Source organism: Mesorhizobium sp. M2E.F.Ca.ET.219.01.1.1 (assembly GCF_004016445.2).
Classification (GTDB): Bacteria; Pseudomonadota; Alphaproteobacteria; order Rhizobiales; family Rhizobiaceae; genus Mesorhizobium.
In genome coordinates, this window is record NZ_SADT02000004.1 from 1 (window position 1) to 57,671 (window position 57,671).

General features: G+C 63.8%; 46 protein-coding genes and 2 pseudogenes (1 of these 48 running past the window's edge). 27 read left to right on the forward strand and 21 right to left on the reverse strand.

The genetic code is table 11. The annotated features are described in order from the left end of the window. Positions 1-1,050 (forward strand): hypothetical protein (locus EN862_RS36260; protein ID WP_210235673.1); only part of this gene is annotated, 1,050 nt, incomplete at its 5' end. Positions 1,051-1,187: 137 nt separating this feature from the next. Here the strand turns inward: EN862_RS36260 and EN862_RS20060 are convergent. After that, positions 1,188-1,727, reverse strand: a complete 540-nt coding sequence (locus tag EN862_RS20060; RefSeq protein WP_127867649.1) for a dihydrofolate reductase family protein — start codon at positions 1,725-1,727, stop codon at positions 1,188-1,190. 303 nt (positions 1,728-2,030) lie between these two features. Beyond that, positions 2,031-3,290, reverse strand: a complete 1,260-nt coding sequence (locus EN862_RS20065) for an outer membrane beta-barrel protein (protein ID WP_127867943.1) — start codon at positions 3,288-3,290, stop codon at positions 2,031-2,033. Between the two features lie 469 nt (positions 3,291-3,759). Here EN862_RS20065 and EN862_RS20070 point away from each other — a divergent pair, with 469 nt between their 5' ends. After that, positions 3,760-4,647, forward strand: a complete 888-nt coding sequence (locus EN862_RS20070; protein ID WP_127867650.1) for an HNH endonuclease — start codon at positions 3,760-3,762, stop codon at positions 4,645-4,647. Positions 4,648-4,649: 2 nt separating this feature from the next. On the opposite strand, the gene EN862_RS20075 is transcribed toward EN862_RS20070, so the two are convergent. Then, complete coding sequence (locus tag EN862_RS20075) at positions 4,650-6,488, reverse strand: ATP-binding protein (RefSeq protein ID WP_127867651.1); 1,839 nt, start codon at positions 6,486-6,488, stop codon at positions 4,650-4,652. 552 nt (positions 6,489-7,040) lie between these two features. On the opposite strand from EN862_RS20075, the gene EN862_RS20085 reads away from it, so the two are divergent. The 5 genes from EN862_RS20085 to EN862_RS20105 all read left to right on the forward strand — a co-directional run bounded on the left by EN862_RS20085 (position 7,041) and on the right by EN862_RS20105 (position 13,619). Next, the gene (locus EN862_RS20085) at positions 7,041-8,090 is read left to right on the forward strand and encodes a LacI family DNA-binding transcriptional regulator (protein WP_127867653.1); all 1,050 of its coding nucleotides are present in this window, start codon (positions 7,041-7,043) and stop codon (positions 8,088-8,090) included. Positions 8,091-8,165: 75 nt separating this feature from the next. Then, entirely contained in the window at positions 8,166-9,413 is a 1,248-nt protein-coding gene (locus EN862_RS20090) for a sugar ABC transporter substrate-binding protein (RefSeq protein ID WP_127867654.1), read from the forward strand. Between the two features lie 418 nt (positions 9,414-9,831). Then, on the forward strand, positions 9,832-10,752 hold the full coding sequence (locus tag EN862_RS20095) for a sugar ABC transporter permease (RefSeq protein WP_127867655.1): 921 nt from the start codon (positions 9,832-9,834) through the stop codon (positions 10,750-10,752). Next, positions 10,752-11,609 (forward strand): carbohydrate ABC transporter permease, encoded by an 858-nt coding sequence (locus tag EN862_RS20100; protein ID WP_127867656.1) that lies wholly within the window; start codon positions 10,752-10,754, stop codon positions 11,607-11,609. Before EN862_RS20095 ends, EN862_RS20100 begins: the two co-directional genes overlap by 1 nt. 18 nt (positions 11,610-11,627) lie before the next feature. Then, on the forward strand, positions 11,628-13,619 hold the full coding sequence (locus EN862_RS20105; protein WP_127867657.1) for a glycoside hydrolase family 127 protein: 1,992 nt from the start codon (positions 11,628-11,630) through the stop codon (positions 13,617-13,619). Between the two features lie 66 nt (positions 13,620-13,685). On the opposite strand, the gene EN862_RS20110 is transcribed toward EN862_RS20105, so the two are convergent. Continuing rightward, complete coding sequence (locus EN862_RS20110; RefSeq protein WP_127867658.1) at positions 13,686-14,339, reverse strand: TetR/AcrR family transcriptional regulator; 654 nt, start codon at positions 14,337-14,339, stop codon at positions 13,686-13,688. Between the two features lie 76 nt (positions 14,340-14,415). Between EN862_RS20110 and EN862_RS20115 the strand changes: the two genes are divergently transcribed. Further along, positions 14,416-14,946, forward strand: a complete 531-nt coding sequence (locus EN862_RS20115) for a quercetin 2,3-dioxygenase (protein WP_127867659.1) — start codon at positions 14,416-14,418, stop codon at positions 14,944-14,946. 6 nt (positions 14,947-14,952) lie between these two features. Here the strand turns inward: EN862_RS20115 and EN862_RS20120 are convergent, their stop codons facing one another. Both EN862_RS20120 and EN862_RS20125 read right to left on the reverse strand, forming a co-directional pair. Further along, positions 14,953-15,762, reverse strand: coding sequence for an endonuclease/exonuclease/phosphatase family protein (locus tag EN862_RS20120; protein WP_127867660.1), 810 nt, complete (start codon positions 15,760-15,762; stop codon positions 14,953-14,955). 22 nt (positions 15,763-15,784) lie between these two features. Beyond that, positions 15,785-17,245 carry a phospholipase D-like domain-containing protein gene (locus tag EN862_RS20125; protein ID WP_127867661.1) on the reverse strand — a complete coding sequence of 487 codons (1,461 nt, stop codon included), beginning with the start codon at positions 17,243-17,245 and terminating at the stop codon, positions 15,785-15,787. A 120-nt stretch (positions 17,246-17,365) separates the two neighbouring features. Between EN862_RS20125 and EN862_RS20130 the strand changes: the two genes are divergently transcribed. From EN862_RS20130 to EN862_RS20140, 3 genes are all read left to right on the forward strand, one after another. Further along, positions 17,366-18,943: an HD domain-containing phosphohydrolase gene (locus EN862_RS20130; protein WP_127867662.1), complete on the forward strand. Its 1,578-nt coding sequence runs from the start codon at positions 17,366-17,368 to the stop codon at positions 18,941-18,943. A 90-nt stretch (positions 18,944-19,033) separates the two neighbouring features. Beyond that, entirely contained in the window at positions 19,034-19,306 is a 273-nt protein-coding gene (locus EN862_RS20135) for a hypothetical protein (protein WP_027024197.1), read from the forward strand. Positions 19,307-19,392: 86 nt separating this feature from the next. Continuing rightward, on the forward strand, positions 19,393-20,526 hold the full coding sequence (locus EN862_RS20140; RefSeq protein WP_127867663.1) for a substrate-binding protein: 1,134 nt from the start codon (positions 19,393-19,395) through the stop codon (positions 20,524-20,526). A gap of 194 nt (positions 20,527-20,720) precedes the next feature. Here the strand turns inward: EN862_RS20140 and EN862_RS20145 are convergent, their stop codons facing one another. Next, positions 20,721-21,368 (reverse strand): class I SAM-dependent methyltransferase, encoded by a 648-nt coding sequence (locus EN862_RS20145; RefSeq protein ID WP_127867664.1) that lies wholly within the window; start codon positions 21,366-21,368, stop codon positions 20,721-20,723. Between the two features lie 78 nt (positions 21,369-21,446). Next, a pseudogene (locus EN862_RS36265) lies at positions 21,447-21,626 on the reverse strand (hypothetical protein); the annotation flags it as partial. Positions 21,627-21,886: 260 nt separating this feature from the next. On the opposite strand from EN862_RS36265, the gene EN862_RS20150 reads away from it, so the two are divergent. Together EN862_RS20150 and EN862_RS20155 are read left to right on the forward strand one after the other, a co-directional pair. Then, complete coding sequence (locus EN862_RS20150) at positions 21,887-27,583, forward strand: HAMP domain-containing protein (RefSeq protein WP_245519649.1); 5,697 nt, start codon at positions 21,887-21,889, stop codon at positions 27,581-27,583. After that, complete coding sequence (locus EN862_RS20155) at positions 27,519-29,648, forward strand: response regulator (protein ID WP_245519650.1); 2,130 nt, start codon at positions 27,519-27,521, stop codon at positions 29,646-29,648. Before EN862_RS20150 ends, EN862_RS20155 begins: the two co-directional genes overlap by 65 nt. 26 nt (positions 29,649-29,674) lie before the next feature. On the opposite strand, the pseudogene EN862_RS20160 reads toward EN862_RS20155, so the two are convergent. Together EN862_RS20160 and EN862_RS20165 are read right to left on the reverse strand one after the other, a co-directional pair. After that, positions 29,675-29,863: pseudogene (locus tag EN862_RS20160) on the reverse strand (hypothetical protein); the annotation flags it as partial. Between the two features lie 146 nt (positions 29,864-30,009). After that, entirely contained in the window at positions 30,010-30,759 is a 750-nt protein-coding gene (locus tag EN862_RS20165; protein WP_127867667.1) for a DUF899 family protein, read from the reverse strand. 120 nt (positions 30,760-30,879) lie between these two features. Here EN862_RS20165 and EN862_RS20170 point away from each other — a divergent pair, with 120 nt between their 5' ends. Both EN862_RS20170 and EN862_RS20175 read left to right on the forward strand, forming a co-directional pair. Then, entirely contained in the window at positions 30,880-32,100 is a 1,221-nt protein-coding gene (locus EN862_RS20170; RefSeq protein WP_127867668.1) for a helix-turn-helix domain-containing protein, read from the forward strand. A 31-nt stretch (positions 32,101-32,131) separates the two neighbouring features. Beyond that, a complete protein-coding gene (locus EN862_RS20175) occupies positions 32,132-32,782 on the forward strand; it encodes a DUF5074 domain-containing protein (protein WP_127867669.1) in 651 nt (216 codons plus the stop codon). A 116-nt stretch (positions 32,783-32,898) separates the two neighbouring features. Here EN862_RS20175 and EN862_RS20180 read toward each other — a convergent pair whose 3' ends face one another. From EN862_RS20180 to EN862_RS20190, 3 genes are all read right to left on the reverse strand, one after another. Next, on the reverse strand, positions 32,899-33,987 hold the full coding sequence (locus EN862_RS20180) for an acyltransferase family protein (RefSeq protein ID WP_127867670.1): 1,089 nt from the start codon (positions 33,985-33,987) through the stop codon (positions 32,899-32,901). Between the two features lie 119 nt (positions 33,988-34,106). Continuing rightward, positions 34,107-35,354, reverse strand: coding sequence for an MFS transporter (locus tag EN862_RS20185; protein WP_245519651.1), 1,248 nt, complete (start codon positions 35,352-35,354; stop codon positions 34,107-34,109). After that, on the reverse strand, positions 35,351-36,082 hold the full coding sequence (locus EN862_RS20190; RefSeq protein ID WP_127867672.1) for an MBL fold metallo-hydrolase: 732 nt from the start codon (positions 36,080-36,082) through the stop codon (positions 35,351-35,353). Before EN862_RS20190 ends, EN862_RS20185 begins: the two co-directional genes overlap by 4 nt. 113 nt (positions 36,083-36,195) lie before the next feature. Here EN862_RS20190 and EN862_RS20195 point away from each other — a divergent pair, with 113 nt between their 5' ends. Beyond that, positions 36,196-36,861, forward strand: coding sequence for a metalloregulator ArsR/SmtB family transcription factor (locus EN862_RS20195; protein WP_127867673.1), 666 nt, complete (start codon positions 36,196-36,198; stop codon positions 36,859-36,861). 345 nt (positions 36,862-37,206) lie between these two features. On the opposite strand, the gene EN862_RS20200 is transcribed toward EN862_RS20195, so the two are convergent. Continuing rightward, a complete protein-coding gene (locus EN862_RS20200; RefSeq protein WP_245519652.1) occupies positions 37,207-38,439 on the reverse strand; it encodes a winged helix-turn-helix domain-containing protein in 1,233 nt (410 codons plus the stop codon). Between the two features lie 157 nt (positions 38,440-38,596). After that, positions 38,597-40,591 (reverse strand): BTAD domain-containing putative transcriptional regulator, encoded by a 1,995-nt coding sequence (locus EN862_RS20205; RefSeq protein WP_127867674.1) that lies wholly within the window; start codon positions 40,589-40,591, stop codon positions 38,597-38,599. A gap of 170 nt (positions 40,592-40,761) precedes the next feature. Between EN862_RS20205 and EN862_RS20210 the strand changes: the two genes are divergently transcribed. Both EN862_RS20210 and EN862_RS20215 read left to right on the forward strand, forming a co-directional pair. Next, positions 40,762-41,004: a DUF1127 domain-containing protein gene (locus EN862_RS20210; RefSeq protein ID WP_127867675.1), complete on the forward strand. Its 243-nt coding sequence runs from the start codon at positions 40,762-40,764 to the stop codon at positions 41,002-41,004. A 501-nt stretch (positions 41,005-41,505) separates the two neighbouring features. Further along, positions 41,506-42,228, forward strand: a complete 723-nt coding sequence (locus EN862_RS20215; protein ID WP_127867676.1) for a phytochelatin synthase family protein — start codon at positions 41,506-41,508, stop codon at positions 42,226-42,228. 120 nt (positions 42,229-42,348) lie between these two features. On the opposite strand, the gene efp is transcribed toward EN862_RS20215, so the two are convergent. Then, positions 42,349-42,918 carry an elongation factor P gene (gene efp, locus EN862_RS20220; protein ID WP_073986329.1) on the reverse strand — a complete coding sequence of 190 codons (570 nt, stop codon included), beginning with the start codon at positions 42,916-42,918 and terminating at the stop codon, positions 42,349-42,351. Positions 42,919-43,047: 129 nt separating this feature from the next. On the opposite strand from efp, the gene epmA reads away from it, so the two are divergent. Continuing rightward, positions 43,048-44,088 (forward strand): EF-P lysine aminoacylase EpmA, encoded by a 1,041-nt coding sequence (gene epmA / locus EN862_RS20225; RefSeq protein WP_127867677.1) that lies wholly within the window; start codon positions 43,048-43,050, stop codon positions 44,086-44,088. Between the two features lie 109 nt (positions 44,089-44,197). Here epmA and EN862_RS20230 read toward each other — a convergent pair whose 3' ends face one another. Further along, positions 44,198-46,030, reverse strand: a complete 1,833-nt coding sequence (locus tag EN862_RS20230; RefSeq protein ID WP_127867678.1) for a glycosyltransferase — start codon at positions 46,028-46,030, stop codon at positions 44,198-44,200. Between the two features lie 577 nt (positions 46,031-46,607). Between EN862_RS20230 and EN862_RS20235 the strand changes: the two genes are divergently transcribed. The 6 genes from EN862_RS20235 to lpxK all read left to right on the forward strand — a co-directional run bounded on the left by EN862_RS20235 (position 46,608) and on the right by lpxK (position 52,335). Beyond that, positions 46,608-47,951 carry a TldD/PmbA family protein gene (locus EN862_RS20235; protein WP_127867679.1) on the forward strand — a complete coding sequence of 448 codons (1,344 nt, stop codon included), beginning with the start codon at positions 46,608-46,610 and terminating at the stop codon, positions 47,949-47,951. Continuing rightward, on the forward strand, positions 47,938-48,747 hold the full coding sequence (locus tag EN862_RS20240) for a 3'(2'),5'-bisphosphate nucleotidase CysQ (protein ID WP_127867680.1): 810 nt from the start codon (positions 47,938-47,940) through the stop codon (positions 48,745-48,747). Before EN862_RS20235 ends, EN862_RS20240 begins: the two co-directional genes overlap by 14 nt. A 75-nt stretch (positions 48,748-48,822) precedes the next feature. After that, on the forward strand, positions 48,823-49,068 hold the full coding sequence (locus tag EN862_RS20245; RefSeq protein WP_127867681.1) for a DUF4170 domain-containing protein: 246 nt from the start codon (positions 48,823-48,825) through the stop codon (positions 49,066-49,068). A 5-nt stretch (positions 49,069-49,073) separates the two neighbouring features. Further along, positions 49,074-49,856, forward strand: a complete 783-nt coding sequence (locus EN862_RS20250) for a lysophospholipid acyltransferase family protein (RefSeq protein WP_127867682.1) — start codon at positions 49,074-49,076, stop codon at positions 49,854-49,856. After that, positions 49,853-51,169: a lipid IV(A) 3-deoxy-D-manno-octulosonic acid transferase gene (gene waaA, locus EN862_RS20255; RefSeq protein ID WP_127867683.1), complete on the forward strand. Its 1,317-nt coding sequence runs from the start codon at positions 49,853-49,855 to the stop codon at positions 51,167-51,169. Before EN862_RS20250 ends, waaA begins: the two co-directional genes overlap by 4 nt. 137 nt (positions 51,170-51,306) lie before the next feature. Continuing rightward, complete coding sequence (gene lpxK / locus EN862_RS20260; RefSeq protein WP_127867945.1) at positions 51,307-52,335, forward strand: tetraacyldisaccharide 4'-kinase; 1,029 nt, start codon at positions 51,307-51,309, stop codon at positions 52,333-52,335. Positions 52,336-52,371: 36 nt separating this feature from the next. Here the strand turns inward: lpxK and EN862_RS20265 are convergent, their stop codons facing one another. Both EN862_RS20265 and EN862_RS20270 read right to left on the reverse strand, forming a co-directional pair. Continuing rightward, on the reverse strand, positions 52,372-53,304 hold the full coding sequence (locus EN862_RS20265; RefSeq protein ID WP_127867684.1) for a UDP-glucuronic acid decarboxylase family protein: 933 nt from the start codon (positions 53,302-53,304) through the stop codon (positions 52,372-52,374). A gap of 181 nt (positions 53,305-53,485) precedes the next feature. Beyond that, a complete protein-coding gene (locus EN862_RS20270; protein ID WP_095818449.1) occupies positions 53,486-53,719 on the reverse strand; it encodes a DUF2093 domain-containing protein in 234 nt (77 codons plus the stop codon). Positions 53,720-53,834: 115 nt separating this feature from the next. Between EN862_RS20270 and EN862_RS20275 the strand changes: the two genes are divergently transcribed. Beyond that, on the forward strand, positions 53,835-54,434 hold the full coding sequence (locus tag EN862_RS20275; RefSeq protein WP_127867685.1) for a hypothetical protein: 600 nt from the start codon (positions 53,835-53,837) through the stop codon (positions 54,432-54,434). Between the two features lie 8 nt (positions 54,435-54,442). Here EN862_RS20275 and EN862_RS20280 read toward each other — a convergent pair whose 3' ends face one another. Further along, positions 54,443-55,369, reverse strand: coding sequence for a LysR substrate-binding domain-containing protein (locus tag EN862_RS20280; RefSeq protein ID WP_127867686.1), 927 nt, complete (start codon positions 55,367-55,369; stop codon positions 54,443-54,445). Positions 55,370-55,459: 90 nt separating this feature from the next. Between EN862_RS20280 and EN862_RS20285 the strand changes: the two genes are divergently transcribed. Next, positions 55,460-56,353 carry an EamA family transporter gene (locus tag EN862_RS20285; RefSeq protein ID WP_127867687.1) on the forward strand — a complete coding sequence of 298 codons (894 nt, stop codon included), beginning with the start codon at positions 55,460-55,462 and terminating at the stop codon, positions 56,351-56,353. A 200-nt stretch (positions 56,354-56,553) separates the two neighbouring features. On the opposite strand, the gene mutL is transcribed toward EN862_RS20285, so the two are convergent. After that, positions 56,554-57,671 carry the 3' portion of a DNA mismatch repair endonuclease MutL gene (mutL, locus tag EN862_RS20290; protein WP_127867688.1) on the reverse strand. The gene runs 757 nt beyond the window's last position, so 1,118 of the gene's 1,875 nt are visible here — the last part of the coding sequence; the start codon falls outside the window, past its right edge; the stop codon is at positions 56,554-56,556.

A 57,671-nucleotide genomic window follows, 5' to 3' on the forward strand; every position in this document is an offset into this window, starting at 1 on the left:
TTCAGCGCGGGCGACCGCACGACGACCACCGACGCTTCCGGCAACTGGTCGATCGGCGGGCTGACGCTTGCCGATGTCGGCAAGCACATCTACGAGCAGGTTCCCGGCGGGTCCGAGGAGACCGGCACCCTGGTGCAGACCATCGACAACCCCGGCAGCGGCGGCACCGACACCGGCAACGACTTCACCAACTTCCGCAACTTCTCGATCTCCGGCACGAAGTACGAGGACCTCACCGGCGACGGCAAGACGGCGGACGACATTCCATGGTCGCACGATCCGGTGACGATCTTCATCGACGACGACAACAGCGGTGACTTCAGCGCGGGCGACCGCACCACGACCACCGACGCTTCCGGCAACTGGTCGATCGGCGGCCTCACACTGGAGGATGTCGGCAAGAGCATCTACGAACTGGTGCCGGCGGGCTCCCAGCAAACGGGTATCCTTGTGCAGACGGTCGACAATCCAGGCAGCGGCGGCGTCGACACCGGCAACGACTTCACCAACTTCCTGCCACCGCCGGGTCAGGGCTTGACGCCTGGCTTCTGGAAGAACCACATCGATATCTTGAATCAGGAGTTGGGTGAGTTCCATCCGGGCTGGAACTCCAACACCTCCTTTGAAACCATCTTCGGTTTCCAGAACCTGAACATTATCTCTGGAACGCCCTCGATCGCGAATGCGTTGGCAGCCAAGGGTGGCGGCATCCATCACCTCGAACGCTCGTCGGCGGCGGCGTATCTCTCAGCCGCCGTCACTGCGGTGCCCGACGGCCCCGGCGGCAAACCGGAGCTCAATTTCAGTTTCTCCGCCGCGACCAGTCCAAACCCGGCCATCATCTCTATTCTCAATCTGATCGATGCGAACCATGATCACACGCTGCAGCCGGGCGAGGTGACAGCCGCGGTGCGGGACGTGCTTAACGACACCGGCGCCCCGACCTCCAATTTCGGCCTGACCGGGCAACCGGGGATCGAGGATGTCGCCAACGCCTTCGATGCGATGAACAACCAGACGCATCCGGACGCCAGCGTCTTCCTCATTTAACGAGCTGTGCGCAAATCTCGTGATCGGGGGCACCTTGCCCCCGATCGTTCGGTGACAAAACGCAATCAGACACAGGGCTTATGCGATCAAGCGGGCGATCACGACCGCGGCACCATGTCCAGCGTCGGAAGCTGCTCCTAACCCTTCGCGACCGTGGCGTATTCCATCGCCACCACGCCGTTGCCGAGCGGCGCGGCCGAGACCAGCTCGAGCGCGACCGGTGCATCGTGCGGAAACAGTTGCTTGCCCTGGCCGGCAGCTCCTGGATAGACGAGCAGCCGCACGCGGTCGACCAGCCCGGCGCCGAGCAGCTGCCGGGCGACGCTCAGGCTGCCATGCACATAGATGTTGCCGCCGGATTGCTGCTTCAGCCGGGCCACCGCCTCGGGCAGGGGGCCTTCGAGGAGCTCGGCCGGTTTCCAATCGACCGTCTTGAGGCTGGCCGAGGCGACATATTTCGGCAGCGCGTTGAAGCGGTCGGCGAAGTCGCCGGTCTCCGAAGGCCAATGGCCGGCAAAGATCTCGTAGGTCACGCGCCCCAGAAGCATGGCGCCGCTATCGGCAAGCTCGTCCTCCTTGAACCTGTTCATCGCGTCGTTCCAGACGACGTTGGGCAGCCGCTCGTGCTCGGCGATGCCGTCGACGGTGATGAACTCGGTGACGATCAATTTGCGCATCGCATCCTCCGCATTCGACCAGAATGCCGCATCAATTCGAATATCGAACAGTATGGCAACGGGAAATATGCCAAGGAAACGCTCGGGGGCTCAGCTGCCCCCCATTGCCATGCAGGTCTCAGATCGGCGCCAGGATAACGAGGCAAAAAAAGAAAAGCCCGCCGACCGGCAGGCTTCCTTTGCTTTGGCTGGAGGCCTTTGCTTAGAGCGTTTCACCGTTTCACGGAAACGGTGAAACGCCCTAACTCTTTGTTTTTACGCAATTCCGGACGGAAAACCGCTCACACTTTTCCTGGAATTGCTCTAGTTGAACTTGTACTTGGCGCCGATCTGGACGGTATGGAAGGACGGCGTCGTGGTCGCAAGCCCGCTCGGGATCGGGAATTCGTCCGAGAAGTCTTCCTTGGCGAACTGCGAATAGCGGTATTCGATGCCGACGGTCATCTTGTCCGACAGGGCGGTTTCCAGGCCCGCGCCCACCGAGAAGCCGCTGGAGCCCCAATCGACGTCGAGCGGCGCCGGAGCATCGAGCTTGAAGTGCTGCCAGCTGTAGCCGGCGAGCGCGTAGGCCAGCGTCGCTTCGTTGACCTTCATGCCGACACGGCCGAGCACGTCGAAACCATAATCGGTGTTGAGGCTGATCGAATCGACGCCGCCACCCAAGAGCCCGCCTAGATCGAGCTTCGACTTGATGCCGGAGAGACGCGCGTCCACCAGTCCGCCGACCACCCAGCTGCCCATGTCCTGGTCGTAGCCGATGCTGGCTTCGCCGAACACGCCTTCGCCGCCGAGGCCGTTGAACTTCGCGCCGGCAAGCGGCGGGATCTCGATCTGATGCACAACCGCGCCGGCGCCGAGCCCGCCGCCGACATAGAAGCCGGTCCAGTTGTAGGAAGGCGTCTCGAAGCTGGCGGCGCCACCATCAGCCGCGTTGAAGCGGTAGCTGGCGGCCACTTCGAAGGTGTGGCGCGAGGTGTCGAGATTGAGCGCGCCATCCGGCACCGGCAACCCGGCATCCGAGAGCAGGCTGTCGTTGGTGCTGAAGCGGGTGTAGCGATACTCGCCCTTCAGCGTCCAGTTGCTGCTGATCGCCGTTTCGACACCGGCGCCGACGAAGTAGCCGCCCTGGTCCCAATCGAAACCGAAGCCTCCGATATTGGTGTCGAGCTTGTACTTCTGCCAGGCATAGCCGCCCAGGACATAGCCCAGCGTGGTCGGCGTCAGCAGGTAGCCGGCGCGCACGCCGACGTCGAAGCCGTAGGTCTCCTTGATGTCGGCATTGAAGCCGGCGGCATCCAGCGACGTCTTGATCGTGCCGACATGGGCGTCGATCAGGCCGCCAAGCAGGAAGCGCTGCGAGACCATGTAGTCATAGCCGACGGTCGCCTGGCCGAAGACGCCTTCGCCGCCGATGCCGTTGAGCGAAAGACCCGGCAAAAAATCGCTGCTGAGCTTGTGCACATTGGCGCCGGCGCCGACGCCGAAGCCGACATAGATGCCGCTCCAGTTGAAGCCGGGAGCCGCCTGCTCCTGGACAACGTCGGCAGCATGCGCGGCCGACATCAAGGCGACCGCCGAAACGGCGCCCAGCAGAATGGATTTCGTGGAAACACGAAGAAGAAGCATAGCCCATCACCCCAAGTTAAACCCGCGGCGTTTCTAGCAGGGGTTGTTGAAATTTGTGGTTGCAGAAATGCAACAGTCGGGGATCGAACTGCCTAACGCCTGGGCAACTTTCCGCAGGACTCGCGGCTTCCGGCAAAAATGCACCCAAAAAAGGTCAGTTTGGTTGTGGAAGCCGCCAGGCGCTTCGCCAGGGACTCGATGGGCCGCGACATCGTCATTTCGAGCGCTGCGCGCACGCCGGTGGGATAGGTGCGCTCCTGGGTGATGCAGGCGCTATTCAAAGGCGGCATGGGTGGGCGGACAGCCATCCGCTCATTCCAGAGGAAAAGGTTGCTCCTAACTAGACTAAGCACTTGATATCAGGCTGTATCAGCTCGGTCGTACTTCCAATGCAGTGCAGAAGATCATGGCATTCGGGGTTTTCATTCACCGCACAGATTCGATCTACGACGACAGCCCCGCTGAGCAGTATCAATTCCCACGCCAGTATCTGCGCCGTGTCGAAGCCTGCGTCGGCGATTGGATCATCTATTACGAACCCAGCAAGGTGACCGAGACGCGCGGTTACTTCGCGATGGCGAAGGTCCAGCAGGTCATTCCCGATCCCGCGGCGCCTGACATGCACCTCGCTCTGATTGAACCCGGAACCTACCTCGATTTCGTCAATCCTGTTCCATTCAATGCGGCCGATGGCCTGGTTGAACGTGGCCTGCTCAATGACGAGGGCAGAATATCCGGCCGCGCCCAATCCGCCGTCCGCCCGCTTAGTCCTGCCGACTTCAACCGCATCATCGACCTGGCTTTCGATGCGAGCGAGGTGGTGTTGCCGCGCGTCGATGAAACCGGCTTTCAGGAAGAGCAGGCGCCGTTTCAGTTTGAGCAGAACCGCGACCGGGTGAACTACATCGGATCGCGAATCGTGCGGGATCGAATTTTCCGCCGCATCGTCCTGCGCGCCTATGACGAGCGCTGCGCGATCACGGGGCTGAAGCTGATCAATGGCGGCGGCCGAGCCGAGGTGTCAGCCGCCCATATTCGACCGGTCGAAAGGAATGGCCCGGATGTCATCAACAACGGCATTGCGTTGTCCGGCACAGCGCATTGGATGTTCGATCGCGGTTTAATCAGCTTGTCCGACGATCAGGAGATCCTGATCTCGCGGCAAGTCAACGACGTCGACAGCGTGCGCGGGTTCATCAACAAGACGCTCCGCGGCCTTCCGCCGCGCCGACCGTCTGAACGCCCGCATCCACGGTTCCTGCAATGGCATAGGGAGCATTGTTTTAAGCAGTGAGGTCATTCATTCACGAGCTCTAACTCTTCGTCCCCGCTACCCTCACTCTCATCGCTTTGCCGGTTGGGTCTGAATAAGCGGCCCATGCTTCTGCGTGCGGGTTGAAGGGAATCGTAATAGTCGTCCGCCGCGAGGCTCAAACTTTCTGGCGCCAATGCATGCTTGACTGCGTCGGCATCCCATTCCTTGTTCAACTGCTTTGCTAGAGCGAATACAACAGCCCTGCCAACCCGCAGGATCATGCTTTTTTCTGCTTGCTGCATCGCCGCCTCCCGCATCCCGTCGACGTCGACGACGGTGGCGTATGAAGCTTCGAGTGTTTCGCGCATTTCGGCGATCGAAGGGTACAGCATGTTGAGAAACAACTGCCCATTTTCATAGTAGCGGCCAGCTCGGCTTCGAAGCTGCTTCTCGTCGATCTCCTCCGCCGATCGCAAGAGCACGATATCGGGGGCTCGTTCGCGATCCTTCCACAGGTCCGCCGCTTTTGCACCTTGCGGTGCCAGGTTGAGATCGACGTGTTTAGTTCTCGGCTTTGACCCGCTCACCGAGCCTTCGCCTTCTCGCGCTGCCTGAGCGCCAGCACCTGACGACGCGTCTACTAAGCGGACTCCGGTCGGTGTAGCGCGTGGTAGAACACGACGTACGCGCAGCTCATCGAGTAACTTCTGAAGTTCATCGCGAATTTCGTCATTTGAAGTGCTCTCGGGCGCAAGAGAACGAATGATCTCGATGAGCCACTGCGGGCGATGCTGAGCGACTAGATCACCGAAATGCACGGCTTGGACAGTCTCTTGCTCCCCCGATCTATAACGCAAAAACTGTCTGTAGCCCTCCGGCAGAACCGATGCGTTATCCGGGAGCTCAATATGAACGGAGATGTGCTTCGACCCGAATGATATACCAAACAGAGGCGCATTGATTGCCCAAGCCCTTCCTGTTTTCACATCGTAGAGCTCATCCTTATAGACGACGCCCACGAGACTAAGGGCGGACTGGATTGCGCCGCTTATTGATCGATTATGGCTCGGGGATTTTTCGTAGGGTGGGTCGTAGTAGTAGTGGATCTTGATCCCGCCCGGCGCTTCAACTGTCTCGCTTCTTTCGAACGCCCCCATCGCCGCCCTTCGCGGTAGCGGCTCGAACACTCGTGTGCCGTCGCCAAGCTTGTGCGTCCCGGCTTGAAGTACTACTCGAACTCCATCGGGTAGTCGGTAAAATCGGTGGTACAGATAAGTCGCCAGCCACTGGGCATCTAAGGCCGGATCGCCGTTGTAAGGATCGCGCGCAGTCTCTTGCTCATCCTGATTTCCCAGAAGTCGCACTTCCGTCCAATCCTCGTCCAGATTGTATCCGTCCTCGCCCGCTAAATCCGTAACGTTCACGACCTCCGCGAATTCCCCGTTATCAAGTCGGCGGCGCAACCGGCCGTAGCGGCCTTCGCGCTGACAGAGTATGACTTCGTTGACTTCGCCGGCCTTGCATGACCGGTAGATCATACCGAGCTTGTTGGAAGGAAGTGAGGCCACTTTCGCACCCATACCAAAGTTCGCGTCTAGGCCTTTCTCCTTCCGGATTGATGCGGCCAGATCGCACATCCGATAAAGTTCGCTCGCATCCATCCCTGGCCCCGTATTCCATATGGCGAGTTTCGGCGTGCCGCCGAAATCAATTACCCGGAAAACGACTTGCCGATTTCCATCTTTCGCCTGAGATGCAGCCTCGAGCGCGTTCTTCGTAAGCTCGCGGATCATCATCGTCCGTGGGCAGCGCTCGATCGTGGTGGCGACCAAGAAATCGGTATCGTCAATCTGGATCGGCGTAATGGTCGAAGAATCCATTGCGAACCTTACAACTTAAAGCCGGATTTCCGGACACGGGGCGTTTCGAAGCGTGCCTCTACCGTAGCGACGGCTTCCCGTAGGGCACGGATGACTTTTCTCACCTCGGCCTCCTCGTATTCGTAAACCTGTCGGTTCGAAAGGTTCCCGATACGAGCTATCGCCTCCAGCGCCTTGGTGGTCCGGCTCTCAGCGAGTTGACGAAATTTTTCGCGCTTCTGTGACATGACCAATGCATATTTGGTGTAGAGTTACCAATTTTGACGAAATACGTGGCATAGAACGTACGCATTTGCAATCGCGGGGCTTCCAATCGCCGTGAATCGCGGTGAATCCGAGGAAGGCCTTTCCGGAAGGGACGGTCCTCTTAACTTTTGAACTGTGTGTGCCAGATAGACTGCTGTTATCCCTTGCCAACCTCCCCGCCTTCCCATACTCTCGGCCCTGAGAAAACCTTTTCCCAACCCGCCCCGCGCTCCGTGACCTCACCCGTCATCACCCCGCAGGGCGATAAGAGAAAACCTTTTCCCAACTCAGGGAATCCGCCGCGCCATGCCTTCCAACGCCGAGCCAGCGCCAGTTTCCGCCAAGCCGCCGGTCACGCTGCGCGAGGTGGCGGCCGCGGCCGGCGTCAGCGTCGCCACGGCGTCCAAGGCGCTGAACGGGCAGGGGCGGATGACGGTGGAGACGCGCGAGCGCATTCGCGAGACGGCCAGGCGGCTCGGCTTCCGGCCAAACAGCCTGGCGCAGAGCCTGCTCAGAAAACGCTCCTTCACCGTCGGGCTGCTCACCAACGATACCTATGGCCGCTTCTCGCTGCCGCTGATGGCCGGCGTTTCGGATGCGCTGGTCGACAAGGGCGTGTCGGTGTTCCTGTGCAATGTCGAGGACGACCAGCGGCTCGGCCAGCTCCATGTCGAGGCGATGCTCGACAAGCGCGTCGACGGCATCATCGCCACGGGAAAACGCATCGACCGTCATCTGCCGGTCGATCTCTCCAACCTGCGCATTCCAGTCGTCTACGCCTTCACCCAGCCCGATCCCGGCGCAGTCGGCCTCGTCTCCGACGACGCCGGCGGCGCGCGGCTGGCGGTCGAGCATTTTCTGCGGCTCGGGCGCCGCCGCATCGCCCATGTCAGCGGCCCGGCGAGTTTTGCCGTGGTGCACGCGCGGGCGAAGGCTTGGCGCGATGTACTGAAGGAGAACGGTCTCGCCGTGAGCGAGCCGCTGCTCGGCGCCTGGTCGGAAGGCTGGGGGCACGAGGCAGTCGAAAAACTGTTCGGCAAGGCGGGCAGGGACGGCTGGCCGGACGCCGTCTTTTGCGGCAACGACCAGATCGCCCGCGGCGTCATCGACGCGCTGCGCGAACGCGGCATCCGCGTGCCCGACGATGTCGGCGTCATCGGCTTCGACAATTGGGAGATCGTGGCCGAGGCGACGCGCCCGCCGCTCACCTCCGTCGACATGAATCTTTCGACGCTCGGCCGCGAGGCCGGACTTGCCCTGCTTTCGCTCGTCGATGGCCAGCCGGCCGCGCCGGGCATCAGGAAACTGCCGTGCCGGCTGGTGGTGCGTCAGTCGTGCGGAGGTCCGCCGGAATGAAGCAACGAGGCCACGCGCCCGCATCCGCCGGGCGGCGTGGCTAAAACTGGGAGGAGAACCATGAGGAGGAGTAACGTGAAGACCATGCTTGCCAAGCTGATGCTTGCCGCTTCCGTCATCGGCGGCGGCGTGCAGGCGGCGTCCGCCGAGACCGCCAACATCTGGGTGCGCGCCGACGGCTCGAACTTCATGCCGCGCATCGTCGACGCCTTCAACAAGGCGAACAAGGACCAGATCAAGCTCGACATCATTCCCAACGCCGAGATCATCCCGAAATATGGCGCGGCCGCCGCCGGCGGCACCGCGCCCGACGCGCTCTCGCTCGACCTCATCTACACGCCGTCCTTCGCCGCCGCCGGCCAGCTGGAGGACATCACCGACTGGGCGAAGTCGCTGCCCTATTTCGCCAGCCTGTCGCCGGCGCATGTGAAGACCGGCACCTATAAGGACCGCATCTACGGCCTGCCGTTCTCGGCCGACGCCTCGGTGCTGATCTGGAACAAGAAACTGTTCAAGCAGGCTGGGCTGGACCCGGAGAAGGGGCCGACCAACTGGGCCGAGATCGAGGCCGACGCCGAGAAGGTCAACGCGCTTGGCGGCGACATCAAGGGTTTTTACTTCTCCGGCAATTGCGGCGGCTGCAACATCTTCACCTTCACGCCGCTGATCTGGGCCTCGGGCGGCGACATCCTGTCGGAGGACGGCTCGAAGGCGACGCTCGACAGCCCGCAGCTGCGCGGCGCGATCGACCTCTACCGCTCGATGATCAAGAAAGGCCTGGTGCCCGAGGGCGCCCAGACCGACACCGGCGCCAATTTCTTCGCCGCCTTCGCCGGCGGCAAGATCGGCATCTCGCCCTCCGGCGCCTTCGCCATCGGCGCGCTCAACACGCAGTACCCGGACATCGACTACGGCATCACCTTCCTGCCGGGCAAGGATGGCGGCTGGTCGTCCTTCGCCGGCGGCGATAATTTCGTCGTCACCAAGGGCACCAAGAAGATCGCCGTGGTGAAGGAGTTCCTGGACTTCGCCTATTCGCTCGAGGGCCAGACCATCCTCGCCAAATATGGCAGTCTGCCGGTGCGCAACGACATTGCCAAGGACGCGCTGAAGGATCTCGACCCGCGCTACCAGGTGGCGGCCGAAGCGATGGCCAAGGGTAGGACGCCCTATTCGGTGGTGTTCAACGATTTGATCAACTCCGCCAACGGCCCGTGGACGCAGATGATCAACGAGGTGTTCTTCGGCGACGACGTCGACGGCGCCATCGCGAATGCGCAGGAGACCATGCAGTCGATCATCGACCAGGCGCCGAACAAGTAGACACCAGGGCCGGCCGGCGGCGAGGCTCGCGCAACGCCTCGCCGCCAAGGCTCTGACCGGCCGCCCGCCCCGTCTCCCTGGCCGGGCGGCCGGGATGTTGTATCGCTGAATGGCAGGGTTATAGCGTTGAGAAAAGACCCCCTCATCCGGCCGCTTCGCGGCCACCTTCTCCCCGGTGGGGAGAAGAGGTTGGCGCCGGCGCTCGCGATCTCCTCTCCCCTTGGTGAGAGGTCGGATTGCCCCGAATTGCCCTTTGCAATTCGGTTGGCAATCCGGGTGAGGGGGCGTCGGCGCTTCTCGCCGATCCACCACCCGGCCCTTCGCCGGCTCAGGGCGTTCGAAGCTGGAAAACCCAAGCAATTTTCGTCCGCTGCGCGGACCGCTTCTCACCCCACAAGGGGAGAAGGGGAGTGAAACCATGACCGCCGTTGCTACGATTTCCGCGTTCGCAAAGCCCCGCGCCAGCGCCAGCCTGCGGCAATGGGTGGGCCTGCTCTATGTGCTGCCGGCCGTCGCTTTCGTTGTCGTCTTCTTCGTCATCCCGCTCGGCATGACGGCGTGGATGTCGCTCAACAACTGGCCGCTGATGGGCGAACATTCCTTCATCGGCTTCGACAATTATGTCGCGATCCTGCGCGACACGCGCTTCTGGAACGCGCTGAAATTCACCTTCTACTACACGGTGATCGTCACCATCGCGATCTTCGCCGTCGCCTTTCCGCTGGCGATCTTCATCGAAAAGCCGCGCCCGCTCACCAATCTCTACCGCACCGCCTTCTTCATGCCGGCGGTGGTCGGCTTCGCCTCGGCGAGCCTGCTCTGGTCCTGGCTGCTCAACGTTGATTCCGGCCTGTTCAGCCCGGCCGCCTACGACCTCGGCCTGACCGGGAAGAAGGTCAATCTTCTCGCCACCTTCCACCCGGCCTTCTGGTCGATCATCGCCATGGTGGTGTGGAAGGTCGCCGGCTTCACCATGATCATCCTGATGACCGGCTTGCAGTCGATCCCGCAGGATCTGCAGGAGGCCGCCGTCATCGACGGGGCAGGGCCGCTTGCCCGCTTCAGGGCGATCACGCTGCCGCTGATGCGCCGCACGCTGGCGCTGGCGCTGATCCTGTCGGTGGCGGGCTCGATCCTCGCCTTCGACCAGTTCTACATCATCCTGCGCGGCGGCCCGCGCAACCAGACGCTGACGGCGGTCTACTGGATTTTCAACCAGTCCTTCGTGTCGTTCAAGCTCGGCTACGGCGCCGCGCTCTCCATGGTGCTGCTGGCCATCCTGGTCGCGCTCAGCCTCGTCCAGCTCTGGCTGCTGCGCAAGCCCGAGGGGCTCGACTGATGGCCGAGGCGATGTCGCAGAACCGCAAGGCGGCCTTCAGCCTCGCCAGGCATTCGACAGGCGTCATCGCCTCGGTGCTGTTCCTGGCGCCGATCGTGTGGACGGTGCTCTCCACCTTCAAGCCGGCGCAGGAAGCGCGTCAGCCGCCGCTGCCGCCTTGGCCGACCACCGGCTTCTCGATCGAGAATTACGAGACGCTGAACTCCTTCGGCGACGGGCTCTGGGTCTCGGCGCAGAACAGCATCTATGTCTCGGTGATGACTGTGCTGCTCTCGGTTCTGGTCAGCGTGCTTGCCGGCTACGGCTTCTCGCGCTTCCGCTTTCCGTTCCGGGACTTCTTCTTCGTCCTCATCCTGTCGACGATCATGATCCCGTTCCAGTCGATCCTGACGCCGATCTTCCTGGTGCTGACGAGGCTCGGCCTGCACAACACGCTGACGGGGCTGGTCTGCGTCTACGTCACGCTGCAGCTGCCCTTCTCGATCTTCATGATGCGCAACGCCTTCGACGCCGTGCCGCGCGAGATCGAGGAGGCGGCGCGGATGGACGGCGCCAACAATGTCACCATGCTCATCAAGGTGATGCTGCCTTTGGTCTGGCCGGGCGTCGTCACCATCGCGCTGTTCGCCTTCCTCGGCGCCTGGAACGAGTTCCTGGCAGCGCTGGTGCTGATGACCGACCAGTCCAAATTCACCCTGCCGGTGATGATGACCGCACTTCAGTCCGGCCGCTTCGGCGCCATCGACTGGGGCGCGGTGCAGGCCGGCGTCACGGTGATGATGGTGCCCTGCCTGATCCTGTTCCTGGCGCTGCAGCGCTTCTACATCCGCGGCCTCATGGCCGGGGCCGTCAAGTAATTCGAATGGAGTGAAATCATGACCGCATCGCAGCCCGCCAAAGAGACCGGCACCTCCGCCAGGCCGAAGCTCGCCTTCCGGCCGTTGCCGGTGCCGCAGGTCGATGTCCGCGGCTTCTGGGGCGACCGTGTCGATGCGGTGGCCAGCAAGACCGCCGGCATCCTCTACGACCGCTGCGTCGAGGCGCGCATGCTGGAGCAGATCGATCCGGACCGGCCGTCACCGGGCGTCGTCATCCCGTTCCATTCGCCGTCGCCCGACGAGGCCGACGGGCAGAGCGCCGAGTTCACCGGCTCGACGGTGACGACGCAGATGTTCTGGGATTCAGACTGGGGCAAGACCATCGAGACCGCCGCCTATTCGCTCTATCGCCGCCGCAACCCGGAACTGGAGCAGAAGATCGACGCCGTCATCGACATGTATGAAAAACTGCAGCAGGAGGACGGCTACCTCTCCAGCTGGTACCAGCGCATCCAGCCCGGCCTGCGCTGGACCAACCTGCGCGACTGCCATGAGCTCTACTGCGCCGGCCACCTGATCGAGGGCGCCGTCGCCTACTTCCAGGCGACGGGAAAGGGCAAGCTGCTCGACATCATGTGCCGCTACGCCGACCACATCGCCTCAATGTTCGGCCCTGAGCCCGGCAAGAAAAAGGGTTATTGCGGCCATGAGGAGATCGAGCTTGCCCTGGTCAAGCTGGCGCGGGTGACGGGCGAGAAGAAATACATGGATCTGGCCAAATATTTCATCGACCAGCGCGGGCAGCAGCCGCATTATTTCGACGAGGAGGCGCGCGCTCGCGGCGCCGATCCGAAGGCCTATCACTTCAAGACCTACGAATATAACCAGTCGCACAAGCCGGTGCGCGAGCAGGACAAGGTCGTCGGCCACGCCGTGCGCGCGATGTATCTCTATTCCGGCATGGCCGATATCGCGACGGAATATGGCGACGACACGCTGCGCGTCGCGCTCGATCGTCTGTGGGACGATCTGATGTCCAAGAGCCTCTACGTCACCGGTGGCCTCGGGCCGTCGGCGCACAATGAGGGCTTCACCAGCGATTACGACCTGCCCAACGAGACCGCCTATGCCGAGACCTGCGCCTCGGTCGGCCTGGTGTTCTGGGCAAGCCGCATGCTCGGCATGGGGCCGAACGCTCGCTACGCCGACATGATGGAGCGCGCGCTTTACAACGGCTCGATCTCGGGCCTGTCGCTCGACGGCTCGCTGTTCTTCTATGAGAACCCGCTGGAGAGCCGGGGCGGGCACCACCGCTGGAAATGGCACCGCTGCCCCTGCTGCCCGCCCAATATCGGCCGCATGGTGGCGTCGATCGGGAGCTATTTCTACGGCCTCGCCGACGATGCGCTGGCCGTCCATCTCTACGGCGACTCGACAGCCCGCTTCGAGATCGCCGGCCGCCAGGTTACCCTCGTCCAGACCAGCAACTATCCCTGGGACGGCGCGGTCGCGATCGAGGTCGGGCCGGAGGCGCCGGTTGCGTTCACGCTTCATCTGCGCGTGCCGGCCTGGTGCCGTAAGGCGGCGCTGCGGGTCAACGGCAAGCTGGTCGATCTCGAAGCCACCACGGTCGACGGCTATGCCGCAATCCGCCGCGAATGGCGCCAGGGCGACAAGGTCGAGCTCGACCTCGAAATGTCGATGGCGCGCCTGTTCGCCAACCCGCAGGTGCGCCAGGACATTGGTCGCGTCGCACTTGCGCGCGGCCCGCTGATCTACTGCGTTGAGGAAACCGACAATGGCGGCGGGCTGCATCGCATCGCTTTGCCGCGCGAGGCAAGGCTCGAGGCCCATAAGGAGCCAAACCTGCTCGGCGGCGTCGTCACCCTTTCGGCCATCGGCAGCCGGGCCGAGGCGGAGAACTGGGGCGCCGATCTCTATCGTCCCGAACCGCCGGCGACTAAGGAGACGACACTCAAGGCGGTTCCCTATTTCGCCTGGGACAATCGCGATCCTGGCGAGATGCTGGTCTGGCTCAGGGAAGGGTAGGCTTTTTGTCGCGGAACTTGAGACGCTGGCGGGACAGCGCTGTCCTGCCGGACACGTAAAGGAACGCTACTTTGCCAGCCTATCCTTATTCTTTCGCCTCCCTGATCCCGCGCCAGCCTTTTGCTCCTCCTCCAGCGCCGCCTTCACCAGCGCGTTGGCCGCCCAAACCGACAGGTCCTCGCCCTCGGCCGCGCTGAGGGCGCAGATGTCGCGCTGGACGATCAGCGCCTCCCAGCCGATCACCATGGCCAGCGCGCGGACGAGCCGGTTCCAGCGGTCCGGTTCCAGCCGGTCCCGCAATGGCGACAGTGCCTGTTCGATCCATTCGATCCGCCGGTAGCCGCGGCGCGGCACGCCTTGCCCGGCCGGCGCGCCGTCTACGGTCAGGCGGATCAGCGAGCGCCCGAGGCGCTCGACCTCGGGACTGACGTGATGCAGCGCACGGACCAGGTGCTCCACGCGCGCTTCGCCATCGTCGGTCGCCTGTTCGATGGCACGATCGACCGAGGCCTGGCTAAGCGCGCCGACGGTTGCATCGAGCAGCAACTGATCGAAGCTCGGAAAGTAGAGATAGACGGTTCGTCGCGAGACCTCGGCCGCCGCGGCCACGTCGTTGACGGTCGGCGTCTCGCCACGGGCGAGCAAGGCGATCGCCGCGTCGACGATCGCCTTGCGGGTGCGCCGTTTCTGCGCGGTGCGGGGGTGTGGATTGACATTCATGCGAGCTAAGTATACCGGAGTGCATTAATTGCACAAGAGTGCAATATAGATATCAGACATCTGAAAAGGGGCTTCAATGACAATCTCCAGCCATACCGCCGATGACGCACGGTTCCTGGGACCGGGTGAGGGGGAAGCAATCTGGTTTCTGAGGAACCGCATGACGGTCAAGGCTACCGAGGCCAGCACCAGGGGCGGATTCGGCCTGCTGGAATCCCTTATCGCGCCGGGTTTCTCGCCGCCGCTGCATGTCCATCGCCGTGAGGACGAGTCCTTCTACGTGCTCGAAGGGGAATTGACGATGAAATGCGGCGATCGCACCTTCCGGGCCACCGCCGGGTCGTTCGTGTTCCTGCCGCGAAACGTTCCCCACACTTTCGTGGTCGAGGGAGACAAGCCGGCGCGGATGCTGACGCTGCTGACCCCAGGTGGCGGCGAGGGCGTTTTCATAGACGGTGGACGTCCGGCGGAGGGGGAGGGACTGCCTCCGGCGTCGCCGCCGGATATCGAGGCCCTGAAACGTGTCAGCGCCCGCTATGAGGCCGAGATCATCGGGCCGCCAATGGCACCGACGGCCCGGTCTTCGGCAAGTCATGCCGCGGCTTAATCTTCGCTAAAGATGCACGAAGGCCGTCAGCGGCAGGTGGTCGGAGGCGACGCGCGACAGCGGCGTGTCATGCGCCTCGACGCCTGAAACCAAATCGTGCCGGTTGCCCATGATGCGGTCGAGCGCCAGCACCGGCAGGCCGGACGGGAAGGTCGGCACCGCCGGCGGCGTCGGCCCGAAGGTCGTGTGCAGCGTGTTCAGCGCCGAGCGGTTGCCGAGCCGCCATTCGTTGAGGTCGCCAAGCAGCAGCGTCGGCCTCTCGTCGGCGCTGCTCATGATGTCGAGCACGACGCGGGCCTGCTCGGAGCGCGAGCGGCGCAAAAGGCCGAGATGGGCGGCGATGACGCGCAGGCTGCGTTTCTCGTCAAGATCGATTTCGGCAACCAGCGCGCCGCGCGGTTCCAGTCCCGGCAGCTTGAGCTGGTGGACGTCGCGCACGGTGCCGCGCTTGAACAGCAGCACATTGCCGCGCCAGCCATGCCCCTTGCCGTTGCCCGAGACCGGCACCGGCACCAGTCCCGTCTCCAGTTCCAGGCGGGCGAGATCGAGCAGCCCGGCCCTGTCGCCGAAGCGGTTGTCGGCTTCCTGCAGGGCGATCACGTCGGGGCTGATTTCGCGGATGACGCGGGCAGTCCTGTCAGGGTCGAACCTGCGGTCCGTGCCGATGCATTTGTGGACGTTGTAGGAGGCGACGACGATTTCAGTGTCGTTGACTCGCTTGCGCGGCGTCGCCTTCGCCTTGCGCGCGTTCCTGGCGCGGATCGTAAGGAGCACGGTCTCCGGGAGGCTGCGTCCTTTTATGTCGTTTGTCTCCATGGTCCCGATGCTCGTTTCCGTTCTAAAGATAGGGTGATCCCAGCCACAGCAAACGGTCGAAGACGCGGATTACGAATGGCCTTGCATTCAGCGTCTGCAGCGTTACCGGCTGCGCGCTTGAGATGGCGGCCACGATGCGGGCGTCGATCTCGGCGGCGAAGTTTTCATCCAGCACTTCCATGTCGATCTCGAAATTCAGCCTCAGCGATCGCGCGTCCAGGTTGGAAGAGCCGACATAGGCCCACACGCCGTCGATCGCCATCAGCTTGGAATGGTCGAACGAGCCCCCGTGGCGCCAGACCCGGCAATAGTGCTTCAGCACCTGGTCGAACTGCGCCGTCATCGCATGATCGACGAGGAAGAGATTGTTCACCGCCGGCACGACGATGTCGATTTCGACGCCGCGCCGGGCGGCGGTGGTCAGCGCGCTGATGAACTCCCGGTCCGGCAGGAAATAGGGCGACATGATGCGGATCGATTTGCGGGCGACCGAGAATGCGCCCATCAACAGCTTCAAGTTGGTTTCGTTGGAGGCGTCCGGCCCGCTCGCCACCGCGCGCACCAGCACCGGCTGCCCGGCCGGCGGCGCGGCGCGCTCGACCTGCCAGGGTCCGTCCTTCAAGGCCTCGTTGCCGGCAAAGCGCCAGTCCTCGGCAGCAACCGAGAACAGGTCGGCCACGACCGGCCCGGTAACCTGGAAATGCGTGTCGCGCGAACTTTCGGAACCGGCGAATTCGGCGGAGAATCCCTTTCGGATGTTCATGCCTCCCGTGAACGCCACCGCGCCGTCGACGATCAGGATCTTCCTGTGCGTCCTCAGATTGGCATAGGGAAGTCTCAGGCCCATGACGATGTTGCCGTTGAAGAGGTCGACGGTGACGTCGGCCTCCCTGAGCTGCTTCAGGATGCTCGGCACCGAATAGCGCACGCCGACGGCGTCGATCAGCACCCGGACGGTGACCCCGCGCTTGACGGCGTTGCCGAGCGACTGGACGAAAAGCGCCCCGACCGCGTCGTTGTCGAAAATATAGGTTTCCAGAAGGACGCTTCTTTGCGCCGCGTCGATTGCCCGGCACATCGCCGTATAGGCCTCGTCGCCGGTCTTGAGCACGGCGATGGTGTTTCCGGAGGTCAGCGGACGCCGCGCCACCCTGTCGCCAAGCGTTTTCAGCCCGGTGAAACGCTGGCCGTATTCGGCGTTGATCAAGGCCTCCAGCGCGAGGTCGCGGCCATGCCTGGCGGCGGCCGCCTCGGGCGAGACCGGCCGCATGGCGCTGATCGACGCGCGGCGGATGCGGTTGATGCCGGCGATGGCGTAGATGATCGCGCCGAGAAAGGGCGAGAGCAGCATCACGCCCACCCAGCCGGTGGCGGCTCGCACGTCCTCCTTGGTCATGATGGCGTGCACGATGCCGACCGCCGCCATCGCCAGCGAGAGGATCAGGATAAGCGTCGACCAGTGACTCGCAATCGCCTCGAACATCGACCCGACTATTGTGCGAGCCGGCGCGGAAGGCAATGCGGACGGTCTTCGTCAGGCTTTGCTTTTTCCTAGGTATCAGCGGTATGTGGGACTACGATAGGGCTCAATGGGGGGTGTGCGATGACGGACGTCTCGATACGCCGGGCGGACTTCATGATGGTCCTTGCCTATGCTTCGGACCTCGCCACCGGCCATTCGCGCGATTTCGCGCTGAAATCCTGCGTGCTGGCAATGCGGATCGCCGAGCTTGCCGGCGTTTCGGAGCAGGTTCGGCGCAATGCCTACCACCAGTCCATGCTGCGCTATGTCGGCTGCAACGCCGACACCGACCTTCTCTCGGGCCTCTTCGGCGACGAAATCGCGCTTCGCCAGGACCTTGTCGGTCTCGATATGGGCAACCGTGCGGAGCTGGGCAGGGTCTTCGTGCAGGCCTTCAAGCGGTTCTATTATGATCTCGAGCCTGACGCGCAGGCCAAGGCCATCGAGGCCGCGATGTCGCAAGCGCTCGCCGTGGCGCGTCCGGTTCTGACGGCCCATTGTGAGGTGGCGCAGCGGATCGGCGAACGGCTCGGTCTCTCCGACGAGATTCGGCGCAACCTCGGACAGATCTACGAACGCTGGGACGGCAAGGGCCTGCCGCGTGGCTTGAGCGGCGAGGATGTCCTGCCGGCCGTGCGCCTGATCACGCTGGCGCAGGACGCGATTGCGCTCAGCGATGCGGTCGGCATCGACGGCATGGCCGAGACCATCGCCGGTCGCGCCGACGGCCCGTACGAGGCCGATCTGGCCCGGCTCGTCTCCGCCAATGCGGCGACGCTGATGCGGGGTATCGGCGCCACGGTCGATCGCGAGACGATCCTGGCGCTGGAGCCCGATCCGCCGGTGACCCTGGACGAGGGGGCTTGCGACGAGGCGTTCCTCGCCATCGCCGACATGATCGACATGCGCATGCCGTTTACGCAGGGGCATTCGCGGATGGTGTCGGAGTTGGCCGCGGGCGCTGGGAAGCGCATCGGCTTGCCTGATCCTGATGTCCGCGCGCTGCGCTGGTCAGGCTGCATCCATGACATCGGCGAACTCGTGGTGCCGGTGGCGACTTGGATGCGCAACGGCCCGCTATCGGTGCGCGAGCGCGACGCCGCGCATCTGCATGCCTATTACGGCGAGCGGGCGCTGGCTTCCTTCGGCCAAGATGGTGATGCGATGGGCGCGCTCGTGCTGCGTCATCACGAACGCCTGGATGGTTCGGGATATCACCGCAAGGTTGGCGGCTCCGACCTGTCTCCGGCAGCCAGGATCCTGGCCGCCGCCGAGGCATTCCAGACGTCGCGCGAGGAGCGTCCGCATCGCAAGGCGCTGTCCAGCGAGGCTGCGGCCGCACAGCTGCGCGCGGCTGTTCGTGACGGCTGTATCTGCCCGGAGGCTGCCGAGGCCGTGCTGTCGTTCGCCGGGCAGCAGTCGCGCCGGGCCTTGCCGCAGGCATTGGCCGGCCTGACGCCGCGCGAAATCGAGGTGCTGCGCCTCATCGCCGCCGGCCTGACCGCGAAGGAGACGGCTCGCAAACTCGATATCTCGCCCAAGACCGCCGACCACCATATCCAGAGCGTTTACTCCAAGATCGGCGTTGGAACCCGCGCCGCCGCCGCGCTCTATGCGGTCGAGCACGGCCTTGTCCGGCCAGGCGAAATGCCGGCATAGGGAATCCACCCCATGTGCGCCCGCTGCGGGGAGCGCATCGTGATCCTGTCGACGGACCAATGGCGGCCGCGACCGACAGGAGGAAATCCGATGCTTCTTGCAACGACCAAGGTGGCGGACGTCGACCACTTCATCCGTATCTTTTCAACCAAGGGCGCCGACAAGCGCCGGCTGCACGGCTCGAACGGCGCGACCGTGTTCCGCGACCCGAGCGAACCCGACCGCGTCTGGGCGATCTTCGACTGGGACGCCGAGGGCTGGAAGAATTTCGTGTCGGATCCGGAGGTGCCGGCGATCCTTCAGGAAGCCGGCCATGTCGGCAAGCCGCAGGCGGCGCTGCTGCTCGGCCACTACGAGGCCTGACATCAACGCCGCGCGTCGCCTGCCGTCGGCGGGGGCGGCGCGCTCGACAAAATCCAGAACACGAAACCCGCAATCGGAGATTTCAAATGGATCCGAAACCCATCAAGATCGGCCTCATCGCCGAGCTGACAGGCCCATTGTCTTTCATGGGCATCGCAAACGCGAACCTTACCGCAATGCTCGTTGACGATATCAACGCCAAAGGCGGGCTGCTCGGCCGGCCGGTGGAACTCGTCATCGAGGATGGAGAAACGATCGACAGCGTCGCCAAGGCAAAGGCAGCGAAACTGGTCGATGTCGACAAGGTCGATGTGGTTGTCGGCGGCATCTACAGTTCGACCCGGCTGGCCATCAAGAGCGAGGCGGTCACCCGTGGCAGGACGCTCTACATCTATACCGAGCAGTATGAGGGACAGGAAAACGATCCGCTGATCTTCTGCACAGGTCCCGTGCCCGCGCAGCAGGTCGAGCCTCTGATCCCGTGGCTTATGCAGTCCACCGGAGCCAGGAAATTCTATTTGCCGTCGGCCGATTACATCTGGCCCCATTTGCTGAACAAAGCCGCGAGCCGGGCGGTGCGCGCCAATGGCGGCGAGATCGTCGGCGAGGAGTATTTTCCGCTGGACACCGTCGATTTCCGGCGCACGGTGCAGCAGATCATGGCGAGCGGCGCCGACGTGGTTTTCAACACCATCGTGCCGCCGGGCCTGACGCCGTTTCTCGAAGAACTGCACAAGGCCGGTTTCGGCAAACGCGGCGGCAGGATCGTCTGCACTTACTTCGACGAGAACTTCTTCAATCTGGTGCCGTCCGAGCAGATCGAGGGCCTCTACAGCTGCCTCGACTACTACCAGGAACTCGACGAACCGTTCGGCCGCGCGCTCTTGCGCCGTTACAGCGAACGGTTCCCTGGAGGCGCCACCTTGACGGCGGGCAGCGGGTGCACCGGCCACTACCGGGCAATCAAGATGTGGGAAGCAGCGGTTAAGGAAGCGGGCAGTGTCGAGCGCGATACGGTTATCCGGGCACTTGACCACGTCCGGATCAGCGAAGGCTCTGGCGGTCCGGCCGAGATGGTTCCCGGACAGCACCATGTTCGCATGAACATGTACATTGCTGAGGCGCAGAGCGGTCGATTCCGGGTCGTGAAGAATTTGGGTCCGATCGATCCCAACGAGAGCATGCTTACCGATGGGTTCCGTCTAAGCAACGTGGGGTAACCAGCGACCGTCGACCGTTTTTCTCCGAATTGGCGGGGGCAGCTGAACGGCGCCCCGTCCTGCCATCCATCCTGGCCAGCAACAATGCACCCGACATGCACATCATGTCATGGCCGCCGAAGCGGCCGTAACCAACGCCATCACCCGCCAAGGTCGGTGTCGCTGCGAGGCGGACCAGTCGGCTAACCGCCGTTCTACAGTTTTCGAAAGAAGCCTGACAAGATATTCGGGCCGGCTTCTCCGGGCCGCAGCCTGATCCCGTCCTCGAATCCGTTCAGGGTCACGCAGTCGAAGCCGTTATGCGCGAGCAGCGCCACCAGCGACTCTCGGTCGAAATGGTGCAGGTGCTCGTTGGGTAGGCGCATGCGCCAGGTCCTGAACCAGGCGTCGCCATCGGCGCCGAGCTCACGCCAGCGGCAATAAGGGACGGCGACGGCGAGGTGCCGGGTCTTCAGGCGGGCGAGGAAGCTCAGATCCGGGATGTGTTCGAGCACGTCGAACATGGCGACGAGATCCCACGAGCCGGCGAGCGCCTCGTCCCAATCGACAAAGCGGACACCCTGGGGCAGCGGAAACTCGGCGATGTCGCAGCCGGCGCAATCGGCAACGCCGGTGATCTTCGCGGCTTCGATGAATGTGCCGGTGCCGTATCCGATTTCGAGCACCGAGCGCGGAATGTCGCCGGTGATGCCAAGCACCCAGCCAAGCCGCTGATAGCCGAGCTTGATGGTCCGGTCGCTCAGGTCCTCGTAGTAGGAAATGTATTTCTTGTCGTATTTGATCGGCGTGAAGTCGATCTGGTGGATCACGCCGAATTCGTCCGCCTCATAGTTGTCCAGCATTCAGACGCCGCCTCCGCATGCCGAATTCTCTACATGGCAGAGCTAAACGCAACGTAACGGGAACGCTGAGCGCTTGCGTCAAATCCCGTTGGTGCGCCTGGCCACCAGCCGCAGCCATGGCGCCAGATGGAAGCCGGCCATCAACAGATACATTGGCGTCATGCCGCCGAGCACCGAGGCGCCCGACATGCACATCATGTCGTGGCCGTCATAGACGGCCGTCAGCAGCGCCATCATGGCTGGCGCGGAAGGCAATGCGGTGGGTTATTCCGTGGTAAAGTGAGGGTGTCGCCCTGGCCGACGTCAGCTTGGCGCGCAATGGCCCCCACCGGGCGGCGGTCTCCCTTTCGGATTGAGGGGATGGCGCCCGACTGTTCGCCATGCACCCACAAAGATCCGCCGCCCGTTACAATGGAACCGAACCACGGGTCGCGCGTTCTGCCTCTCGCGGGAATTTGGCCGCGAGGGGCATTTTCATTCACGACCGTCGTTGTCAGCCGGGGCTGTGAGGGGGCGCTGTGAGTACGCTGAGATCCAAGTCGCAATTGGACCGCCGCCAGATTTTGAACGCGCTCAAGGCCTTCCGGCGCGGTGATTTCTCTGTCCGCATCGACAATGTCTATGAAGGCCTCGACTCAGATATCGCAGACACCTTCAACCAGATCGTGGAGATTAACGATCAGGTCACGCGCGAGTTCGATCGGCTGAGCCGGGTGGTCGGCAAGGACGGGCGGATCGGCGAGCGCGGCCACGTACGCAATGCCACGGGCAGCTGGGAAACAAGCGTCCGCTCCGTCAATGATCTGATCGAGGACATGGTCCAACCGACCACGGAGGTGGCTCGTGTCATCGGTGCAGTTGCCAAGGGCGACCTGTCGCAAACGATGATGGTGGAGATCGACGGCAGGCCTCTGCGAGGCGAGTTCCTCCGTATCGGCAAGGTCGTCAACACGATGGTCGGACAGTTGGGGTCCTTTGCTTCGGAGGTGACGCGCGTCGCCCGCGAAGTGGGCACCGAAGGCAAGCTCGGCGGCCAGGCGCGGGTGAAGGGCGTGGCCGGCACCTGGAAAGACCTGACCGACAACGTCAATGCCATGGCGACCAATCTCACCGGGCAAGTCCGCAACATCGCCGAAGTCACCACGGCCGTCGCCTCAGGCGACCTGTCGAAGAAAATCACCGTCGATGTGAAAGGCGAGATCCTGGAGCTCAAGAACACCATCAACACGATGGTGGACCAGCTAAATTCATTCGCCTCGGAAGTGACGCGCGTGGCGCGCGAGGTCGGCACCGAAGGCAAGCTCGGTGGTCAGGCGCGCGTCGAAGGCGTCGGGGGCACCTGGAAAGACCTAACCGACAACGTCAATTCGATGGCCGAGAACCTTACGGGCCAGGTCCGCAACATCGCCGAGGTGACAACGGCCGTCGCGCTCGGCGACCTTTCGAAGAAGATCACCGTCGATGTGAAGGGCGAGATACTCGAACTGAAGAACACCATCAACACGATGGTGGACCAGCTCAACTCGTTCGCCTCCGAGGTGACCCGCGTGGCGCGCGAGGTCGGTTCCGAGGGCAAGCTGGGAGGCCAGGCTCAAGTGCGTGGTGTCGCGGGCACCTGGAAGGATCTGACGGACAATGTGAACTCGATGGCCGAGAACCTGACCGGGCAGGTTCGCAATATCGCCGAAGTGACGACGGCGGTCGCGTCTGGCGATCTGTCGAAGAAGATCACCGTGGCCGTCCAGGGCGAAATCCTGGAGCTAAAGGACACCATCAACACGATGGTGGACCAGCTCAATTCCTTTGCGTCGGAGGTAACGCGCGTTGCCCGCGAAGTCGGCACCGAGGGCAAGCTTGGCGGCCAGGCCGATGTGAAGGGCGTCGGCGGCACCTGGAAGGACCTGACGGACAGCGTCAACCTGATGGCGGCAAACCTCACCGGCCAGGTGCGCAATATCGCCGAGGTAACCACGGCCGTCGCGCGCGGTGATCTGTCGAAGAAGATCACGGTCGACGTCAAGGGCGAAATCCTGGAACTGAAGGACACCGTCAACACGATGGTGGATCAGCTCAACTCTTTCGCCTCGGAGGTGACGCGCGTGGCCCGCGAGGTCGGCTCGGAAGGCAAGCTCGGCGGTCAGGCCCATGTCGAAGGCGTCGGCGGCACCTGGAAGGATTTGACCGACAACGTGAACGCAATGGCCGGCAATCTCACGGTGCAGCTGCGTGACGTCTCCAAGGTCGCGACGGCAATCGCGACCGGCGACCTTACCCAGAAGATCACGGTCGATGCTCTGGGCGAGATTCTGCAGATCAAGGACGTCATCAACACGATGGTCGACCAGCTCAACTCGTTTGCCTCGGAAGTGACGCGCGTCGCGCGCGAGGTAGGTTCGGACGGCAAGCTGGGCGGGCAGGCGCAGGTGCGCGGTGTGGCGGGCACGTGGAAGGACTTGACCGACAATGTCAATGCCATGGCCGCGAATTTGACGGGCCAGGTCCGCAATATCGCCGAGGTGACGACCGCTGTCGCGCTCGGTGATCTTTCCAAGAAGATCACGGTCGACGTCAAAGGCGAGATCCTGGAGCTGAAATCCACCATCAATACCATGGTCGACCAGCTCAACTCCTTCGCCGGCGAGGTGACGCGTGTCGCCCGAGAGGTCGGCACCGAGGGCAAATTGGGCGGCCAGGCCCAGGTGCGCGGCGTCGCGGGCACTTGGAAAGACCTCACCGACAACGTCAACTCGATGGCGGAGAACCTAACCGGTCAGGTGCGCAACATCGCCGAAGTGACCACCGCCGTCGCACGCGGCGATCTGTCGAAAAAGATCACCGTGGACGTCAAGGGCGAGATTCTGGAGCTGAAGTCGACGATCAACACCATGGTCGATCAGCTGAACTCCTTTGCCGGGGAGGTGACGCGCGTGGCGCGCGAGGTGGGCACCGAAGGCAAGCTTGGCGGCCAGGCCCGCGTCGAGGGCGTTGCCGGCACCTGGAAAGATCTGACCGACAATGTCAACCTGATGGCCACCAACCTTACCAATCAGGTGCGCGGCATCGCGGATGTCGTGACCGCGGTGGCGCAAGGAAATTTGCGCCGCAAGCTCACGGTCGACGCCAAGGGCGAGATCGCTTCGCTGGCCGATACCATAAACGGCATGATCGAGACCCTCGCCACCTTTGCCGACCAGGTGACCAACGTCGCGCGCGAGGTCGGCATCGAAGGCAAGCTCGGCGGCCAGGCTCGCGTGCCGGGCGCGGCAGGGCTCTGGCGCGACCTGACCGACAATGTCAATCAGCTGGCAGCCAACCTCACCACCCAGGTGCGGGCCATCGCGGAAGTCTCGACCGCGGTGACGAAGGGTGATCTTACGCGCTCCATCAGCGTCCAGGCCTCAGGCGAGGTGGCGGCGCTCAAGGACAACATCAACGAGATGATCCGCAACCTCAAGGATCAGACGCTGAAGAATGCGGAACAGGACTGGCTGAAGACAAATCTGGCGCGGTTCTCGCGCATGCTGCAGGGCGAGCGCGATCTGGCGACGGTGTCGCGTCTGATTATGTCGGAGCTGGCACCGCTGGTGAATGCGCAATACGGCGTGTTCTATGTGACCAACCGGGAAGAAGACGAGTCCTATCTCGAGCTCGCGGCGTCCTACGGCGCAGAAAGCAAGTCGGCGATGAAACAGCGCCTTGATTGGCGCGAGGGCCTAGTCGGCCAAAGCGCCGCCGACAAGCGCGCGATCGTCCTCGACAATGTGCCGCCGAACTTCCTGCGCATCACATCGGGCCTCGGCAACGCCACGCCGGCCAACGTCATCATCCTGCCCGCGCTCTTCGAAGACGAAGTCAAGGCGGTGATCGAACTTGCCTCCTTCAGCGAATTCCGCGACACGCACCAGTCGTTCCTCAACCAGCTGATGGAATCTGTTGGCATCGTGCTCAACACGATAGCGGCGACGATGCGCACCGAAGGGCTGCTGAAACAGTCGCAATTGCTGACTTCGGAATTACAGGCGCGCCAGGCGGAACTGACCAAGAAGCAGGAAGAGCTGCACGCCACCAACGAGGAACTGCAGGAAAAGGCTCAGTTGCTCGAAAACGAAAAGAAGCAGGTGGAGAACAAGAATCTCGAAATCGAAATGGCTCGGCGGGCTCTTGAGGAGAAAGCCGAACAGCTCGCCCTGACCTCCAAATACAAATCCGAATTTTTGGCCAATATGAGCCACGAGCTCCGCACGCCGTTGAACTCGCTGCTCATTCTCTCGAATCTCCTGGCCAGCAACCAACAGGGAAATCTCAACGACAAGCAGGTCGAGTTTGCCCGGACCATCAATTCGGCGGGGACCGACCTGCTCAGCCTTATCAACGACATTCTCGATCTATCGAAGATCGAGTCCGGCACCGTCTCCGTCGAGATCAACGATATGCCCTTGGCGCATCTGCGCCAGCACATGGAGCGCACTTTCCGCCAGTTGGCCGCCGACAAGGGATTGGGCTTCACAATAGAGCTTGACCCGGGACTTCCGGAGACGGTGCGCACCGACGAAAAGCGGCTGCAGCAAATCGTCCTCAACCTGTTGTCGAACGCATTCAAATTCACGTCGAGCGGTAAGGTCAGCCTCACACTCAGGCCGGAGAAGACCGCGCGGCGGAACGGCGCTCAGGCGCCGAAGGCGCTCGCTATCGCGGTCACCGATACCGGCATCGGCATTCCCGAGGACAAGCAGAAGCTGATCTTCGAAGCTTTCCAGCAGGCCGATGGTACCACCAGCCGCAAATACGGTGGCACAGGGCTCGGCCTGTCGATCAGTCGTGAAATCGCCCGGCTGCTCGGAGGCGAGCTGAGGGTGGAAAGCACGCCAGGCAGGGGCTCGACATTCACGCTCGTTATCCCCGTCGAAGGTCCGAGAGCCGTTCCGCAGCCCGGGATTGCCGAACAGGAGGTGTTGGCTCCCGCGGCCGGTGTTTCCGTTCCGGAACTCATCGATGATCGCGATGTCCTCTCGCCCGAAGACAGGGTAGTGCTGATTGTTGAGGACGATCCTACCTTTGCGGGACTGTTGCTGGGTATGGCGCGTTCGGCGGGCCTCAAAGGCGTGTTGTCCACCGCGGGCTCCGGGACGGTGGCGCTGGCGAGGAAGCTGGTTCCGGATGCAATCACGCTGGACCTCGGCCTTTCGGACATAGATGGCTGGGTGCTGTTCGATCTTCTGCGGCACGACCGCAAGACCGCGGGCACCCCGATACATGTCATCTCGGGTGCGGAAGATACGGCTGGCCTGTTGCGCAGTGGCGCCGCCAGCGTCTCGACCAAGCCGGTATCGTCGGACGACCTTATGAAGGTATTCGAGGACATTCGTTCGAGCAAGTTGCGCCTCCAGCGCAATGTCCTGATCGTGGATGCCGATCCCGAGCGGCGGCTTTCCCTGGTCGAAGCGACCCGCGACGGCGTCACTTCCGTAACGCCTGTCGGTAGGATCGCCGCAAACGGTCGGGGAATAGACTTCGACATCTATGACGCGATCGTGCTGGGCTTTGGCAGGTCGGGCAAGGACAACGCGAAGATGATTGAGGAGATCGCGGCGTCGCTTGAGAGCCTGTCAGCCAAGCTCGTGTTCTTCGCACCACATCCGGAGGCCCTGGAGCAACTGATCGGGCTCAAACCGCAGTTGGCGGATGTTGCCCGTGCCGAGAATCTTGACCAGTTGGCGCTGCTGATGTCTGCGACCGTGCCGCGGGACGGTCACACCAATGGGGCTGCGCCCTCCCAACGACCGGATAAGACCGATCTTGCCGGCGCCAAAGTCCTCATCGTGGACGACGACATCCGCAACATCTATTCGCTGACCAGCGTGCTCGAAACATATGGTATTCAGGTTTTGCATGCCGAGCGGGGTCGCGACGGCATCGCGTTGCTTCAGCAAAATCCAGACATGGACGTCGCCCTCATCGACATCATGATGCCTGAGATGGACGGCTATGAGACGATGCGGCAGATACGCGGCACGCCCCCAATCGCGCATGTCCCCCTGATCTCGGTGACTGCCAAGGCGATGAAGGGCGATCGGCAGAAGTGCCTTGATGCGGGTGCTTCGGATTACATAGCCAAGCCTGTGGATCTTGACCTTCTGCTGGCGCTGCTTCGTGTCTGGATCGGGCGATCGAGACAGCACGCACAGCCGGCAGAGAAGCTCGTGGCGGCCATGTGATGGGTTGCCAATGCAAAGCATAGTGAACATCAAAACCGAGCAGCGCGCAGCCTTGTCAGAGGTGGCGCAAGGCGCGCGCATCCTCGCCGTTGATGATGACGATCGCAATCTCCTGGCGATCAGCGAAGTCTTGGCAGGAGTGGGCGAGGTTGTCTGCGTTCAGTCGGGCGAGGAGGCGTTGCGGTTTCTTCTGAAGGAAGAGTTCGCCGTTATCCTTCTGGACGTGCTGATGCCGGGATTGGACGGATACGAGACGGCCTCATTGATCCGCCAAAGAGAGCAGTCGAGACGCACCCCGATCATCTTCCTGAGCGCGATCAACAAGGAAGAAGCGCATATGCTGCGCGGCTACGATGCCGGTGCGGTCGATTTCGTCTTCAAGCCCTTCGATTCCGTTATGCTGCGTTCGAAGGTGGCCGTCTTCGTCGAATTGCACGAGAAGACCCTGGAAATCCAGCGTAAGGCGATCGTGGAGCAGACGCTGCTGGAGCAGGCGCTGGAGTCGCAAAAGTCGAGGCTCGAGGCGGAGCGAGCGCTGCGTGCCGCGGAGCAGCGGCAGGAAGCCATACTGCAATCGATCCCGGTTTGCTTTCATGCCCGGTCACTAGACCCGCCTTTTGACGCCCGCTTCGTCACCAGCGGGATCGAGCGGTTGACAGGATTTTCTCCCGAGCGGCTGACGTCCGAGCCCGGCTTCGGCCTGAGCCGTGTGCATCCGGACGACTTGTCCGATGTCGAAGCCGCTCTTCGCGGCGCAAAAGCGGCCGGTTCCTACAGCTGCGAGTTCCGCTGGCAGTGCGCGGACGGCAAATACCGAAGCTTCCTCGACCAGGGCGTCATCTCCCATAATCCAGTGGACAACACGGACGAGATTGTCGGCACGCTGCTCGACATCACCGAGCGGCGCGAGCTCGAAGACAGGTTGCTCAAGGCGCAGCGTCTTGACGCGATCGGCAAGCTTACCGGCGGACTAGCCCATGACTTCAACAATCTGCTTGCGACGATCCTCAGCGGGCTCGGCCTGCTCGAGCGCAGCACCGCGCTCGATGAGCAGGCGAAGAAAGTGCTCGACCTAACAAGGCGCTCGGCCAAGCAGGGCGCCGACCTCGTTAATCGCATGCTCGCCTTCTCCCGGCGTCAACATCTGAAGCCCGAACCTTTGCAACTGGCAGCACTCGTCGAGCCGCTGAACGGGCTCGTCGCGCCAGTGCTTGGAGGTCTGGTTCGTTTCGAATGGAACATAGACGACTCGGTCTGGCCTGTGCTGGTAGACGGAAGCCAGCTCGAACTTGCCCTGATGAACCTCGTTTTCAACGCGCGCGACGCAATGCCCACAGGCGGTTCGATCACGATCCGCGCTGAAAATCGGACGATCGACGGTCGTTCCGACGAACTGGGCGCTGGCGACTATGTCGTCATCTCGGTCATCGATACCGGTTCGGGCATTCCGGCCGATCTCGTGGCGAAGGTCATAGAGCCCTTTTTCACGACGAAACCCGTCGGCAAGGGCACCGGCCTTGGCTTGAGCACCGTCTACGGGTTTGCAAAGCAGTCAGGCGGCACACTTCGGATCGAGAGCGTTGTAGGGCGAGGCACTGCGATGCAGCTGTGGCTGCCGCGATCGTTGAAGCGGCCGGCCCGATCGATCGAGCAGGGACAGGTCAGTCGGCCTCGCGTTGAAGGCAACGGCGCCCGGCCGTCCATACTGTTGGTCGACGACAGCGATGCGCTGCGCGAGTTGACGGCTGCGTCATTGAGGCAAAGCGGTTTCGAGGTGACATGCGCCGCCGGCGGTGCCGAGGCACTGGCCAGGATCGAGAAGGCTCCGCGGGATTTCGACGTGATCGTCACTGATTTCGCCATGCCGCTCGTGTCGGGTTTGGACGTGATCCGATTTGCGCGCAACCTGAAGGCAGAATGGCCCGCGGTCATCATTACCGGCTATACCGACACCAAGGTGATCGGCGATCTGCCGGCCGATGTTCCTTTGCTCGCGAAACCTTTCAAGGACCAGGAGCTTGTCGAGTCCATCCTGCAGGCCAAACACAAGCGTGGCCGGACCTGAAATCGAATCCGGCGATCTCGTCAGTCTCACCCGCGCCTGGCCACCAGCCGCAGCCATGGCGCCAGATGGAAGCCGGCCATCAACAGATACATTGGCGTCATGCCGCCGAGCACCGAGGCGCCCGACATGCACATCATGTCGTGGGCGTCATAGACGGCCGTCAGCAGCGCCATCATGGCGAAGGTTGGCGCCGCGGCGAGGCACAGCCAGTCGGCGAGGCCGAAGCCGCTCAGGCCGGTCGGGCGAGGGGAGTCAATGCTCATGATAGCCACCTTCTGAGGGCAGGTTTTCAAGCTCATAGGAATAGGGCGAAGTGATCGGCTCCGGCGGCGCGGTTCGCGCCGCCGGAGTCGCTTCACGTTCAGGCGCTCTTGTTGCGGAACGCCGCTTCGCCGGCATCCGAGACCTCGACCCATCTCTGGTCGGGGGCGGCGCCCGCTTCGTAATTGTCGTGCCAGTTCCACCACTTGTAGGTCTGGGTCTGCGGGTAGCCCTCGGGCGAATCCTCCCACACCTCCTGTCGGCCGAGCGGCGTGACGTCGAGATAGCTCCAGACAGTGCCGAAGGCCTCGTCGCCGCGGTTGTTGACGAAATAGGTGCGGAAGATGCGCTTGCCGTCATGGATGAAGACGTTGTGGCCGTGCCATTGATCGACGCCGAAATCCTTATCCCAGCTGTCGGTGATGGTGTACCAGGGCATTTTCCAGTCCATCTGTTGCTTCAACCGCTGGATGTCGGCCTGCGGTGCCCGCGAGGCATAGGCGAGCGTGGTGTCGCGGGCGTTGAGGTGGGCGAGGTTGCCGACCTGGTCGGCGCCGAGCGAGCAGCCGCGGCAGGCATGTTCGGGCCAGCCATAGACGCCCGGTTCGAAGAAGGCGCGGTAGACGATCAACTGGCGGCGTCCTTCGAAGAGGTCGAGCAGGCTCGCCTTGCCGTTCGGGCCTTCGAACACATAGTCCGTCTTGACTTCCATCCACGGCATGCGGCGGCGTTCGGCGGCCAAAGCATCGCGGGCGCGAGTGAGGGTCTTTTCCTTCACCAGCATCTCTTCATACGCGCCTACCCATGCTTCCTGCGAAACGACCGGCGGTGTCTTCATGTGTTGGGTCATTGCTCTTGTCCCGTTCTTGGGTTTGGTTGGGGGTGACAGGGACAGACATAGGCCGCATGGTTCGATGGTGAGAGTTACAAGTGTGACGCGATTTGCTCCGGCGCACCCTGAGACGGCGGCATGGACTCGCTGATCAACGCCGCTGGGCGCGCTCTTGCCGCGGGCGATCCGCTCGGCGCCTTGAAGCGCGTCGCCCTGCGCGACGACGCGCCGGCGCTGGCGCTGCGTGGCATCGCGATGGCGCAGCTCGGCGATTTCGCCAAGGCCAAGGCGTTGCTGAAGGACGCCGCCCGCGCCTTCAGTTCGAGGGAGATCGTCGCCCGTGCGCGCTGCGTCGTCGCCGAGGCCGAGATCGCGCTGGTCTCGCGCGATCTTGGCTGGCCGGAGAAGGCCTTGCGATCCGCCCGCGCCACGCTTGCCGCTCATGGCGACCGGCTGAACGCCGCCTATGCCGGCAGCCTCGAGGCGCGCCGCCTCATCCTGATCGGCCGGCTCGACGAGGCCGAGCGCCTGCTTTCCGATTTCGATCCGGCGCCGCTGCCGCCGGTCGCGCGTGTCGCGCATGAACTGGCCGCGGCCGGCATCGCGGTCCGGCGCCTGAGGACAAAGGCGGCGCGCTCGGCCTTCGGCCGGGCATCGCTGGCCGCTTACGAAGCTAACATCCCGGCCTTGAAGGCGGAGGTTGAAGCGGCGTCCCTGGTTATGAATACGCCGGTCGGCCGGCTGATCGCGCGAGGCACAGAGAAAGAGCTGCTGCTTGACGAGGTCGAAGCGTTGCTGACCTCGGGTGCGCTCGTCGTCGATGCTTCGCGCAACGCCGTCCGGCTGGCCGACGCGGTCGTTTCGCTGGCGACAAGGCCGGTGCTGTTCGCGCTGGCGCGCACGCTTGCCGAAGCCTGGCCGGCGGATGCCTCACGCGAGGCGCTGCTGAGGCGCGCCTTCCGGGCAAGACACGCCGATGAATCGCATCGCGCGCGGCTGAGGGTCGAGATGGGGCGGCTGCGTGCCGAGCTGTCCGCCCTCGCGGAAATCAACGCCACGACAGCCGGATTCACGCTCACGCCGTTCGACGCTACTGAAGTCGTCGTGCTGGCGCCGCCTGTCGAGGAAGAGCACGGCGCGGTGCTCGCCTTCCTGACCGATGGCGAGGCTTGGTCGAGCTCGGCCCTGGCGATCGCGCTTGGCGCCAGCGCGCGCACCGTGCAGCGGGCGCTGGAAGAGCTGTCGACGCAGGACAAGGTGCAGGCGGTCGGCCGCGGCCGGGCGCGCCGTTGGATGATGCCGCCGGTGACTGGATTCCCGACTGTCTTGTTACTCCCGGGTCCGCTGCCGACCGACTAGTCTGCCGCCATTATTGGAATGGAGATCGAAAATGAAACGAGCCGCTGCCGAGATCCTGCGCGAATACGGACCGTTCCCCGGCATCGACCGCGTCAACGGCGTGACCTATGACGGCAAACATGTCTGGTTCGCCAGCGGCGACAAGCTGAACGCGCTCGATCCCGACAGCGGCAAGATCGTGCGTTCGATCGATGTCGCCTCGCATGCCGGGACTGCCTTCGACGGCGAGTATCTCTACCAGATCGCCGAGGATCGCATCCACAAGGTCGACCCGAAGATCGGCAAGGTCGTTGCAACCATTCCTGCCCCCGGCAACGGGGGTGATTCAGGGATGGCCTGGGCCGAGGGCTCGCTCTGGGTCGGCGAATACCGGGCGCATAAGATCCATCAGATCGATCCTGAAACGGGCAAGGTGATCCGCACGATCGAATCGAAGCGCGTCGTCACCGGCGTCACCTGGGTCGACGGCGAGCTCTGGCATGCCACTTGGGAGGGTGAGGAGGGCGACCTGGTGCGCGTCGATCCCGACACGGGCGACGTGCTGCAGGAACTGGCGATGCCCTCCGGCGTGTCAGGCCTGGAATCCGATGGCGGCGGCTGCTTCTTCTGTGGTGGCGGCAGCAGTGGCAAGATCAAGGCCGCAAAACGTCCGGGACATAAAGCAATTCCAGGAAAAGTGTGAGCGGTTTTCCGTCCGGAATTGCGTAAAAACGAGGAGATAGAGCGGTTCGCCGTTTCCGCGAAACGGTGAAACGCTGGAGCGCGGCAAGTAACGGACTTGCGGAAAGGGCGGCGCGGTCAGGCCGCTTCGCGCGCCGGTCGCGGCATGGGCTTGCTGGGTGCCTTCGCGGCGTTCGGCTGGTCGACATGCGCCCAGGCCGGCCGCTCGAACAGGAAGGTGCCGAAGCCGATGCGCTTGACGATGAAATAGAGCACCACCGGGCTGACGACCGAGACGAGCAGCACGGCAAGGCTCAGCATCCCGGTGTCGGTCAGGAGGCCGCTCGCCAGCATGACACCGCGGAATATCGACATCGGGATGGTGAAGGCGACATAGACGACCAGCGAATGCTCGCCGAGCCAGCGCAGCCATTCCATCGAGGCGAACTTCGACAGGAAGCCACCGGCGACGCAGAGCGCCACCGCACCGGCCACGGCAAGCGTAAGATGCAGCGGCGGCCATGCCGCCAGGCCCATCTGCATGCCTACCGGCTGCATGGCATAGCCCGGCGAATAGACGAGCAGCCCGTTGACCAGCGCCCAGACGAGCAGGCCGGCCACGGCGAGCGCCGGACGAGCTTGCGTCCATGCCACCAGCCGGAAGATCAGCGGCGCGAGCACGAAGCCGAGATAGAAGAACACGAAATAGGCCGCGAACTGCTCGAGCGCGTAGCTGTCCGGCTTCGGCGCCCACATCTGCAGCGCGGCGGCGATCGGGAAGACGATCCAGTGCGGCACTCTGAATTCGCGCAGCAGGCGGATGACGATCCCGAAGACCGCCAGCATGTAGATGAACCACAGCACGCCATAAGGCTGGACGACGGCCATTGCGAGGTCGTGCAGCATGCCGGCGGGGTCGCGGCTGAAGAGGCCGATCTTCAGCCCGATCGAGATGAGTGCCCACAGCACGTAGAAATAGAGATAGTGGATGACGCGGCGGTCGACATAACGCCGCCACGGCCGGTCGATCACCTGCGACAGGAACAGGCCCGAGATCAGGAAGAATTCCGGCATCCGGAAGGGCGTCGCGAAGCCGATGACATAGTGCAGAAAGCCGACGCCGCCGGTGTATTCACCGGTGTTGTATGCCGAATACATCATCACCACCAGGATGATGGAAAGGCCTTTTGCCGTGTCCACCCACGGCATGCGGTTGGGGCTGCTCATGCGCGATCTCGAGGAAAATTCAACTGCCGCGATTGTAGCGGACCGGCGAATGCCTCGCAGCAACAAGCTTACGATATCGTAAACGGAAACCTTGTTTGGAGCCTGCGTTAACCATCACCTTACGGAGACTGGACGGCGGCACGCGTCTCGCGCATCGCTAGCGCGACGACTACGCCCGACAGGAACGTCAGCGCCGCGATGGCACCGATCGCCGCGGCGAAGCCGAAGAAGTCGGCGATGAGACCCGCCGACAGCGCACCGATCGCATAGCCGAGGTCGCGCCAGAAGCGGTAGACGCTGAGCGAGCGCGCCCGCCAGGAGGGATGAGAGGCGTCCGAAACCGCCGCGATCAGGCTTGGATAGACCATCGCCGTGCCGAGGCCGAGCAGCAGGCTCGCCAGCAGCCACCAGCCAAAATCGCGCGTCAGGGCGGTCAAGAGAAGTCCCGCCGCCTGCACCCACATGCCGGCGACGATCAGGCCCTTGCGGCCCCAGCGGTCGCTCAGCGGCCCGGTCGCGACCTGCAGGATGCCCCACACCGCCGGATAGACTGCCTTGAGGATGCCGATGCGCTCGACGCCCAGCCCATTGGCCACGAAAAAGAGCGGGAACAGCCCCCAGCTCATGCCGTCGTTCAGATTGTTCACCAGGCCGGCTTGCGAAGCGGCGAACAGATTGCGGTCTCCGAACGAGGTCAGCATGAAGATCTCGCGGAAGCTGAGCGGTGAAGCCTGTTTTGGGTGGTTGGCCAGTTCCAGCCGCACATGCTCGCGCGTGTCGCGCACCAGCAGGATGGATAGCGTCGCACCCAGGATCGCATAGCCGACCCCGAGATAAATCGGCACCGGCCGCAGCCCGTAGCGGCCGGCGAGATAGCCGGTGAGGAAGGCGGTGACGCCGACGGCGAGGTAGCCGGCGAACTCGTTGAGGCCGACGGCAAGCCCGCGCGATTTCGGCCCGACCAGATCGACCTTCATGATCACCGTCATCGACCAGGCGAGACCCTGGTTGATGCCGAGCAGCGCATTGGCAGCGACGATCCAGCTCCAACTCGGGGCCCAGATGATGATGAACGGCACCGGCAGGCCGAACAGCCAGCCGAGGATCAGCACGCGCTTGCGGCCCCATGTGTCGGCAAGCTGGCCGGAGACGAGGTTGGCGCAGGCCTTGACCACGCCGAAGCTGACGATGAAGGAGGTGACGAGCGTGGTGGACGCGACGCCGAATTCCTCCGCACCGATCAGCGGCACGACGGTCCGTTCGATGCCGACCATGCCGCCGACGAAGGCGTTGATCAGCACCAGCAGCGCGAACTGCTTCCAGTTGGCCTTGAGGCCGAGCGCGACGGCGGGCGCCGCTGCGCTCAAGATGTCGCTCCGGCGTTGAGCGCCCGGGTCCGGGCGGCCTCCGGCGGCGGGGGAGGGATGTCGGCGGTCATGGCGGCGATGAACTCACCCTCGTCCTCGATGCGGAACGCCTTGTTGAAACGCCGCTCGAAGCCGATCGTCGATGTAGGCTTGCCGCTCAGCGAGCGGCCGCAGACCGAGCCGGAATAGGCGCCGGGCAGCACTTCGATATGGTCGGGCAGTTCCTTCAGCCGGCGCACGCTGGCAAAAAGCGCGCGCGCTCCATCCTCGGCACTGGAAGCAAGCTCGGTGCGGCCGAGATCGCCGACCATCAGCGTGTGCCCGGTGAGCACGAACCAGGGTTCGGCCGACCGTGTCCGGTCGGTGACGAGAAGGCTCAGATGCTCCGGCGTGTGACCCGGCGTGTGTATCACCGTCGCCGTGACATTGCCGAGCCCGAGCACCTCGCCGTCCTTGACGCGCCGGAACGGGAAGTCCGCCTCCGCGCCCTCGAACAACATGTATTCGGCGCCGGTCGCCTCGGCGAGCGCGCGTCCCGCCGAAATGTGGTCGGCATGAATATGCGTGTCGACAACATAGAGGATGCGCATACCGGTCGCGCGCGCCGCCTCGACATAGGGCGCGATGTCGCCGACCGGATCGACGACCGCCGCGGACGCCTTGCCGCCGCAGCCGAACAGATAGGAAGCGGCGACCGGATCGGTGTGCAGGAACTGCCTGAGAATCATCGCTTTCTCCTCCGAGCGAGCAACTGAGCGGCGGGCAAGCCGCTTCGCTTGACAGCAGGTCGAAATCGTCATTCAATCGTTCTGGTGAATGACGATGCGTCTCAGAAAGGCCGATGTCAATCCGCAATCCGAAGCAGGCGCTCTACGAACAGTTCGCGATCGTCGCCAAGGCGCTCGGGCATCCGTTGCGCCTGGAGATGATCGAGCATCTGGCGCAAGGCGCGCGCAGCGTCGACGCGCTCGCCGCGAAGCTCGGCCAGCCGGTCGCCAACATCTCGCAGCATCTCCAGTCGCTGCGCCGTGCCGGCATCGTTTTGGCCGAGCGCGACGGCAAGTTCGTGCATTATTCGCTGGCCGATGACAGCGTGCTTTCCGCCTTCGCTTCGGTGCGCGGCGTTGCCGAACGCCGGCTTGCCGAGGTCGATCGCATCGTTCGCGGCTATTTCGATGCGCGCGACGACATGCGGCCGGTCACGCGCGACGAGCTTCAGGCGCTGATGCGCGACGGGCTGGTGACGCTGATCGACGTGCGCCCGGCGGACGAGTTCGCGCTCGGCCATGTGCCCGGCGCGATCAACGTTCCGCTCGGCGAAATCAAGGCGTGGTCGGCCGGCACCGATGCCAGCAGGGAAGTCATCGCCTACTGCCGCGGCCCGTGGTGCGTGATGTCCTTCGAGGCTGTCGCGGCGCTGCGCTCGCTCGGGCATTCCGCGCGTCGACTCGAGGACGGCATGCCGGAATGGAAAGCCGCCGGCCTGCCGGTGGAAGTGGCCGCCTGACTACGGGCTGTGATGCCGAGCGCCAGCAGCGAAAACTGCTTCCAGTTGGCCTTGAGGCCGAGCGCGACGGCGGTGGCGTTCACGCCGAAAAGCCGGCCTTTCTGAAGCCTGACGCGAAAAGCTCAAGAGCGCCTTGATCGGCGAACGGGAGACCTGAAATCAGTCGAACAGTCACGTCGTGTTTCCTTGACTGCGTTTCCTCGACTTCAGCACGCGCCTTCTCCATCTCGCCCAAATGTGCGTATGACGCTGCGAGGAATGCGTGAACGAAGAAGTGGTCGCCGGCCTTCTGGTACGATCCGACGGCTTCCGAGTACCTTCCAAGCAGGAAAAGGGAGCTGCCCTTCACCTCCCAAAACCATATCGGAGGTAACGGGTCGCGCAGTAGGGCACTTTCGAGCACGTTGAGCGCCGTCTCGGCCCGTCCGCCGTTGCGTAATCCCCTGCGATGTTGACGTCTAGCGGGTTCAGCGCGCGTGCTCGCTCGAAATGCATTCCCGCATCGCTATGCTGGCGCATGTGAGTTAGCACCAGCCCCATGCTTTGGTGGCAGACGCCATCGCTCCTGTCGAGAGCGAGCGCCGTTCGCGCTGAATCCCAGGCCTTTTGCAGCGTCCGCGGATCATTGTCGTACCAGAACCTGCCGACAAGGGCCTGGGCGAGGAAGGCGTGGCCCTGAGCGAAGGTCGAATCGAGCTCGACACACCGAACGAACAGCGGCTCGGACTTGTCCAGTTCATATTGGTGGAAGTGCGCGCGCCCCTGCAGGTAGTAATCGTAGGCACCCCAATCGGCTGGAGGCTTGCGTCTGGTGCGGCTCGTCGAATCGGCCTCGGCCTGGCCTTCGACAATCGAGGCGATAAGAGCGGCAATCTCGTCTTGTAAAGCAAAGATGTCGTCGGCGGCCCGGTCGTACCGTTGGGCCCACAGGTGGGTGCCGGTGGCCGCGTCGATCAATTGTGTAGTGATCCGAATGCGGTCGCCGAGCTTTCTTACACTGCCTTCGACGAGGTAGCGAACTCCAAGTTTGCGATGGACTTCACCATTGTCCACTGTCGGATGGCGAAACTGAAAAGATGAATTACGCGCGATGACAAGGAGAGAGCGAAACCTGGCCAACTCCGTAATTATGTCCTCGGTTATGCCATCGCTGAGATACTGCTGGTCCTGATCGCCGCTCAAATTGGTAAAAGGCAGCACTGCGATCGATGGCTTGCCGGACCGCAGTATCGGTTTGCTGGATGCGCTCGCCACCGGCTCGACAGTTCCGGTGAAGCGATAGCCGACGCGCGGCACCGTGGCTATCCACTCACCGCCGTTGTCGGCGGGACCAAGAGCTTTTCTTAGTATCGCAATTTGGACGGTAAGGTTGCCCTCCTCAACGGCGGCGCCCGGCCAGGCAGCGTCCATCAGTTCGGCTTTGGTCAGGATATCACCGGGCCGTGCCGTAAGCGCGGCGAGCAGCATCAGCCCACGATGCCCAACGGCGATCGGGATCTCCTCTTTTAGGAGCGCCCCGATGTCGGGATCGAACACGAACGGACCGAAAGCGACGCGAGTCCCCTGCATGTTGGGCATACTAAGCGTTTCGAAAGTTTTCGGAAAAGGGTTCAAGTACTTCGATGCCTCAGCCCACGGGTTGTCCGGCGATGGCTACGCTCGCTCGGGCATTCCGCGCGCCGACTCGAGGACGGTATGCCGGAAGGGAAAGCCGCCGGCCTGCCAGTGGAAGTGATCAGCGCTCGGGCAATCCTGCCAATTTCAAGGCTTCGACCACCTGGTCCGCCCATTCCGGTGTGCTACGAAGAATAGGTAGAGATCGGTATCGTTCGATCGTGAAGTCCGGCTGGGCAGTAAGCAGTTTTTGCGCAGCCCAGCGTGCGGCCTCCAGGTCGCCGCTCATCGCCGACCATGCGGCGAGGTACCGATAGGACATGATGATGTCGGGATGGGCGGCGATGACCTCACGGGCAATCGCGACAGCCTGGGGAAGGGACCCTGTCTTGGCCATGGCGGTGGCCATTCCCAGTCTCATGCTGAATGCGAACGGATCCCTCGGACTGAGCGCCATCGCCTGCCGGAAGTGCTCCGGCGCGCGGGCAGCCTCGCCCGTGTAGGTCGCGATCCAGCCCTGCCGCGCCCAGGCCCACGCATTGTTCGGATCGAGCGCGAGCGCGCTTTCGATGAAGGTGGCGGCGCGCTCCTGGTCGCCGCACATGCTCAATGCCGAACCGGCGGCGGCCAAAGCGGTCGGATCATCGCCGATCGAGCTCGCGGCTTCCACCGCCGCGCGCGCCTTTTCCAACTCGTTTTCCGGGTGCTCGACCCACAGATACGAGGCGTTCGAGGCGTGGCACCACGCCAGGAGCGCATGCGCGCGGCCATAGGCCGGGTCGATGGCGATCGCCTTCTTGAGCAGCTCTATTGCCTGTTCGTTGGTGTCCTTGCGGCGGCCCCAAATGTTCGGATAGGCGCGCATGACGAGGTCATAGGCTCGCAGGTTGGTCGGCGGCTTGCGCCTGGCCAGCTCGATCTCGGCGCCGCGGATGGCCGGATGGATGGCGCCGGCCACTTGCGCCGCGATCCTGTCCTGGAATTCGAAAACGTCCTCGATCGCGCCCTCGTAGCGCTCGGACCATAATTGTGCCCGCGTCTCGGTATCGACCAGTTGCACGGAAATGCGCAGCCGGTCACCGCCCCGCCGTACCGTGCCTTCGACGACGTAATTCACGCCGAGTTCCTTGCCGATCTGACGCACGTCGACGAAGCGTCCCTTGTAGGTGAAGGCGGACTGGCGCGCGATGACGAAGAAGTCGCGCACGCGCGAAAGCGCGGCCGTTATCTCCTCGACGACGCCGTCGGCAAAATACTCGTCGTCCGCCCCGCCAAGATTGTCGAAGGGCATCACCGCCACCGACGGCTGGTCATGTGGCCTCGCGGGGATGGAGGCAGGCTCGGCCGGCTGGACGGTGTCGTGCGTCGACGTAGTCTGGCGATCTCCGCCCCGCATTTGCAGCGACGCCATGAGTGACAGCGTCTGCGCCTCGGGTTCCACGCCCAGATGCTTCTTCAGCAGCGCGCGGCAGGCCTCGAACTGGCGCAGCGCCGCATTTTCGTGGCCCCTGGCGGTGTGGATCCGCATCAGCGCCCGATGCGCCGCCTCCGCGGTCGGATCCGAGGCGAGCAGTCTTTCCGCCAGCCGTTCGCAGGCTGCTTCATCCGCGGTCCCGGCTTCAGCCAGCGCGAGGCTCAGGCGCTCCACCAACTGCAGCGCCTTCTGCCGGTATCTGACCTGATACGGGATGAACCATTCATCCAGACCGTCGGGAATGACTTCACCGGCAAGCACATCGCCGCCGTAGAGGTCGGCGGCAAAGGCGAGTTCCGCTGTCCCGCCTTCAGCGAGCTTGCGCTCGAAGAGCCAGATATCGGTCTCGTCCGGACCGGCCGTCAGCGCGACCGTTTCCTGGTCGCCCTCGATAGAAATGGCCGCGTTGCCGGCTGCGGGAAACCACCGCCTGATGTCTGCAAGGGCCTGGCGCAAGCTGTTTCGCGACTGCGCATCGCCTCGTCCCGACCAAAATCCTTCGCAAAGCCGTTCGCGATGGTGGCCGCGGCGACCCGCCAGAACCAGGGCGGCAAAAAGCAGCGCGGACTTGCGCGTTGCGAAGCGGACAGGCTGACCCTCTGCGGAAGTCACTTCGAGACCGCCAAGCAACCGGATGCGCACGCCGCCCCTCCGAATTTCGAACGCGGCGACAGAATATCATCTTCGCCGGTCGATTTAACGCGGATTTAACGGCGCCCCGACGCCATTTCCTTGCCGGTTCACGCCTGGCTGAACAGCCGCAAATCGCCCCCGTGACAAGCTCCTGCCGTCACCTGGAACGGGAGAGCGAAATGGCTAACACGGAAACCCATGCGAAGACCCACGCATCGAACCCTTGGCCGCTTGGGGCAGTGTCGAGAAGCGTGGCAGCGGCGGTCGCTGCCTTCGTGGCATGGCGGCGCGCCATTGCAGGACGCAGGGCGTTAGCGGATCTGACGCCCCATGAATTGAGGGATATCGGCTGTCTGGAACTCTCTGCGCCGAAGTTCGCCGTCAGGGTGGGGCTCATGACGGACCTGATGTCGATGAGATGAGGTTCGCCACCCATCTCACGTCGCTCGAAAACCTGCGCGTCGCTGCCACCGCCAACAATGGAGGGCAATCATGCATGAGAGGGCTGACACGCCGATTGCACCCACGACATTTTCGCGGGGGGAAGCGCTGAGCATCCTTTCGGCCGGCATCGCAGGGCCATGCTGCGGCGAGGCCAATGAGATGCTGGCCTGGCTCTATCTGCTGCCGCTCAGCGAGCCAGCATGCAGCGATACGGGCGCCGACCCGCCGGCCGATCGCCCTCGGCTGTGGCTTGGCCTATGTAGTCTCTTTCGGACTTGAACTTCACGACATTGGCCCTCCCGCGGGGGCACGGGTGAAGCCCTGAGAAGGCCCCGTCGATAATCTGCAGCGGTTCAGGCATCGGGATTGGGTTGCGATGCTTGGGAGCCTCGTGCCGGCCGGAATCGAACAGGAACGTGCCACGGCATCGACAAGCTGATACATTCCTCGATACCTTCTTAATCGGGCTGAGGATCACCATGTCTGCTCGCTTGTATTCGCTGCTGCTTGCGTTTCTCCTGATTGCACCCAGCGCCTTCTCTGAGACCCTGAAGCTTCCGGACAATCTGACGGGGTTCAGTTCCCCTGCCGGCGAGAGCTTTCTTGCCGAGAGCATGGCGAAAGAAGCCTATTTCCCTCTCGCGAGCAATTTTCTCACGCAAAAGACTCAGTCCTATTGCGGCGTGGCCAGCATCGTCATGGTGCTGAACGCACTCAACGTTCCGGCGCCGGCTGTGCCCGAATACGAACCCTATAAAACGTTCACGCAGGATAATGTCCTGAATGAGCGCACCGAGACCATTCTTCCTCGCCAGGTCCTGGACAAGCAGGGAATGACGCTCGACCAGATCGGGGCCATTCTATCCACCCAGCCGATCAAGGCCGAGGTCCGCCACGCCTCGGATGCCAGCGTTGAGCAGTTCCGCACCCAGGCCAGTTCGTTTCTTGCCAAACCCGGACACTTCGTCATCGTCAACTATCTGCGCAAGGCGATGGGCCAGGAGAGGGGCGGGCATATATCGCCGCTGGCCGCTTACGACGAGAAAGCGGACAGGTTCCTGATCCTCGATGTCGCCCGCTACAAATACCCGCCGGTATGGGTGAAAACGACCGACTTGTTTGGAGCCATGAACACGGTCGACAGCGACAATGAGAACAAAACTCGCGGGTATGTGCTGATATCGTCGCCTTCGGGAGAGTAATTCAGCCCCACTTCCAGCGGAGAAGGCCCACAGGGACACAGTTGCGGAAGTCGGCGGGCGCGCTCGCGACGTAGCCCGCCCTTGCGGGCGAGCTGTGCTACTCGTGCCCGCCGTAAGATATCAGTCTTTGGCGCGCTCGACGTAAGAACCGTCGGCGGTCATCACCACGATGCGCGTGCCGGCGGAGATGTGCGGCGGCACGGCGGTGCGCACGCCGTTGGAGAGCACGGCGGGCTTATAGGAGGAAGATGCGGTCTGGCCCTTGGTCACCGGCTCGGTCTCGACCACTTCGAAGGTGGCGCGCTGAGGCAGCACCAGCGAGATCGGCACGCCGTTGAACTGCGCCAGCTGCACGGCCATGCCTTCCTGAAGATACGGCGCGAAGTCGCCGACCACGGCTTCGGAGGCCACGACCTGGTCATAGCTTTCCGGGTTCATGAAATGAAAGCCTTCGCCGTCGGAATAGAGGAAGGTGTGCTCGCGCTCCTCGACATAGGCGCGCTCGACCATCTCGGTCGTGCGGTAGCGTTCCGACACCTTCACCCCGTCGCCGATGCGGCGCATGTCGAGCTGGGTCACGGGCGTGCCCTTGCCAGGGTGGATGTTTTCGGCAAAGAGGATGACATAGAGCTTGCCGTCCTTATCGACGACGTTGCCTTTGCGTAAGGAGCTGGCGATGACCTTGACCACGATATTCGATCCCGTTCGAGTTTTTCGGCCTGCAAGCGTCGATTTCCGCGAAGCGGCGACGGCGGCCATCGCGTGCGCCCTAGCGCATCTTGCGCCGAACCGCCAGTCTTCCGCGCGATTTTCCTGCCTATGACCGCCGCTTCCCCCTGGTGGACGCCCGACATCCATGCCGATCGCCGGCCACGGCTGATGGCGCGCAATGCCATCGCAGCCGCGCTTCGCGGCTGGTTCGCGGAGCGCGATTTCGTCGAGGTGACGACATCGGCGCTGCAGGTGTCGCCGGGCAACGAGGCGCATCTTTCCGCCTTCGCCACCGAGGCGATCGGGCCGGACGCGTCGCGCCTCCCGCTCTATCTCCACACCTCGCCCGAATTCGCCTGCAAGAAGCTGCTCGCCGCCGGCGAGGAGCGCATCTTCAGCCTCGGCCCGGTCTGGCGCAATCGCGAGCGCGGGCCACTGCATCATCCCGAGTTCACCATGCTCGAATGGTACCGCGTCGGGGAGAGCTATGAACGCCTGATGGACGACTGCGCCGAATTCCTGGCGCTCGCGGCGGAGAAGGCCGGCGCCAGGAGTTTCCGTTTTCGCGGACGCGAGGCCGACCCCTTGGCCGAGCCGGAGCGGCTGAGTGTGGCGGAGGCCTTTGCTCGATATGCCGGCATCGATCTTCTGGCGACTGTCGCGGCCGATGGGAGCACGGATCGCGACGGGCTTCATGCGGCGCTGGTCCAGGTCGGCCTGCGCACCGCGCCCGACGACAATTGGGCCGACCTGTTCAGCCGTGTGATGGTGGAAAAGATCGAGCCCGTGCTGGGGCAGGGGCGGGCGACCATTCTCTATGGTTACCCGATTGCCGAGGCGGCACTTGCCCGGCCGAGCGCCAGGGATCCGCGCGTCGCCGAGCGCTTCGAGCTCTATTGCTGCGGCGTCGAGCTCGCCAACGCCTTTGGCGAGCTCACCGACCCGGCAGAGCAGCGCCGCCGCTTCACCGCCGAGATGGACGAGAAGGAGCGCGTCTATGGCGAGCGCTATCCGCTGGACGAGGATTTCCTGGCGGCCCTGGCCATCATGCCGCAGGCAAGCGGCTCGGCGCTGGGCTTCGACCGGTTGGTGATGCTGGCGACGGGGGCAACGAGGATCGAGGACGTGATCTGGGCGCCGGTGGCGTGACCCCGGCCGCGTCAGCCCTTCAGCCCGCCGGGATTTCTCCGGTACTGCACGTGGTCATATGTATCCAATGGAATCCCGTCAACCACGCTGGAGCATCCCGGCCGGGTTATCACCGTTTCCGAGTCCACCCCAGGAATGCGCGGAAATCGCGGAACAGCGACTTGTGCAGATGGCTTATCGGAATTCGGCCTCCGAAACCGGCTCGCAGGATTGACCTGGCCTGTGCGCCGGGGAAGCGGTTCGTGATCTCCCTGCGGAATTTCTCGTCGCCGAAAACGGACCTTAGTTGCGGTGCGTTTTGTCTGAAAATTTCAACCGCGAGCTCATTCCTGAAATAGTCGCGCAACTCTCTCCCGCTCTCACGCGTGACCCTGTCGACAGTCGGCCAGAATTCCGGTCCGAGCAGCCAGTCGAAACGATCGCTCTGTTCTACCAGGAACCGCACACTCTCATATGTGAATTGCTGCGACTTGGCCGCGTAGCTTCTCGTTCCGCCGCGCATGCCCTCGATGCTTTCTCCGGCCGCAAAATAGTTGCTCGAGTGCAGGCGATAGCCCGACAGCGGCATGTCGATCAGCGCGCTGCCGGCAACTGCATGGCATATTGTGTTGAAATACCCGTCCGCAGCTGTCATCCGCGGCTTGCTGCCATCATCCAGCCGCAACAGACGCAGCACCGAGGTGCGGAACATGTTGGCGCTGCCGGGCGCCCAGAGCCAGCCTGTGTGCCACCGCGGTATAGTCGCCGTGTTGGCGTCGAGAAACCGATACTGCGACGGAGAAACCGTAGGCAGCCGCAGGACCGTCTGCTCTCCGCGAAGGCCGCGCTGCGCGTCCGTCTTGTCCAGCCGGTGGTGCAAATACGAGGCGGTAAGGGTCTTGCCCGTCGAATCCATCTCGGCGACGTTGGCCGAGGTGAAGCCGACGCTTCGCCGCAGCGCCATATGCACCTGGATGTGCATCGAGGCGTAATTGTCGAACAGCACGTCATCCGCGTCCACGAAGGTCACGAATCCGCCATTCACCTTGTCCAGCGACCACAGGGCGGCGCCGAGCTGGCCATGGTTTTGCGCCAGCGTTTCCACACGGAAACGCGGATCGCCTTCGATATGCCGGGCAATCACCTCCGCGCTGTCGTCGGTCGACCCGTTGTTGATGACGATGCACTCGAAATGCGGATAGTCCTGCCTGCGTATGGAGTCGATTGTCGCGCCGACATAGCGGCCGTAGTTCCAGTTGATGACAACGAAGCTGACGAGCGGCGGCGACAACGCGCCGCCCGCAAGCTCGCCGATATCGCGCCCAGCGATCGTGAATGACTTGGTTGCGCCGATCGATGCCTCGCCGATCTTGATTTTGCGTATGACGATCTGCTGGTCCTGGTGCAGCAGCTCATATTCGCCGGCGATTTGCTGCAGGAAGGCTTCCATTCCCACCGCGGGACGTTTTGCCGCCGGCCGGTCTCTTCCCCACCGATAGTCGTCCAGGATCATCAGGCCGTCCTTGTCGAGCAGGTCCCAACCCAGTCTGGCATCGGTGTAGGTGGATACGGCGGAATGATCGCCATCGACATAGATCACGTCGTACAGTCGCTGTTCGGCGGCGAGTGCCGGCAGGACCACCACCGAGCAGCCCTTGCGCTTCTCGACCCGGTCGGCGAAGGGCATGAGGTTCTGGTCGAAACGTCTTTCGACCTCGGCCATGTCGGATTCATATTCCGAGCCGCGCTCCACATGCTCTTCGCTGCCCTGAAAGCTATCCACGCAGGTGATGCGGGATTTTGGCAGGAATTGCAGGAAAAACAGCGCGGAGCGGCCCTCGAATGAGCCGATTTCCAGCACTGCGGTCGCAGTGTCGATCCTGTCGCGGAGGAATTCCTCCCAAAGGTTCAGGTGATGGGAGGTCCAGTCATAGGTAAACCGTCCACCTGCGAAATAATCCATTCTTCCCCCATGAGGTCCGGTGCCTGAGGCGAGCACGTGACCAGTCCCAATTGCCGGCGCGCGAACACCTGCCCCGGTGATCGGCACCTCTTTAATTCCAACCCCATTGCCCGAAAATCACGGGCAAGCCTGCAGCGTACCATCGGTCGCTCCGCCCCGTCGACGACAGACTTGTGCGTGGGGCCGCGCCGAAGTCCCTCCATCGACGGCACCGAGCCGAAATCTGCTGACAATGGAGGCCGAACTGGCCCGGGTGCCGGATGAGCCGCGAATTAAACCGGGCGCTCGTCATAGAAAGCGCGGATTTCGTCAGGATCACGGACCGGGAAGTTGAAGGGGCATTATGCGAAAACTCCGGAACGAGGATGGACCGCGGACGTCCTGCCGACCCTTGGGCGATTTGGTCGCGGCGCCTGGATCGGCCGTCGCCCATTGCGCAAGCGCCGGCGGAACAATAGATGGTGCAAGGCATCCATGGATGTTGCACTGCACCCGCGATGGTGCGGCAGGGACGATCCTGCTGGCCTTCGACGGAATGACGCCTTAACGGACTGCTCGAACAAACAGGAATAACTGTATGACCAACCAGCTCGACGCGGCGAAATTGACCGATCGCGTGACGGCGCTCGTCGAGGCCGCCAGGCGTGCCGGCGCCGACGCGGCCGATGCGGTGGCGGTTCGCGGCCGCTCTGCCGGCGTCTCGGTGCGGCTGGGCAAGGTCGAGGGCACCGAATCGTCGGAGAGCGAGGATGTGTCGCTGCGCGTCTTCGTCGGCCAGCGTGTGGCGAGCGTCTCGGCCACCGCCGCTTCCGATCCGAAATCGCTTGCCGAGCGCGCGGTGGCCATGGCCAAGGTCTCGCCGGAGGATCCGTTCCAGGGTCTCGCCGATCCCGCGCTGCTTGCCCGCAATTTGCGCGATCTCGATCTCTTCGACCCGACCGAGGTGTCGGCCGACCAGTTGAAAGAGGCGGCCCTTGCCGCCGAAGCAGCCGCATTGGCCGTCAAGGGCGTCACCAATTCCTCGGGCAGCAGCGCCGGCGCCGGACTGGGTGGGCTCGTGCTCGCCACCTCGCATGGCTTTGTCGGCCAGTATGTCGCCTCGCGCTTCTCGCGCTCGACCAGCGTCATCGCCGGCGAGGGCACGGCGATGGAGCGCGACTATGAATTTTCATCGCGCCAGCATTTCGCCGATCTCGACGCGCCGGAAGACATCGGCCGCAAGGCCGGCGAACGCGCGGTGCGTCGGCTCGGCGCCCGCAAGGCGGCGACCGGCCCGGTCGATGTGGTGTTCGATCCGCGCGTCGCGCGCGGCATTGCCGGCCATCTCGCCGGCGCCATCAACGGCGCGGCGGTCGCCCGCAAGACCAGCTTCCTGCGCGACATGATGGGCAAGCAAGTTGCGTCGGCCGCGATCACCGTCACCGACGAGCCCTTGCGCCGGCGTGGCCAGGCCTCGCGCCCCTTCGACGGCGAAGGCGTCGAGGGCGACAAGCTGCTGATGGTCGAGAAGGGCGTGCTCAACCACTGGTTCCTGTCGACCTCGGCCGCGCGCGAGCTTGGTCTCGTCACCAACGGCCGCGGCTCGCGCAGCGGTTCCTCGGTCTCGCCGTCCTCGACCAACCTTGCCATCGAGCCCGGCGAGCGTTCGCCGGAAGACTTGATCGCGTCGCTGAAGCGCGGCTTCTACGTCACCGAGGTATTCGGCCAGGGCGTCGACATGGTGACCGGCGAATACAGCCGCGGCGCCTCCGGCTACTGGATCGAGAACGGCGCGCTGGCCTATCCGGTGGCCGAGGTGACGATTGCCTCCAACCTGAAGACCATGTTCCTCAACATGGTGCCGGCGAGCGATCTCGACCGCAATTTCGGCACGGCTGCGCCGACGCTCCTGATCGAAGGGATGACCCTTGCCGGTGCTTGACGAGCTGACATCGAGCGAGGCCGCAGAAGATCTTGCTCTGCTGCGCGAGGCGGCCCGCGAGGCCGGTCTTATCGCGTTGCGCTATTTCGGCAACAACCCCCAGGTGTGGATGAAGGGCGGCACCTCGCCGGTGAGCGAAGCAGACCATGCGGCCGACGCCTATCTTCGCGAGACCTTGCTCAAGGCGCGTCCGGATTATGGCTGGCTGTCGGAAGAGACCGCCGATGATCACGCCAGGCTGTCGGCCCGCCGCACCTTCGTCGTCGACCCGATCGACGGCACGCGCGGCTTTCTCGACGGCCTGCATTCCTGGTGCGTCAGCGTCGCCGTGGTCGAGGACGGCCGTTCGCTCGCCGGCGTGCTCGAATGCCCGGCCAAGCATGAGACCTACTGGGCGCTGCCGGGCGAGGGCGCCTATCTCAACGACAAGCGCATCCATGTGCGTCCGCTGGGTGAAAGCGTCGATATCGGCGGACCCAAGCCGCTGGTCGATCGCATGCCGCAAGTCTGGCACGACCGGTTGCGGCGGACGGCCTACATTCCGTCGCTCGCCTACCGGCTGGCAATGATTGCCGCCGGCAAGCTCGACGCGACCTTCGTCAAGCCGAGCGCGCATGACTGGGACATCGCCGCCGCCGACCTCATCCTCACCGAGGCCGGCGGCGCGTTGCTCGACCGCCACGGCAAGCCGCCGCGCTATGCCGGCGAGGTGATCAATCACGGTGCGCTCGCCGCCGGCAGCGGCGACCTGCTCGGCGTGCTCACCGGCGTCATTGCCGCACTTGACGAAGGGTGAGGCGGTCGGCGGTTCCAAAACCGGCGGCTTTGGTCTAAAACCTGTCACGAATTCATAAGCATGCGAAGGATCGGCATGGCCGTGGAAGACGGAAAGAAGCAGCTTTTGCACCTGGTGTTCGGCGGCGAGCTGAAAAAGCTGGGTGGAACCGAGTTCCGTGATCTCGGCTCCCTCGACATTGTCGGCATCTATCCCGACTATCAGAGCGCGCTTGGCGCCTGGAAGGCCAAGGCGCAGGCCAGTGTCGACAATGCCCATATGCGTTATTTCGTTGTTCATCTGCACCGTCTGCTCGACCCAGAATCGAAGGTCGGCGGTTGACGTCGATGGAGCATGAAGCGGTGAAAGGGGCGACCAGGCGGCGGCGCGCCGCCAGACGCGGCGGAACGCGCACGCTGTGGCGGCGCATCCGCGAGCCGTTGGCGCAGTCGAGCTTCGTCAAGAATTTCATCGCCAGCCTGTTCGCCTGGTTCCTGCGGCTGATTCGCCTCACCAGCCCGCTCGTCGAAGGCTCGACGAAGGTGGCCGGCGGCGCTTATGCGCATCTTGAGCCCGGCATCATCGCGCTCTGGCATGGCCAGCATCTTCTGACGCCTGCCTATTACCCCAAGGGCCGGCCGCTGGTCGCCATGGTTTCGCGCAGCGCCGACGCTGAGCTCCAGGCGCTGATGATCGAGAAATTCGGCATCGAGGCGGTGCGCGGTTCCGGCGGCCGCAACAGTTCGAAACATCTCGACAAGGGTGGCGCCAAGGCCTTGATCGCGCTCAGGAAGTCGCTCATCGCCGGCAAGAATGTCGCCATGATCGCCGACATTCCGAACGGTAAGCCGCGCGACGCCGGGCTTGGCATCGTTCTTCTGGCAAGGCTTTCCGGCCGGCCGATCCTGCCCTCGGCCATCGCCACCAGCCGCCGCAAGGTGCTTGAGAAGAGCTGGGACAAGACCACTATCAACCTGCCTTTCGGGCGCTCCGCGGTTATCGTGGGACCCCCGGTCTTCGTGCCGGCCGATGCCGACGATGCCGAGATGGAGCGCAAGCGCCAGGAGGTCACCGCCTCCCTCAACGCCGCAATGGCCGAGGCCTATCGCCTCGTGGATGGCGGCAAATGAGCGAGCGCTGGGCGCGTGCGGCCCTGACCGCCTACCGCTATGCCGGGGCGGCCGCCTATCCGTTGATCGGTCCTTATGTCGCCTGGCGCGCCTCGCGCGGCAAGGAGGATCGCGCCCGGCGCCGCGAGCGCTATGGCGTCGCCGGCCGGCCCCGGCCGGAAGGGCCGGTGATCTGGATCCATGCGGCAAGCGTCGGCGAGACGATCGCGGTGGTGCCGTTGGTCGAGAGCATCCTTGACTACGGTGTCAACGTCGTCCTGACCACCGGCACCGTGACCTCGGCCAAGGTCGCCGACGAGCGCCTCGGCGAGCGCATCATCCACCAATATGTACCGCTTGACCTCAAGCCCGCCGTCAGTCGCTTCCTCGATCACTGGCGGCCGGAACTGGCGATCATCGCCGAATCGGAGATCTGGCCGATGACCATCCTGGAACTTGGCGCCCGCAACGTGCCGCAGGTCCTGGTCAACGGCCGGCTGTCGGACCGCTCCTTCACCTCGTGGAAGAAGCGCGCCGGCGTCGCCGAGGCGCTGTTCGAGAACCTCGCCCATGTCATTGCCCAATCGGATGTCGACGGCGAACGGTTTCGCGCGCTCGGCGCCCGGCCGGTCACGGTTTCCGGCAACCTCAAGGTCGACACCAATCCGCCGCCGGTCGACGAGCGGGCCCTGGCCACCCTGCAGCGCCAGATCGGCAACCGCCCGACCTGGGCCGCGATCTCGACCCATGACGGCGAGGAGGTCGTGGCCGCCGAGGTCCATGCCAGCCTGCACAGGCGCCATCATGGGCTTCTGACCATCATCGTGCCGCGTCATCCCGATCGTGCCGACGCGCTTGCCGCGCAGATTTCCGGCATGGGCCTGACCGTGGCAAGGCGCAGCAAGGGCGACCGCATCTCGCCCGACACCGATATCCTTCTGGGCGACACGATCGGCGAGATGGGGCTTTATCTGAGGCTGACCGAGATCGCTTTCGTCGGCCGCTCGCTGACCTCGGAAGGCGGCCAGAATCCGCTTGAACCCGCAATGCTCGAAACCGCGGTGCTTGCCGGCCGCAACGTGCAGAATTTCCGCGAGGCCTACCAGCGCCTGCTCGACAGCGGCGGCGCCAAGCTGGTGCGCGACCGAGACATGCTGACCGGCGCCGTCAACTTCCTTCTGACCAACGAAGTGGCGCGCCACGAAATGATCGCGGCGGGTGCCGCCACCGTCGACGAGATGCGCGGCGCGCTTGCCCGCACGCTGAGATCGCTGGAGCCCTATATCCAGCCGCTGGTCGTCAAGGCGCGCCTGAAAGGCGCTAACGGGCGCTAAAGCAATTCCAGGAAACGTGTGTAACGGTTTTCCGTTCGGAATTGCGTGAAACGAGGGGTAGAACGTATGACGCCAAAAATCGGAGCCGGTTTTTGGATAGGGTCATGCGCGAAGGCGCCACGCGCGGAAGCCGCGCGATGACCAGCGAAGCGCCGCCGTTCTGGTGGGAAAAGCCGGACTGGCGCATCTTCGCGCTGTCGCCGGCCTCCGCGGTCTATGGGCTGGTCGCCGGTCGCCGTATGCGCCACGCTCCTCGCGAGAAGGTCGCTGCGCCCGTGCTGTGCGTCGGCAATCTGACGGTCGGCGGCAGCGGCAAGACGCCGGTCGCCATTGCCCTGGCCAAGCAAGCCGAGCGCATGCAGCTCACGCCAGGCTTCCTGTCGCGTGGCCATGGCGGCTCGTTCGCCAAGCCCCATGTCGTCGATGCGCATCACGACGCCGCCAAGCATGTCGGCGACGAGCCGCTGCTTCTGGCCGAACATGCGCCGGTGGCGGTGACGGCGAACCGCGCCGCCGGCGCGAAGCTGCTCATCGAGGGACATGGCTGCGACTTCCTGATCATGGATGACGGCTTCCAGTCGGCGCGCATCCATATCGACTATGCGCTGGTCGTGGTCGATGCCCGTTTCGGCGTCGGCAACGGCCGCGTCATTCCGGGCGGACCGCTCCGCGCCAAGATTGTCGACCAGCTGGTCTTCACCAGCGGCCTGCTGAAGATGGGCGAGGGAGCCGCCGCCGACGGCGTCGTGCGCCAGGCGGCGCGCGCCGGCCGGCCGATCTTCCTGGCGCATGTCGAGCCGGCGGACCCGTCGCGCTTCGCAGGCGGCCGCTTCCTTGCCTTCGCCGGCATCGGCCATCCGGAGAAATTCTTCGACACGGTGCGCGGCGCGGGCGGCGAAGTGGCCCAGTCACGCGCCTTTCCCGACCATCATTTCTACGCGCAGGATGAGCTTGCCGACCTTCTGGCGCTTGCCCGGCAGGAGGGGCTGCGCCTCGTCACCACGGCGAAGGACGCGGCGCGGCTGCGCCACAGTGAGGTGCCCGCCGGTTTCCTCGATCAACTGGACGTGCTCGATATCGAGGCCGTCTTCGAGCTTGATCACGTGCCCGAACGCATCATAGACGAGACGCTCGACGCCTGGCGTCAGCGCAAGATGCGTGGCTGAGTTTCCGGTGCGCCTTGTCGATCCGGTGCCCTGCCGTCAGTTGATAAGCCCACGGAAATAGCGGACGGTCTCGCCAAGCCCGTCTTCGAGGGCAACACGAGGTGACCAGCCCAGCGCCGAACGCGCCAGGCCTATATCGGGTTGGCGCTGTTGCGGATCGTCTTCCGGGAGGGGCTTGAACTCGATTTTGGACCTGCCGCCGACGATGCCCAACACCAGTTCGGCCAGCTCGAGGATCGTGACTTCCATCGGGTTTCCGATGTTGACGGGGCCGACGAAATCGTCGGGCGTGGCCATCATCCCGGCCATCGCCTCTACAAGGTCGTCGACGTAGCAGAAGCTGCGCGTGTGGCTTCCGTCGCCATAGATGGTTATGGGGTCGTTGCGCAACGCCTGGACGATGAAATTGCTGACCACGCGCCCATCCGAAGGATGCATGCGAGGTCCATATGTATTGAAGATGCGCACCACCTTGATCGGCAGTTGCGACCGGCGCCGATAGTCGAAGAACAGCGCTTCGGCGCATCTTTTGCCTTCATCGTAGCAGCTGCGCGGGCCGATCGGGTTGACATGGCCCCAATAGGCCTCGGTCTGAGGATGGACTTGCGGATCGCCATATACCTCGGACGTCGACGCTTGAAGGATTCTCGCGCCCGAAGCACATGCAAGATCGAGCATGTTGATGGCGCCATAGACGCAGGCTTTTGTCGTCTCGATCGGAATACGCTGATAGTGAACAGGCGAGGCGGGGCAAGCGAGATTGAAGATCTCATCGGCCTCGGCCTGAAGCGGCACGGTGACGTCGTGCCTCAGCAGGCTGAACCGTGCATTGCCGAGAAGGTGCCGGATGTTCTCATCCGAACCAGTCGAGAAATTGTCGAGACATATAACTTCATGGCCTCTTGCCAGCAAAAGATCGCACAGATGCGAACCAATAAAGCCGGCGCCGCCGGTCACCAGAGCCTTCACAGCAAATCCCCAATACCCACGGCATTGTCTATAGCCGCAGAGTCACGAGCCTGTCACGCGTATCGGAAAAGGGCTTTGCCGCTGTGATCGGCCACAGGCGACATTTGGCTGCGAACCTGCATGGGCTCGCTTCCACAAGAGGAAGACGCCGGATCGTGAGGCATTCTAAGCAGAGCCTGGCCTATCCCCGCTTGCGCAGTTCCGGATGCATCTCGATCTCGCGGGCAAGCGAGACCGCGGCGTTCACATAGGGTTCCTGCCGGGCGACGCTCCAATATTTGAGCTCGTCGAGCGGAATGTTCTCGCCCGTCACCGCGCAGCGCACGAACGCGCCTGGGCTGGTGACCTGGAAGTCGCCATCGAGATAGCGGATCCGGGCTTCCCTGCCGCCCGGGCCTTCGAAACGGTTCATCATGAAAGGACGCTTGCGTTCATCGGGTTTCAATCGCCACAAATTGCCGGCAACGTCAAGCTTGACGCAATGCTCATGCGGTATCACTCAAGTGGAGAAATGGTTTCCGGAAGCAGGCATGGACATCACCTCGACCCGCTTGAACGCACTGATCGGTGAAGCGCTCACCCCGCAGCCGGTGCCGCTGCCCAAGGCCGATCCGGCGGCGGCTTTGATCAAGACGCTGATCCAGCCGCCGGCGCCCTCGACGGGGCAGGCTGCGCAGATCGCGGCCCAGTCGCTGCAAAGCGCGCAACCGCGGCCTGCCGCCCAGGCACCGCAACGCCTGTCGTCCTCCGAGGTCGAGGACGCTTACCGGGCCGTGATGGAGCCCGATGCCGTCACCGACGGTCCGCCGGCAAGACCCTCGACGGGAAGGGCGGCGGCGGATGCCGACCAGGCGCCGCGCGGCTTCGCCTCACCGCAGGCAGCGGTTGCAGACAACACGCCCAGGCCCGCGGTTGCGCCGGCGCTGTCCACTTTTTCGCCGGCCGCTGCTTCTGCCGCGACGCTGGTCGCGGCCAACGCCAACGCGCCACGGCCTCGCGGCGCCGCGCTTCGCTCGGCTGGTCACGCGCCGCGATCGGAAGCCGCTCCCATATCCCTTTGGACGATCTCGGTTGTCACGGCCATCGTCTCGGCGGTGACGGCAACAGTCATGGTTCTGCTGCTTCGCTAAGCCAGCCCTTAGGCATCATCCTGCAGGAAAGCTTCGAGCCTTTCCGGGGCAAGCCCTGCCTGTTCGGCAATGCGCCCGGCAAGATCTGCCGCGGCCGCGCGCGGCCGGCCGACCGGACGGTCCATCCAGTAAGACACCGGATTGAGCGCAACGCGCTCGTCGACGGCAACGATACGGCCCGATTGGAGCTGGTCCGCGGTCAGCGGCGGCCGCGCCAGCGCGATGCCCAGGCCATGCGCCGCCGCGTCCAGCACCAGATTGTAATCCTCGAAACGCCTGTCCTGCGGACGGGGGCGGTAATCGATGTCTTGCGCGGCGAGCCATGCGCGCCATCCGGATGCATCGGAATCGTTGATCAGCGGGTACTTCAGCAGCCGCGCAGGGTCGCCCCGTCCGATCTCCTTGGCGAGTTCCGGCGAGGCGATCGGGAAAATCTGCTCCTCGAAAAGCTGCACCGAGACGCGGCCCGGAATGCGGCCACGCCCGCAGCGCACCGAAAGATCGATGCCTTCGTCGGCAAGGTCGGCCTGGCGATTGTCGACGTCGAGCACGATACGCAGCTTGGTCGGGTTGTTCTCGAGCACCGCCATGCGCGGCATCAGCCATAGCCCGCTGACCGACGGGATCGAGGCCAGCCGCACCACGGCTGTGCCGCGCGGCTCGACCCAGCGGTCGGAATTGACCGAGATCAGCGCGAAGGCCTCCGTGGTGCGAAGATGCAGGCGATTGCCCTCGATGGTCAGTGTCACGCCGCGCGCATTGCGCTCGAAGACTTTCAGCCCCAGCCAGTCTTCAAGCTTGGCGATCTGCCGGCTCACCGCGCCATGGGTGAGATTGAGTTTTTCGGCCGCCGCGGAAAAGCTCCCCGTGCGCGCCGCGGCATCGAAGGCGCGCAAGGTTTCCAACGGCAATATCTGGTCGGAGCTGTGATCCATGCTCACAGCTGACCCTCGATTTGCTCGTTTGTCAATTGGCCGGCAATAGCGTTTTCTGCATCCATGACACAAAAAGACGAGGTTACGGCAATGAGCGCTTACACCGGTACGTTGAATGAGACACAGCGCATGGACGGCACGGCGGTCATCGCGGTGGCGCTGACGGTGCTTGGCTGGGCCTCGGCTTTCCCCGCGATCCGCGCCGGCCTCGCCGCCTTCCAGCCGCTGGAGCTCGGTGCGTTGCGCTTTGCCATCGCGGCGGTTCCGGCCGCCATATTCCTCGCCGTGAAACGCCCGGCGCTGCCCAGGATCGACGAGCTTTGGCGCTTCGCCTTCGGCGGCGCCATCTTCGTCGCGCTCTACACCGCCATGCTCAATTTCGGCGAGCTCACCGTCTCGGCGGGCGCCGCCGGCTTCATCATCAATGTCAGCCCGATCTTCACCGCAATCATGGCGATGGCGCTGCTCGGCGAGCGCTTTTCCGGCATCGCCTGGCTGGGCACGGTCATCTCCTTCGCCGGCATCGGCATCATCGCGGTCGCCGACGGCAACGGCCTGCATTTCAATACCGGCGCGCTTCTGGTGCTGGGCTCCGCGCTCTGCTCCGCCGTCAACACCATCGTCCAGAAGCCGCTCTTCGCCCAACATCATCCGCTGACGATATCCGCTTCCAACATGGTGCTCGGCGCGCTCTGCCTGTCGCCGTTCCTGCCCGAGGCATTCCGGCAGGCCGCCGTCGCTGACCATGCCGGCCTTGGCGCCGTCATCTATCTCGGCATCGTGCCCTCGTTGATCGCCTATGCCGCCTGGGCAACCGCGCTCTCGCGCCTGCCTGCCGCCCGCGCCTCGAACTTCCTCTACCTGGTTTCGCCTACCTCCGCGCTGATCGGCTTCTTCTGGCTGGGCGAAGTGCCGTCGCTGCTCGGTATCCTTGGCGGCGCACTGGCGCTGGGTGGCGTGATCGTGGTGAATTTGAAGCGGTAGATCAGTGGGTTGAAGTCGTTTCCTGATTCAAGAAAAGAGCCGCTTCGAGCGGCTCTTTTCTTGCCCCCTCATCCGGCCGCTTCGCGGCCACCTTCTCCCCATGGGGAGAAGAGATTGGCGCCGGCGCCGACAATCTCCTCTCCCCACCGGGGAGAGGTCAGCCGAGCGAAGCGGAGGCTGGGTGAGGGGCCGTGGCGCACTCACCGCCGCCCGAACAGCCTTTCGATATCGGCAAGCTTGAGCTCGATATAGGTCGGCCTACCATGGTTGCAGGTGCCGGATCCTGGCGTCGCCTCCATCTGGCGCAGCAGCGCGTTCATCTCCTCGGCCTTGAGCAGCCGCCCCGAGCGGACGGAACCGTGGCAGGCCATGGTGGCGGCGATCTTGTCGAGCCGCTCTTTGAGCGTCTCGACCGTGTCGTTGTCGGCGATCTCGTCGGCGAGGTCGCGCACCAATTGCTGCACATTGGTTTCGCCGAGCATCGACGGCGTCTCGCGCACCGCCACCGCGCCGGGGCCGAACCGCTCCAGGCCGAGGCCGAATTTGGCGAGCGTGTCGGAATGCATCGCCAGCCGCTCGGCGTCTTCCTCCGGCAGGTCGACGATCTCGGGCAGCAGAAGCATCTGCGAGGGCACCGCGCGCGAATGCAGCGCGTTCTTCAACGCCTCATAGACCAGTCGCTCATGCGCGGCATGCTGGTCGACGATGACGAGTGAATCCCGGGTCTGAGCGACGATATAGTTCTCATGCACCTGCGCGCGCGCCGCGCCCAGCACCATGCCGAGCAGCGCCTCGGCCGGCTCGGCCGCGCCGGCACGGGTATCGGCGCTGGCGACCGGTCCGGTGTCGAAAGCCGCTTGCTCGCTTTCCGCAAAGCCGTTCGCTCGCGGCCTTGCTGCGCCGTAACCCATGTCGAGCGGTCGCTGCGCCGAGCGCAACGGGTCGAAGCCGCTGGAGCCGGAAGCGTGATAGGCGGCCTCGTAGCTGCGATGGCCGTTGGTCGGGCCGGGATGCGAATAAGGCGCCACGCCCGGCCGGAACGCCGCCATCATGCCGGCGGCGCCCGTGGTCGCCGCGCGGATGCCGGCGCCGGCCAGCGCTTCGCGGATGGCGCCGACGATCAGCCCGCGCACCAGGCCCGGATCGCGGAAGCGCACATCGGCCTTGGCCGGATGCACGTTGACGTCGACCGTCGAGGGATCGAGCGACAGGAAGAGCACGGTGACGGCATGGCGGTCGCGCGGCAGCACGTCGGCGAAGGCGCCGCGGATCGCGCCGGCGATCAGCTTGTCGCGCACCGGCCGTCCGTTGACATAGG

Coding starts and splice junctions, on each gene's coding strand:
- EN862_RS20060 (WP_127867649.1), bottom strand. CDS start 1,727: ATGCGCAAATTGATCGTCACCGAGTTCATCACCGTCGACGGCATCGCC.
- EN862_RS20065 (WP_127867943.1), bottom strand. CDS start 3,290: ATGTCGGCCGCGCATGCTGCCGACGTTGTCCAGGAGCAGGCGGCTCCC.
- EN862_RS20070 (WP_127867650.1), top strand. CDS start 3,760: ATGGCATTCGGGGTTTTCATTCACCGCACAGATTCGATCTACGACGAC.
- EN862_RS20075 (WP_127867651.1), bottom strand. CDS start 6,488: ATGGATTCTTCGACCATTACGCCGATCCAGATTGACGATACCGATTTC.
- EN862_RS20085 (WP_127867653.1), top strand. CDS start 7,041: ATGCCTTCCAACGCCGAGCCAGCGCCAGTTTCCGCCAAGCCGCCGGTC.
- EN862_RS20095 (WP_127867655.1), top strand. CDS start 9,832: ATGACCGCCGTTGCTACGATTTCCGCGTTCGCAAAGCCCCGCGCCAGC.
- EN862_RS20100 (WP_127867656.1), top strand. CDS start 10,752: ATGGCCGAGGCGATGTCGCAGAACCGCAAGGCGGCCTTCAGCCTCGCC.
- EN862_RS20105 (WP_127867657.1), top strand. CDS start 11,628: ATGACCGCATCGCAGCCCGCCAAAGAGACCGGCACCTCCGCCAGGCCG.
- EN862_RS20110 (WP_127867658.1), bottom strand. CDS start 14,339: ATGAATGTCAATCCACACCCCCGCACCGCGCAGAAACGGCGCACCCGC.
- EN862_RS20115 (WP_127867659.1), top strand. CDS start 14,416: ATGACAATCTCCAGCCATACCGCCGATGACGCACGGTTCCTGGGACCG.
- EN862_RS20120 (WP_127867660.1), bottom strand. CDS start 15,762: ATGGAGACAAACGACATAAAAGGACGCAGCCTCCCGGAGACCGTGCTC.
- EN862_RS20125 (WP_127867661.1), bottom strand. CDS start 17,245: ATGTTCGAGGCGATTGCGAGTCACTGGTCGACGCTTATCCTGATCCTC.
- EN862_RS20130 (WP_127867662.1), top strand. CDS start 17,366: ATGACGGACGTCTCGATACGCCGGGCGGACTTCATGATGGTCCTTGCC.
- EN862_RS20135 (WP_027024197.1), top strand. CDS start 19,034: ATGCTTCTTGCAACGACCAAGGTGGCGGACGTCGACCACTTCATCCGT.
- EN862_RS20140 (WP_127867663.1), top strand. CDS start 19,393: ATGGATCCGAAACCCATCAAGATCGGCCTCATCGCCGAGCTGACAGGC.
- EN862_RS20145 (WP_127867664.1), bottom strand. CDS start 21,368: ATGCTGGACAACTATGAGGCGGACGAATTCGGCGTGATCCACCAGATC.
- EN862_RS20165 (WP_127867667.1), bottom strand. CDS start 30,759: ATGACCCAACACATGAAGACACCGCCGGTCGTTTCGCAGGAAGCATGG.
- EN862_RS20170 (WP_127867668.1), top strand. CDS start 30,880: ATGGACTCGCTGATCAACGCCGCTGGGCGCGCTCTTGCCGCGGGCGAT.
- EN862_RS20175 (WP_127867669.1), top strand. CDS start 32,132: ATGAAACGAGCCGCTGCCGAGATCCTGCGCGAATACGGACCGTTCCCC.
- EN862_RS20180 (WP_127867670.1), bottom strand. CDS start 33,987: ATGAGCAGCCCCAACCGCATGCCGTGGGTGGACACGGCAAAAGGCCTT.
- EN862_RS20190 (WP_127867672.1), bottom strand. CDS start 36,082: ATGATTCTCAGGCAGTTCCTGCACACCGATCCGGTCGCCGCTTCCTAT.
- EN862_RS20195 (WP_127867673.1), top strand. CDS start 36,196: ATGTCAATCCGCAATCCGAAGCAGGCGCTCTACGAACAGTTCGCGATC.
- EN862_RS20200 (WP_245519652.1), bottom strand. CDS start 38,439: ATGCCCAACATGCAGGGGACTCGCGTCGCTTTCGGTCCGTTCGTGTTC.
- EN862_RS20210 (WP_127867675.1), top strand. CDS start 40,762: ATGGCTAACACGGAAACCCATGCGAAGACCCACGCATCGAACCCTTGG.
- EN862_RS20215 (WP_127867676.1), top strand. CDS start 41,506: ATGTCTGCTCGCTTGTATTCGCTGCTGCTTGCGTTTCTCCTGATTGCA.
- epmA (WP_127867677.1), top strand. CDS start 43,048: ATGACCGCCGCTTCCCCCTGGTGGACGCCCGACATCCATGCCGATCGC.
- EN862_RS20230 (WP_127867678.1), bottom strand. CDS start 46,030: ATGGATTATTTCGCAGGTGGACGGTTTACCTATGACTGGACCTCCCAT.
- EN862_RS20235 (WP_127867679.1), top strand. CDS start 46,608: ATGACCAACCAGCTCGACGCGGCGAAATTGACCGATCGCGTGACGGCG.
- EN862_RS20245 (WP_127867681.1), top strand. CDS start 48,823: ATGGCCGTGGAAGACGGAAAGAAGCAGCTTTTGCACCTGGTGTTCGGC.
- EN862_RS20250 (WP_127867682.1), top strand. CDS start 49,074: ATGGAGCATGAAGCGGTGAAAGGGGCGACCAGGCGGCGGCGCGCCGCC.
- waaA (WP_127867683.1), top strand. CDS start 49,853: ATGAGCGAGCGCTGGGCGCGTGCGGCCCTGACCGCCTACCGCTATGCC.
- lpxK (WP_127867945.1), top strand. CDS start 51,307: ATGACCAGCGAAGCGCCGCCGTTCTGGTGGGAAAAGCCGGACTGGCGC.
- EN862_RS20270 (WP_095818449.1), bottom strand. CDS start 53,719: ATGATGAACCGTTTCGAAGGCCCGGGCGGCAGGGAAGCCCGGATCCGC.
- EN862_RS20275 (WP_127867685.1), top strand. CDS start 53,835: ATGGACATCACCTCGACCCGCTTGAACGCACTGATCGGTGAAGCGCTC.
- EN862_RS20280 (WP_127867686.1), bottom strand. CDS start 55,369: ATGGATCACAGCTCCGACCAGATATTGCCGTTGGAAACCTTGCGCGCC.
- EN862_RS20285 (WP_127867687.1), top strand. CDS start 55,460: ATGAGCGCTTACACCGGTACGTTGAATGAGACACAGCGCATGGACGGC.